A 57294-nucleotide genomic window follows, 5' to 3' on the forward strand; every position below is an offset into this window, starting at 1 on the left:
AGGGTGTAGGTCGGGTAACCGGCGCGAGGGTTCAAATCCCTCCTTCTCCGCCATATGCTGGCCCCTTGGTCAAGCGGTTAAGACACCGCCCTTTCACGGCGGTAACACGGGTTCGAATCCCGTAGGGGTCATAACAAAAAGCTGTCAACTATAAGTTGGCAGCTTTTTGTTCGTCCATTAGGATTTTTAAAAGACCAAATGCGCGATAACTTTCGGCAAATGTTAGATAAAACAAAAATGTTGCTCGATAAACTCAATAACATGCTAGATAAAATAAAAAAATTGCTTGATAATTGCCAGCACCTCCCATAATAAATCGAAATGCAAGCGTTACATTCAGTATAAGCTAGATTTATATCGAAAATATGCTTATAAATACGAAAAGGTTACTATGTCTGGCAACAAATAGCTAATCGAACTTAACATCTCTTTCCTCTAGCCGTTTTCCTGGATTGTTCAAGTCAATATTAGATGTAATTCCAGTAGAGGGTCCCCTGAATAAATCTCCAACTGCAAGTATTTTTCCATCTGGTGCTTCAAATAAAGGAGTTTTTATCTCATTTTTAGCTGCTTCATGAATTAAGTACTCTTCCTCTTTATTACTCATCGCGCTATTCCACCTTTCTTAAAAATTTCACTTGTCTTAGTTTGTCTGCAACTAGTTGATTTTATGTCGAATTCAGGTGAATGGGTTAGAATCCGCCCACTTTATATCCATTCATTTCAGTTATTGTCATTAAATTTAGTAGGTGTATACAAGGTTAATTTTATAATCAAACGAATATATTCATGAAGATCAATAAAAAGCTATATGGGAGAAGGGCGTAATGAATATTGTAACTGATTATGAAATGCACTTATTTCATGAGGGAACACTGTATGAGAGTGATCGTCTCTTTGGTGCACACTTGATTAGGGAAAATGAAAGAACACATACGCGTTTTTGTGTTTGGGCTCCAAACGCCCAATCTGTCAGATTAGTTGGAAATTTTAATGACTGGAATGGAGAACGCTTTCAGTTACATAGAGTAAATAATGAAGGGATTTGGTGCATTCTTGTAAAAAGGGATATGCAGGGATGCATATATAAATATGAGGTTATTACACAAGATGGCAGAAGGCTATTAAAAGCTGATCCTTTTAGCTTCTTTTCAGAGGTAAGACCGGGAACGGCCTCTATTGTATACTCGTTAGAAGGCTATGAATGGAATGACTGCGAGTGGCTAAAGAAAAGGCGGGAAAGGAACCATCTTGCAGAACCAATGGCAATCTATGAAGTACATATGGGGTCGTGGAGGAGACGTGAGGATGGGAGCTTTTTAACTTATAAAGAGCTAGCTGCGGAATTAATCCCATATGTAAAGGAGCTTGGATTCACCCATATTGAGTTATTGCCCGTAACTGAGCACCCGCTCGACGAATCATGGGGCTATCAGGGGACTGGATATTATTCAGTGACAAGCAGATATGGAACACCAAAGGAATTTATGCATTTCGTTGATCAATGTCATCAACAGGGAATAGGAGTGATCCTAGATTGGGTTCCCGGTCACTTTTGTAGGGATAAGCATGGATTGTTTCAATTTGATGGTTCATCTCTATATGAATATGAAACACATGCTGACAGAGAAAATGTAGTATGGGGTACAGCAAATTTTGATCTGGGAAAAAAAGAAGTTCATAGTTTCCTTATTTCGAATGCACGATTTTGGATGGAGTATTACCATATGGATGGTCTTCGAATCGATGCGGTTTCTAATATTCTTTACTGGCCAAATCGCTATGGAGAGAACAACCCATATGGAACTCGATTTTTAAAAAAGCTAAATCAGACGGTACTAACGTATGATCCCTCATTCATGCTTATGGCAGAAGACTCGACAGCTTGGCCAGGAGTTACTTTTCCAGTGCAATATGGAGGGCTGGGTTTCAATTATAAATGGAATATGGGGTGGATGAACGACATTCTAACATATATGGAAGCATCTCCAGATCAGCGTAAGCATCTTCATGGAAAGATTACTTTTTCACTACTCTATGCTTTTACAGAAAACTTTGTTCTTCCGCTTTCCCATGATGAAGTGGTTCATGGGAAAAAATCATTATTAAATAAAATGCCCGGTGATTACTGGCAAAAGTTTGCACAATATCGCCTGCTGCTAGGCTTAATGATGGCACATCCAGGGAAAAAGTTACTTTTCATGGGATTTGAGCTTGGCCAGTTCGATGAATGGAAGGACCAATCACAACTTGACTGGAACCTACTTGATTATGCCATGCATCAAAAGTTGAATGTCTATGTAAAAAAGCTGCTCTCATTGTATAAACGATCCAAACCGCTTCATGAATTAGATTCCCTAAGTAAAGGCTTTGAATGGATTGATGTACATAACCATCAGCAATCAATTTTTTCCTTTATAAGGAAGGGGAAAGCAGAAAAGGATCAGCTTGTAGTTGTTTGTAATTTCACGGAATGTGCGTATCATAACTACCAGATTGGCGTACCACAAGAAGGCTTCTACCAAGAAGTATTTAATAGTGATCAGGATCAATTTGGCGGCTCTCATTTAATTAATACCTATCAGATAAAAGCAGAACATATTGCATTCCATGGAAAACCATTTTCTTTGAAAATGACCATTCCTCCATTTGGAATATCCATATTATGTCCTGTTAATCAAGGAAAGGTGAGGAATATAAATGGGCAAGAAAAAGTGCGTAGCCATGCTATTAGCTGGTGGAAAAGGAAGCAGGCTTCACTCATTGACGAAGAACTTAGCTAAGCCTGCCGTTCCATTTGGAGGAAAATATCGAATTATCGATTTTACCTTGAGTAATTGTACGAATTCTGGCATTGATACGGTCGGTGTTCTTACTCAGTATCAGCCTCTCATATTAAATTCCTATATTGGCATTGGAAGTGCATGGGATTTAGACCGAAGAAATGGCGGAGTGACGGTACTTCCGCCGTACAGTGAATCATCTGAAGTAAAGTGGTATAACGGAACAGCTAGTGCCATTTATCAAAATTTAAATTTTTTAATGCAGTATGATCCTGAATATGTATTGATTTTGTCAGGTGACCATATATATAAAATGGATTATGAGTGCATGCTTGAATACCATATCGAAAAAGATGCAGATGTCTCAATTTCTGTTATTGAAGTTCCGTGGGAGGAAGCAAACAGGTTTGGTATTATGAATACGAATGCGGAGATGAGAATTATTGATTTTGTAGAAAAGCCAGATGCTCCAATAAACAACCTTGCTTCCATGGGGATCTATATTTTTAATTGGTCCGTATTAAAGGAATATTTAAAGAAGGATAATGAAGAGTCGACTTCAAGCCATGATTTCGGAAAAGATGTGATTCCACTGCTGTTAAAGGAAGATAAGAGGCTATTTGCCTATCCGTTTAAGGGATATTGGAAGGATGTAGGTACGGTACAAAGTCTATGGGAAGCAAATATGGATCTATTGAATGAAGAATGTGAATTGAATGTATTTGATTACGACTGGCGTATTTATTCGGTTAACCGAAATCACCCGCCTCAATATATTTCACCGCTCGCAAACATAGAGGAGTCATTAATCAATGAAGGGTGCATGATTGAGGGGGATATTGAGAGGTCTGTTCTTTTTCAAGGGGTATCTGTCGGAAAGGGTTCATTTATTCGTGAAACGGTTGTCATGCCTAATGCACAAATCGGTCAAAATGTTTTCATTGAAAATGCTATTATCCCAACAAATATGGTTATCCCAGATGGAACGGTAGTAAGGAAATCGAAAGAAATTATACTCCTATCAGACGAAATGCTTGAGGAGATCATGCAGATTAATAGAATGGTTTAGTTTGTTTGTCGAGGATAAGCAAGTCTAATAAGGAGGAGAAAATTTGAATAAACGGGTTCTAGGTGTAATTGATGCGACTACCTATCATGAAGGGCTCAAGGAGCTAATGATCCACCGTTCACTTGCAGCTATTCCTTTTGCAGGAAGATATCGTCTCATAGATTTTGTTCTCTCGAACATGGTGAATGCCAATATTGAAAGTGTAGCGATCTTTCCAAAGTTTCAATACCGTTCCCTTATGGATCATCTTGGTTCAGGAAAGGATTGGGATTTAAATAGAAAAAGAGATGGGCTGTTCTTCTTCCCTACATCCATTATAGAAGGAATACGCAGGGGGATTGGATCTTTCAGTCATTTTTCGGCGAATCTGGATTACTTTCAACGCAGTAAACAGGAGTATGCATTAATTACTAATTGCTTTACTGTATCTAATATGGATTTCAGGCCAGTATTGGATAGACATATACAAACCGGCTGTGATATTACGGAAATTTATCATTTAGGCAAGTCAATGCAAATGTATTTGGTTAAAACTACATTACTGATTGACCTTATTCAGACTAGGGAAAAGACAGGATATACTTGTATGAGTGATGTAGTCACAGACATTTATCATACCTATCGAATATGTCGGTATGACTATCATGGATATGTTGCAATGATTGATTCCATAGAGTCATATTTTGCAGCAAGTATGGACCTCCTTACTCCTAAAGTATGGAATAGGCTTTTTCAAAAGGATCATCCGATTTTTACAAAAGTAAAGGATGAACCGCCAACTCGCTATTTAAGAGGAGCAGCTGTTCATCATTCAATAATAGCTAATGGGTGCCAAATGGAAGGCACTGTTGAAAATAGTATTATTTCTCGTGCCGTAAAGATAGGCAGAGGGGCAATAGTGAAAAATAGTATTATCATGCAGAAGTGCCAGATTGGCAACCATTGTGTATTAGATTCAGTAATCATAGACAAGGACGTCAGGGTTGAAGCAGGAACCGTGTTGACAGGTTCAAGCACGTCCCCACATGTGATTTGTAAGGGTACTGGTCAAGGGGCGCTGATGAATATATGAAAGTATTATTTGCTGTATCCGAATGTATTCCTTTTGCAAAGTCTGGAGGGCTAGCAGACGTGGCTGGGGCATTACCGAAGGAATTAGCTAGACAAGGAATGGATATTAGAGTAATTTTGCCGAAATACGGATTAATAGATAATAATCTAAAGGCTCGTATGAACAAGAAGGCAGAATACACGGTAGAAGTAGGGTGGAGAAAACAATATTGCGGAATAGAAGAATTGGCATTCCAAGGGGTTCACTATTATTTTGTGGACAATGAGTATTATTTTATGCGTGAAGAATTATACGGCTATTTTGACGATGGCGAACGATTCGCTTTTTTTTGCAAGGCAGTATTAGATTCACTTTCACATATTAATTTTCAGCCGGATATCATTCATTGTCATGATTGGCATACAGGGATGATTCCTTTTCTATTAAAATTTGAATGCAAAGAGAAGAAAGGCTATGAATGTATACAAACCGTATTTACGATTCACAATTTGCTATTCCAAGGGATCATGCCGAGAGAGTCACTTAAAGAGTTATTTGGACTAAAAGAAGAATACTTCCATATAGACTATTTGGAGTTTTATGGGTGTATTAATTATATGAAGGGAGGAATCGTTGCTGCTGATAAAATCACAACGGTTAGTCCTACATATAAAAGAGAGATTCAAACAGGTGCATATGGAGAAAAGCTTCATGAGTTATTGCAGTGCAGGTCACATGATTTAGAAGGGATTCTAAATGGAATCGATCTGGAGCTATATAATCCAGAAAGAGACCCCTTTTTGTTTAAAAATTATAGTTGGAATGACTTAACAAATAAACGAGTAAATAAATGTCATTTACAGGAACGATTGGGCTTGCCAATTAATGAGAAAACGCCAATGATTGCAATGATCACAAGGCTTACGAAGCAGAAAGGCATTGATCTTGTTAAACATGTGTTTCGTGAATTGATAGCGAAGGACATCCAACTCATCATTCTTGGTACGGGTGACGATGAATATGAGCATTTTTTTCAACAAATGGAAGCAGCTTACCCGCATAAATGTAAAGCATATATCGGCTTTGACGAAGGGCTTGCACATGAAGTATATGCAGGTGCTGATTTATTTCTTATGCCATCTCAGTTTGAGCCTTGTGGGCTTGGCCAGATGATTGCTATGAGGTATGGAGCGGTTCCGATTGTAAGAGAAACAGGTGGACTAAATGATACGGTCTTTTCTTTCAATGAACAAAGTAGGGAGGGAAATGGCTTCTCATTTAGTCATTATCATGCTCATGATATGCTTTTTACGATTGAGAGAGCTCTTCGTTTTTATTGGGATGAAGCATGCTGGAGAAATATTGTGCAACATGCGATGGCAATGAATTATAGCTGGGCGCAATCGGCAGAAAAATATAAACAGCTATATTCAGAGCTCATCTCAAGGAGGGAGATTCATGTTTACAAATAAAGAAGAGTTTAAAGAAAACTTCCTAAAAAAGCTTGAGATGATGTGTGGAAAGAGCTTTAGTGAAAGCACGAAACGGGATCATTACTTTACATTAGGCAATATGATCAGAGAATATGTTAGCACGAACTGGATCAATACGAATGAGCATTATCGTACGGCAAAGGGAAAGCAGGTTTATTATTTATCAATAGAATTTTTACTTGGACGGCTGCTTCATCATAATTTAGTAAATTTGGGACTTGTGGAACTGGTTAAGAAAGGGCTCGAAGATTTAGGAATCGATCTGTATGAACTTGAAGAAATTGAACCTGATGCTGGCCTTGGAAATGGAGGATTAGGGAGACTCGCGGCTTGCTTTATGGATTCATTAGCTTCATTAAATTTTCCAGGGCATGGCTGCGGAATCCGGTATAAGCATGGGTTGTTTGAACAGAAAATTGTTGATGGCTATCAAGTTGAGCTTCCAGAACAATGGCTTCGACATGGGCATGTGTGGGAAGTAAGACGAGCAGATTTAGCGATTGAAGTTCCTTTCTGGGGAAATGTAGAGATGAAGGTGGAAAATGAGAAATTGGTATTTCGCCATGAACATGCAGAAAAGATTACAGCCGTGCCATATGATCTGCCTATTGTAGGGTTTCAAACGGAAACAGTAAATACGCTCAGGCTCTGGAATGCAGAACCTTCTCCTTTTCCGATACATCAGGATATTTTAACATATAAGCGGGAAACCGAGTCTGTGTCTGAATTTCTATATCCAGATGATACACATGATAAGGGGAAAATATTGCGATTAAAGCAGCAGTATTTTCTAGTTTCAGCAAGTATCCGGTCGATTATTCGATCCTTTCGAAAACAAATAGGCGATCTGAATCTACTTCCTCAGCATGTAGCGATTCATATAAATGATACGCATCCAGTTCTAGCAATTCCCGAGCTGATGAGAATTTTGCTTGATGAGCAAGGCATGAGCTGGGATGATGCGTGGGCTATCACTATCAATACGATCTCTTATACAAACCATACAACCTTATCCGAAGCACTTGAAAAATGGCCAGTCCGAATTTTCCAGCCATTGTTGCCGCGTATTTACATGATCGTAGAAGAAATCAATGAACGCTTTTGCCGCATGCTCTGGGATCAGTATCCTGGTGACTGGCAGCGTATTGAGCGTATGGCTATAATCGCCCATCATGAGATAAAAATGGCTCATCTTGCACTTGTAGGCAGTTATAGTGTCAATGGGGTAGCCGCGCTTCATACAGAAATTTTAAAAAAAAGGGAAATGACCAATTTTTATCGTATTTTCCCGGAAAAATTCAATAATAAAACAAACGGAATTGCCCACAGAAGATGGTTATTAAAAGCAAATCCACCCCTTGCAAAATTAATAACCGATGGAATAGGAGATAAATGGATTCGTGAGCCTGAGCATTTATGCGAGTTGGCGCGATTTAAGGAGGATATCTCATTTCTTGAGCAGCTTTCAGAAGTTAAACAGCGAAATAAACGAAGGCTTGCTGACAGGATGGCGCTGCAAACAGGAATGTCTATAAATACTGAATCGATATTTGATATTCAAGTGAAGCGTCTGCACGCTTACAAAAGACAGCTTTTGAATATTCTGCATGTGATGTATTTATATAATAGGCTAACGGAGGATTCATCCTTTCAGATGCACCCACGTACGTTTATTTTTGGTGCGAAGGCTTCTCCGGGCTATTATTATGCAAAGAAAATAATTAAACTGATTCATTCTGTAGCTGATAAGGTAAATAAGGATGCTCGCACAAATGAAAGGCTAAAGGTAGTTTTTTTAGAAAATTACCGAGTATCACTTGCAGAAGAAATATTCCCTGCTGCAGATATAAGTGAGCAAATATCAACGGCTAGTAAAGAAGCATCTGGAACAGGGAATATGAAGTTTATGATGAATGGGGCGATTACCGTAGGGACACTCGACGGAGCAAATATTGAAATGAAGGAAAAGGCAGGGGCTGACCATTTTTTTATTTTTGGACTCACTGCCGAGCAAGTATTAAATTATGAACAAAATGGCGGCTATCATTCCATGGAATATTACTTTCACGATAAGAGAATCCGTCAGGTAATCGATCAGCTAACAAGTGGTTTTTTTCCAGACCTAGAGAATGAGTTTGAACCGATTTTTGATTCTCTGCTCATAGAAAATGATCAATATTTTGTCCTTAGGGACTTTGATTCCTATGTGGCGATACAAAATCAGGCTGGGAAAGCATATGAAGATCGATATCATTGGCAAAAAATGAGCTTAATGAATATTGCTGGCTCTGGCTATTTTTCCAGTGATCGAACGATTAAGGAATATGCAAAAGATATCTGGAACATAACTCAAAATTATAAACTTCTATAAAGAGGCAGTGAACAGCAGCGAAATGCCCCGCCGGATTTGGTGATTTCTGAGATATCTACTTCAATGACCTCATAGCCTCTTGATTGAAGCTTTTTGTTCAGATTTTTATTTATTGGCATACTAAAAACCTTTTTATTGCCTATAGAAAGGACATTGGCGGAATGGTTGAGCAGATCTTCTTTTGTCATTTCAATTAAATCGTAACGGGATTTCAAAAGCTGGACTTGTTTACTATTTATTTCATTCGAACATATTAATGCTTCTTCAGGTGATAAAATATTAAAAACACAATCAAGATGAAGGAATGCATCATTAAATGGAACTGGAATAACTTCATATTTAGGCAGAATGGATTGCAAATGCCTTACTGCTAGCAAATTTGTCCGTTTGCTAATTCCGATATATACCGTTTCTCCATCAATCATTACGTCACCGCCTTCAATGGTTACACCGATTAATTGATGAAAAGGGATCTGTTCCTTTTTCAGCCATTTGATAAGGCTGGCTTCTTCACCTTGCCGAAGATATGTTTTCATTTCGGTAACATAGATCCTATTGCCGATAGCAAAACCGATATCACGAGTGAATACTTGATCAGGGAAAGCCTTGTCAGGTGGAAGAATAACCACTTCTACTCCATGACTTTTTAGTGCATGAATAAAATGTTTATGCTGTTTTATTGCGAGGTCAATATTAATTGATACATCCCTAAATTCCTTGTGGTTGGGGTCGTTTATAGACATATAGTTTGGTTCGCATAAAACAACTTTTTGAAGCGTGCTGTATTCTGTATGACAAAAAATAGTATGGCTCTCGGCAGTCATCACTGATCCTCCCGGTAGGATTTTAATTAAATTTATAAACCTGCAAGATGAGGGTGACGTATGTGTTTTAGTATGAACGTTTTTGGCAAAATCATGATGAAAAAAAAAGCCTTTGCATGAACGCAAAGGCTTTTTGTATTTTTAGATGAAGTAACCGATGAAAAGACCAATAGACAATAAAAATCCGAAAATCGTATTTGTTTGTGCTGTTGCTTTCATGGCAGGCATCATTTGGATTGGAATGGTTTTGCCGATAAATCCTTTCGTTGCTTTAATCGCTTTCGGCGCACTTAACACAACGATAGCAAGCCATGGAGAGATAATATTTAACGCAATTAGGATAAAAACCCATGCATAGGAAATAATAAACATTCCTGCAAGTAATTTAATTGCAGCATTTCTGCCGATTAAAATAGCTAGTGTTTTCCGGCCGAATTCTTTGTCACCATCTAAATCACGGATATTGTTCGAAAGCATGATGGCCCCAACAAGAATAAAAATAGGGATCGAAACTAAAACGCTTGTAGAAGTAACAGTACCGGTTTGGATAAAAAATGAAATTAGGATAATGATCATTCCCATAAAAAATCCGGATACGATTTCACCAAAAGGTGTATGGGCGATTGGCAGCGGACCGCCTGTATATAAATAGCCAATTAGCATACAGAAGAGGCCAACAAGTGCAAGCCACCAGCTGCTGCTGCTGCAAATATAAATTCCCAGTAATAGAGCAATACCGTAAAGAGAAAGGGCTACATTCAGAATGGTTTTTGGCTTGATTCCCTCACGGACAATTGCCCCACCAATACCGTGGGAATCTTCCGTATCCAGTCCTCTTACATAATCATAGTACTCATTAAACATATTTGTTGCAGCTTGAATAAGTAAGCTGGCAAGTAACATCGCCAAAAATAATCCAAAATGAAGATCTGTTTCGTACATAGCTAATGCTGTTCCAAGCAAGACAGGTACAAAAGATGCGGTAAGTGTATGTGGTCTCGTTTGCTGCCACCAAACCTTCCAAGTTTTTTTCGAATTAGAAGGCGGAACATTCGTATGCGTCTGTGGTTGCATCTAACTCTCCCCTTGTTATCTATATTTAAAAGATTAATTAGTTCAAGATGATGGAAATATAACCTTGGTATCTGGGTATTGTCTAGCTTCAGCATCTACCCCCTCGAGGTCACAAGCCAATCCTCCCGGGAAGGTAAACAATACCTTTCCAAGAGTCTCGTCTTGTGCTTGTCGGGGTTGAGCGAGACGCTTCCGCATTTCTGATTTATCAAACCTATTTATTATATCGAATAACTCCTTCTTCTGTCAAAATGCAGGATACTAATGTTTTTATATTTTAATAGTTGGTGTTTTTGGAAGCGATTGCTTTTTGTTCCAAATCTACGTTCTATTTATATAAGAAAACAGCCATGAGTGAGTACGATCATTGACATTTGAATGATAAGAAGTGTATGTTAAAATTAGCTTAGACGATGGATAACAGCTAAACGCTGTTGTTGGAGGGATTTTTTTGGTTACGATACAAGAAACGGAACTAAAAGAAGGAATCCTGAAAGCGATTGAGAGGGCAAAGGCCTTATCTAAACCAGTTTTAGTAAGTGAAGTGCAGGAAATTAATCATATAGAACCTCTTACTTTTTTCGCAGCAGGACACGAGCCTTTTTTAGGGGAGCGTTTTTTCTGGAAAGACCCAGCCGATGAAACTTTTATTATCGGCCTTGGAATATGTAAACAAATTCAATCGGATCAGGCGGCTGACCGCTTTTTTCTTGTGGAAGAAGAATGGCAAAGCTTTATTAAAGATGGGATTATAAATAATCCATACCACCTGAATGGAATTGGACCTTTAATGTTTGGAGGCTTTTCATTTGATCCTTATAAAGAGAAAACAAAACTATGGTCCAAATATTCAGACTCTCTCTTTCATATTCCCAAATTTATGTACAGTGAAATAAATGGAAAGGCTTTTTTTACAACAAATATTGTATGTACACAACATGATGATCCTTCTCTTGCAGAGGCTTTACAAACGGAAAGAAGAAACTTATTTACGGCACTTGCAGATAACACATATCAAGAGAAATATGAACTTATAAATGAAAGTGAAATCAATCCTGGAAAATGGAAGGATACTGTTGCAGCGGTTGTCAATGTGTTAAAACAAGGAGCGTTAAATAAAGTTGTACTTGCAAGAGAAACTAGATTGCAATTTAGTCAAACGATTCAGGTGGAACAAGTTCTAATGAATTTACTTAAAGTTCAGGGCGGGAGCTTTATTTTTGCATTTGAATCGAATGGGGATTGCTTTATCGGTGCTTCACCAGAACGTCTTGTGAAAAAAAATGGGTCAAGCTTTTTCACGACCTGTCTTGCTGGCTCCATTGCAAGAGGGAAGACTGAAGAGGAAGACAGGGTACTGGGGGATACATTGTTAGCAGATCCGAAAAATATTATTGAGCACGAATATGTTGTTCGAATGATTAAAGAGGCTATGAAAGAGGTATGTGAAGAAGTTACTATGCCTAATAAGGCCCAACTGCTAAAAACGAGAGATATTCAGCATCTATACACCCCGGTAATGGGAAAGGCGAAAAAAGATACGTCCTTGCTTTTATTAGTTGATCGTTTGCATCCAACACCTGCATTGGGAGGATTGCCAAAAGCGAAGGCTGTCGAGAAGATAAGAGAAGTAGAGGAACTGGATCGTGGGTTTTATGGTGCCCCATTAGGCTGGGTGGACTATAAAGGAAATGGGGAATTCGCCGTATCGATCAGATCGGGATTGATTCAAGGAGATGAGGCTTCTCTCTTTGCTGGCTGTGGGGTTGTTGAAGATTCTGACCCAGAAAGTGAATACGTGGAAACGAAAATTAAATTTCGACCGATGCTAACAGCACTTGGAGGGAATAATCAATGAATCATCAAGAAGCTTTAACTTCTTATATTGCAGCATTTGTATCCGAGTTATATAAGAATGGGGTAAAGGATGTAGTTGTAAGTCCTGGTTCTAGATCTACCCCGATGGCAATGGTTATGGCAGAACATCCTGAACTTCGTGTACATATACATGTAGACGAACGTTCTGCTGCCTTTTTTGCATTAGGTATTGCAAAGGCTTCAAAAAAACCAGTTGCAATTTTATGTACATCAGGAACAGCAGCTGCAAACTATTTCCCTGCTATTGTAGAGGCCAATATTGCTAGAGTGCCTTTAATCGTTATGACTGCTGACCGTCCGCATGAATTAAGGGATGTAGGGGCACCACAAGCAATCGATCAAATTCATTTATATGGCAACCATGTAAAATGGTTTGTGGAAATGGCGCCGCCGGAAGATTCTACGGAAATTATTCGGTATGCACGTACGGTTTGTGCGAGGGCTGCGAGTACTGCGCTTCGTTCTCCGGCTGGACCAGTGCATTTGAATTTTCCATTTAGAGAGCCATTAATCCCGCAACTGGATCGAGAAGATTTATTTGAACCGTTTGAGCGTTCCAACGGTTATGTGAAGATTCAGTCTGGTGATCTAGTTTTAGGTGATGAACAATACAAAGATATAGCAGAAAGCATAAGCGTGTATAAAAAAGGAATAATTGTTTGTGGACCGATTGATTCTGAAGGTTTTGCAGAAGCAGTAACAAAACTGGCAGAGAAGCTTCAGTTTCCCATTCTTGCGGATCCACTATCTCAATTGAGAAGTGGAAAACATGACGGAACTCATATCATAGATACATACGATACCTTTTTAAAGAACGAGGACGCCAAGAATACCTTAAAGCCAGAATTTATTATCCGGTTTGGTGCCATGCCAGTGTCTAAGCCGTTAATGATTTTTCTCAAGGAAAATCATGACGTCCGACAATTTGTTGTTGATGGCGGCGGTGGATGGCGCGATCCAGGCATGGTATCTTCTGAAATGATCTATAGTGAGGAATCACTGTTCTGTAAATCTGTCATCCCTTTTATTAGTCAGACAAATGATATGAGTTATTTCCAACAGTGGGAAGAAATGAATCAATTAACGCGCCATCAATTAGCAGCCATCAGTGAGCTCGATGTATTAAGTGAAGGCAAATTATTCTACCAGTTAGCTGATACGCTCCCTGATGGAGCAACCTTATTTGTTGGCAACAGCATGCCAATACGTGATTTAGATACCTTTTTTCATTTTAATAACAAATCGATTAGAGTCATGGCGAATCGAGGAGCAAATGGCATTGATGGGGTAATTTCAACAGCTTTAGGGGCGGGAACATGTTCTCAGCCACTTTATTTAGTTCTAGGGGATTTAACCTTTTTCCATGATTTAAATGGGCTAATTGCTGCAAAGCAGTTTGGAATCAATATTCATATTCTCCTAATTAATAATAATGGGGGAGGGATTTTTTCATTTCTTCCACAGGCAAGCCATCCAAAAAACTTTGAAAAATTGTTTGGAACGCCATTAGATTTGCAATTTGAACATATTGTAAAAATGTACGGAGGACACTATGAATTGATTTCCGATTGGGTACATTTTTCAACTGTAATTAATTCCGAAATGTCCGGTTTAAGGGTGACGGAAATTACTACCAATAGAGACAGAAATATCGTTGAGCATCGCGAATTATGGGATGCGGTTTCCCGGGAAATAGGTCGATTACTGGATGGCAAATGCTGATGAATTTTGACATTAATGGACTTACTTATCATGTAGACGTATGGGAGATGGAGCCTAAGTGTAGAGATATAACTGTTGAAAATAAAGTAAATCTGCCGCCTTTAGTCTTGCTTCATGGATTTACAGGAAATGCTTATTCTTGGAGAAAACTAAAGCCCTTTTTAAAGGGAATCAGAAATGTGTTTGCGATTGATATCGTTGGACATGGAAAAACGGATGCCCCAGCTGATATTTCTAGATATACGATCGAATCTGCAGCAAGAGACATTGATTTGATCCTTGAACAAATGAGAATTGAACAGGCCAATATTTTAGGCTATTCAATGGGAGGCAGACTTGCGTTAACGTTCGCACTTAAATATCCTAATAAGGTAGGAAAGGTAATTCTAGAGAGCGCTTCTCCTGGTCTTGAAGAAGAAGGACAGCAGGCTGCAAGACGCATTCAAGATGAAAACCTTGCTATACGAATTCGAGAAGAGGGGATCCCTGCCTTTATTGAGTATTGGGAGAACATTCCACTATTTAACACTCAAAAGAGACTTGCTGAAAATATTCGAGTCGAAATGAGAAACCAGCGCTTAGCAAATTCTCAGATTGGACTAGTTAACAGTCTTAAGGGGATGGGAACGGGTTCTCAGCCTTCATGGTGGAGTAAGCTAGATGAGCTTTCAATGCCTTTTCTTTTGCTTACAGGAAGTCTCGATGAAAAATTTTGTCTGATCGCTGATAGAATGCAAGCAACAATGAAAAATGCGCGCAGAATAACGATTTCTGACTGTGGCCATGCAATACATGTGGAGAAACCAAAAATATTTGGTACAATAGTAAGTGAATTCTTGTCTAATGAAAAAGAATAGGCGACAAGCCCATCTAAATGAGAGAAGAACGAAATATACGTATAAAGGAGGATTCCGTTATGTCAGCAGTAGAATGGATTGCTGGAAAACAGTATGAAGAAATAATTTATGAAACATACAACGGGATTGCAAAAATTACAATCAATCGTCCTGAAAAACATAATGCGTTCACACCGAGAACCGTTATGGAATTAATTGATGCATTCGCTTATGCACGTGATGATGCAAATGTTGGAGTCATCATTTTAACGGGTGCAGGAGACCGAGCATTTTGTTCAGGTGGAGATCAGTCTGTTCGTGGACATGGTGGCTATGTGGGGGATGATCAAATCCCACGCTTAAATGTGCTTGATTTGCAGCGCCTAATTCGTGTCATTCCAAAACCAGTTATCGCAATGGTTAAAGGATATGCGATTGGCGGAGGACATGTATTACATATTGTATGTGATTTAACCATCGCCGCAGATAATGCTGTATTTGGTCAAACAGGGCCAAAGGTTGGCAGCTTTGATGCAGGCTATGGTTCCGGGTATTTAGCTAGAATTGTCGGACATAAAAAAGCTCGTGAAATATGGTATTTATGCCGTCAGTACAATGCACAGGAAGCATTAGATATGGGCCTAGTGAACACGGTTGTTCCTCTTGATCAAGTAGAGGAAGAAACCATTAAATGGTGTGAAGAAATGCTAGAAAAAAGCCCAACTGCTCTTCGCTTCTTAAAAGCTGCATTTAATGCGGATACAGATGGACTTGCAGGTATTCAGCAATTTGCTGGAGATGCGACATTGCTTTACTATACTACAGATGAGGCAAAAGAAGGCCGCGATGCATTTAAAGAAAAGCGCAAGCCAGATTTTGGTCAGTTCCCTCGTTTCCCTTAATGAAAAAATGAACCTTTATTGCAGCTTGATGGTCATGCCATCAGGCTGTTTTTATCTAAATGAGTTCTTTAAACATCAAAAAGTCTATTTGCAAAATAAAGCAGTTTAGTGGAAGTATATATTGGATTTTTATAAATGAGGTGTACAAATGGCAAATCAAGTGATGCCAAATCTTCTATTTAAGAGAGCCTTCCTCACACCAGACAGGCCTGCCATTCAATTTAAGAACGAAACATATAGTTTTAAAGAAGTATACGAGAAATCTTATCAAATTGCTGGCCAACTATCCCAGCTTGGGTTAGCAAGAGGAGACTATGCAGGTGTTTTGCTAAGTAATCATGCAGATACAGCATTTGTTTATTTAGCCTTTCAGTTGCTTGATGTAAAAGCAGTCATTTTAAATAATCGGTTAACAGGCGAGGAAATTGCCTGGCAATTGAATGATTCAAAGGCAGTCCAATTAATTACGGAGAATGCTTTTGCACCGAAAAAAGAAGAAATTAATCATTTACTGCCAAATTTGTCAATAATCCTAAAAGAAGAGTTGTTTGCAGCCGATTTCATTGAGCCAATGATTGCAGCCGAAATTAGTCTGGATGATGTTTGTACCGTTATGTACACATCTGGAACAACTGGGCACCCAAAAGGAGTACTGCAAACATATGGAAATCATTGGTGGAGTGCGGTTGGTTCAGCATTGAACCTTGGACTTTCGGAAAAAGATTGCTGGTTATGTGTTGTTCCGTTGTTTCATATAAGTGGGTATTCGATTCTTATTCGGAGCATGGTCTATGGCATGAGAATGGTGATTCAGGAAACATTTAATGAAAAAGAAGTCATTGAAACGATTCAAAATGAAAAAGTAACAATTATGTCTGTGGTGAGCACGATGCTTATTCGAATCGAGGCAGAGCTAGGAGATCGCAGATTGCCCGCAGAATTTCGCTGTATGCTTTTAGGAGGCGGACCAGCATCAAAAACATTACTTGAAAACTGTAAGGTGAAGGAAATACCAGTATTCCAAACGTATGGCATGACAGAGACCGCCTCCCAAATCGTGACGCTTTCACCAGAATATAGTTTAAGTAAACTGGGCTCTGCAGGGAAACCGCTTTTTCCTTCTCAATTAAAGATTATGGCACAAAATGGGGATGAAGCAAGTGGTACAGCAGCAGGCGAAATTATTGTAAAAGGTCCAAATGTAACGATAGGGTATTTGAATCGGGAGGAAGAGTCATCTAAAAAAATAGTTGATGGCTGGCTGTCAACTGGAGATATTGGCTATTTAGATGAAGAAGGATTCTTATATGTTCTGGATCGACGGTCAGACTTAATTATTTCAGGCGGGGAAAATGTATATCCTGCTGAAATTGAAGGTGTACTTGTTTCTCATCCAGACATAGTTGATGCAGGTGTAATAGGTGTGAAAGATGAAAAATGGGGGGAAGTCCCTGTAGCTTTTATATCTACAAAAACTAAGTGGATTAATAAAAATGAAATTTCCGCATTTTGCCTTAAGAAATTAGCAAAATATAAAGTGCCAAAACAATTGTACATCATCGATCATATCCCAAGAAATGCTGCTAAGAAAATTTTACGGAGAGAACTGCGGCAGCATTTAGAGGAATTAAAAAGACAGGATTGCAACTAATACGCAAATCCTGTCTATACTTCATGAATAATTAACTGGACAATTAAGTAAATTCTGGTTCAAAGGTTTTGCAATCTGTTTCACGGCTGTTTTCTGCCGTATCCCCTTTATGGCTGACTACGTAAATTTGTTCAGCGCCACATTTATTTCCTCTTTCCCAGAATGTACAATTATTGACCTCACATAATACATCTTTTGCCACTCTGCTTCACTCCTCTTTGTGCAGAATTTGCTTCTGCATCGATTCGATAAAAACACGGCGGGGTCTTTCCACCTATTTTAGCTTGTGGCAGATTGCTGCTTAGGATTCATTCCAATTGAAGGATGAACTGGAAATTAGTCATTTAATGCCGTTTTTAGTGCAGCTAAGTTTGCTTTCATAATTGAAAAATAAGTACTCTCATTGCTGATGTCTTTATCCGTTAAAACGGATAGATTATGAAGCACAAGCGGCTCTGCGCCAAGCTCATTCTTAATAATTTCCGTAAGCTTAGAGCTAATATTTTGTTCAAAGAATACGTATTTTAATTGGTGTTTCTTTCCTTCAGCAATGATCTTTTCGAGATCCTTTTGGGTTGGTTCATTCGCGGAATTTAAGCCTGCAACACTGATTTGGCTTATGCCATAGCGCTGCTCCCAATAGCCGAATGCGGAATGGGATACGATGATTTCTTTATGTTTTGCCTCATGAATGGTTTGTTCAAAGTCTTTATTTAATTGGTCAAGCTCATCTGCCAATAGACTATAATTTGCTTCGAACTCATCTTTATGTTCAGGCAGTTTATTGGATAAGGCAGTTTTGATAGCTGCTGCTAAATCTTTTGCATACACTGGGTCGATCCACACATGAGGATCCATATCTCCATGGTGATGACCATCATCTTCATGGCTGTGCTCATCTTCATGTTCATCTTCTTCGTGAGCTTGAACTTTGTCAAAATGAATCTTTTCCCCTGCTCCGACCATGGTTACCTCTTCATTTTTTAACGTTTTCTGAGCTTTATCTACGAAACCTTCTAACCCAAGACCGACAAATATAAACAGATCAGCATCTGCAAGCTTTGTCATATCTTTTTGTGTAGGCTCGAAAGAATGTTCATCAGCTCCAGGCGGATAAATAGTTTTTGTTTCAACATATTCCCCACCAATTCGGTCAGTAAAATACTGTAATGGATAAACGGTTGTATAAACGGAAAGCTTGCCATTGTCTTTCTGTTCATCCTTTGATTCATTCGTACATGCAGCTAAAAGCATACTTATCATTAGTATAAAAATAAATACAATTTTTTTCATATTTTCCCCTTTCTAACTCAACAAATCGTATTTGTTACGATTTAATAATAAAAAAAATAACTTTTCATCCTTAAATATCAAGTTATTCCGTAACCATTACGATTCACAAAGGTAATTTTACAAAAAAAAGTGGTGAAAATCAAGTGTTAAATTTGTTTGTATGAAAAGTATTTTGTATCCTTATAAATATAGAAATAAAAAAGTTAGGAGTAAATCATATGAAACTACTTGAAGAAATATTAGAATTTAACCATGAATTTGTAGCAGAAAAAAAATATGAAGAGTTCGCAACAACAAAGCTGCCAAATAAACGAATGGTTGTACTTACTTGTATGGATACCCGTCTTGTAGAGCTGCTTCCAAGAGCCTTAAATGTTAAAAACGGGGATATAAAGCTTATCAAAAATGCTGGAGCACTTGTCACACATCCGTTTGGAAGTATTATGAGAAGCTTACTTGTAGCTGTTTACGAGCTTCAGGCTGATGAGGTATTAATCATTGGTCATCATGATTGCGGAATGAGTGGAATGAAGCCGGATGGCATTATGGAACATATGAGGAAAAGAGGAAAGTCTGAAGAAGCTTTAGATACAATTGCGTATTCAGGCGTTGATGTTAAAGAATGGCTTAAAGGATTTGATAATGTGGAAGAGAGTGTTACCCATAGTGTTTCAATGGTAAAAAAGCATCCACTTATGCCTAACGATGTTCCTGTTCACGGACTGGTTATTCACCCTGAAACCGGAAAATTAGATTTAGTAGTTAATGGATATGAAGGCTAATTTTCTTTGTTCCTTGGCAATTTCTCTGGGACGGGATCAAAACCACCAGGATGAAATGGGTGGCATTTTACAATTCTTTTAATAGCAAGCCATCCTCCTTTAAGAGCTCCAAAGCGTTTAACTGATTCTAGTCCATAATGAGAGCAGGATGGATAGAATCGGCATGTTGGAGGTTTTAGCGGGGAGATGACTATTTGATAAAAGCGAATGAAACCAATCATTATTTTTTTTAGCATGCTTATCATTCCAATCTTTTTTCGAAAGAATACTCACATAAAAGATAGCATACAATTATGTATTAGTCGAAAAAAACAAATTCCTTATTTTGTTGATGAAATTAGTCGGAATTTAAGTTACAATAGAGAGAGAATCGAAAAAGGAGTGGACATACATGCCTTCAGTTGAAAGCTTTGAATTAGACCATAATGCAGTGAAAGCACCATATGTTAGACATTGCGGAGTTCACAAAGTAGGAACAGATGGGGTTGTAAATAAGTTCGATATTCGTTTTTGCCAGCCAAATAAACAAGCAATGAAGCCTGATGCGATTCATACATTAGAACATCTTCTTGCTTTCAATATTCGTACGTATTCGGAAAAATATAATCACTTTGATATAATTGACATTTCTCCAATGGGATGTCAAACAGGCTTCTACTTAGTTGTAAGCGGAGAGCCAACCGTTGAGGAAATCATAGACCTACTCGATGAAACGATGAAAGCGGCAGTTGAAATTACAGACATCCCAGCAGCAAATGAAAAGCAATGCGGTCAAGCTAAGCTTCATGATTTAGATGGGGCGAAACGTTTAATGCGTTTCTGGCTTGAGCAATCAAAGGAAGACTTGAAACAAGTATTTGCATAAAAAGCAGAAGAACCGGACTGATTGCAGTCCGGTTTTTTTATGAAGGCTTTTTATCATTATCTTGATCGTGAGTTTTTTCATCTATTGGATCAACCGTATGCTTATACGTATAGGCTTTAGAGGTTGTAATAACAGAAAGAAAAATAACAATTGCTATAATAACTATCGAAATAGCTAGAATGGAAACCATGATTCAAACCTCCTTTTATTACACATAGTTTAACATGAAAACAGTTTGATTTGATGGTTGATTTTCTTTTGCCGTATAAAAACATTATTGTGTTTAGCTCATCTGATCTCAGGGTACTATAAAAATGGGAGGATGATTTTATATGAGTGAAAAATTAATTCAATCTGTGAATAGGCAAGTAGCCAATTGGACGGTATTGTATGTAAAGCTTCATAATTACCATTGGTATATCAAAGGTAGACATTTCTTTACTTTGCACGAGAAATTCGAGGAGCTGTACAACGAAGCCAATCAGCATATTGATGAATTGGCAGAGAGAATTCTATCCCTTGAGGGAAGCCCGGTGGCAACCATGAAAGAATGTCTTGAAATGGCATCTATCGAAGAGGCTACTGGAAAAGAAAAAGAGGAAGACATGGTTAAAACCATTTGTGCAGATTTTGTTAAAATGGCGGACGAGCTGCAAGAAGGCATTCAATTAGCAGAAGAAGCAAATGATGAAGGCACCGGTGATATGCTCATTGCCATTAAGCAAAGCCTAAAGAAACATATTTGGATGTTAAAGGCATACTTAGGTTAGATCATAGTAAAAGGATGGTTCATTATAGGGCAACTAGCCTTCATGAACCATCCTTTTTTATGTATAAAATTTGATCATTATTAATGTATATTCCGCTGATGAAGATTAGGATTGCGAGGCTGTCTGTAATCCTCGCTTGCAAACTTCCCCTTTAAGCTTTCAATTAAGTAGATTCCCATTAAATTGTATAGCTCCTGGTTATTTAATTCGTTAATCATGCTTAGTAAATCCTCTCGTTTCATTTCTTCTAAAAAAGCGAAAGCAAGCATGTCAATATCCTCTTCGTCCCCTGTTAGCTTATTCCGATATAGTTCATAGAGCTCATCAATAATTTTCATAACTTCACCCCCTGCCTTCGTTTTTATTTCTTTTATTGTATACTTTTTTAATACCCTTGATGATAAAAATTAATCGCCTGAGCTTTGTTTTTTTAGATTAAATTTAGTATATGTAATTTTCATAAGAATGATCGTAAATTCGCATATTTTTAATCTAAATGTGGGAAACGATAAGTAATGACGAAAAGGGGCTGAACAGGATGGAACAAAATAAGAAAACGTATTATATAACTGTCGCACATGGACAAATCTCTCAAAGTGCAGCAGATTCCCCATGGGACTTCAAAATTGAAGCGACAGATAATGAAATTCATACATTACGGGAGTATTTTAATCAGAATTATGGAACAGAGTGGGCGGGATTTTGGCGAGCCCATGTCCCATTTATAGAATACCACAATGATAAATCAAATGATGAGTATGACAGTAAAATCAAGAAAGTATACGGACTGATTTATCAGCTTGGTGACGAAGAAGCAAAAAAACATATTGAAAATATGGGAATTTTGAATGAAGAAGGCCAATAATTGAAAAAAGGAAATCGGCTAATTGCCGATTTCCGTTAAATTACATACCCATTTCAACTGCCGAGTCAATTACTTCTTGCGGAACAGTTATTGCTTCAATGTTGTTATAATTAGAATATTGGCCATTCATTTTTTGCTTCATGCCAATGGTTTGACCTTCGATCGTCATTTCAAAATCCATATCCATATTTAATGCTACTGGATAAAAAGTCTTTTTATCGATAAGTATTTCATACGCTACCGCATTGATTTTCATGTTACTTAGAACATCTTCAGCAGCCATTTCAGGCGGTAATTGCTGGACAGCAGTTTCCTTAATGAAATCATTAAATTTATCGCCTGATGCTTTTAATTTAAGTATATAATTATTTGTATCCTGCTCAAAAGTAAAATCTTCCATGAATGGCTGTAATTTCTTTAGCTCTTCACCTGGATTTGATTGTTTACCAGACATTTGCAGGAATGTATCTGTCATTTCTTGTGGGAATTTCATCCACTGACTGTTGGACGGTTCATAAAAGAACATCCCAGCATCTGAGAAATAGCTTTCTGTTTCAAAGCTTTCTGATTCTTCTCCCATGGACATTGTCATTTTTTGATAGAATGCCATTGGTTCTGTGACGATGTTCATATCAATAACCGAGTTCGTTTGGACATTCAGCTCTTCTTGATCAGTCATATCCTGTGTTAAATCCATTTTTACAGAAAAGCTTTTTAAGCCTTCTGATTCCTCTGTGGATTTATTCATTACTTCTTCAAGCGTCAGTTCGGAAGCTTTTTCTTCCGCTTTTTCAGTTTCTGAAGCTTTTTCATTGTCTTTTACGGGCTCATTCACAGGCTTGGCTGTTTGATTACAAGCAGCTAACATAAATACTAAAAAGAAGCCTGCAAGAATGGAAAGCGATTTTTTCAAAATAAGCACTCCTTTAATATTAATAAATAAGAAAAACCATTCCGTATGGATAAAAGGTTCTGTTTCTCTTACCCTCTTATTCTACGATAAAAAAATAGGCAAAGTTTCAAAAAAATGTAATATGATCCTTTTTTCATATAAGAAAAATATGGAAGATGTCATTAGTCACAAAATTTAATTCACTGTATAATCAAATGAAGGAAGAGGAAAAGAGGTATTTTGATGGAAATATTTATGGATGCAAATGGTGGATTGGTCAAATTATCATTTATTCCACATGCATTTGATAAACAGCCGGAACATGTCCTTGTTATTTGTAAGAAAGGCAAGGAATGGCTGCTTACAAAGCATAAGAAAAGAGGGCTGGAGTTTCCTGGAGGGAAGCTTGAAAAAGGAGAAACATTGGAAGAGGCGGCACGCCGAGAAGTACTGGAGGAAACTGGAGCCGAGCTAAAGCAGCTGGAATTCATCGGTGAATATGAGGTGTCTTTGAACGAAAAGACCTTTGTAAAGGCTATTTTTTATGGGGAAGTAGATAAGATTAGCGAAAATCTGCATTATTTTGAAACAAAAGGACCCGTACTTATTAAAGGAAATATTTTAGATTTAAGGTGGGGGGACGAATACAGCTTTATAATGAAAGATGAAGTGGTCGAGAGGAGTATTTTAAAAATAGAGGGATAGGAGTAGAAAGGGGGGGAATCTATGCTGCACATCAATCCGGATGCTTTTATCTTATTACCAGCGTTTGCGACGATCCAATGCGAGCCGAACTGGAAATGGAGGAAGCGAAATAAACCACTTCCTAATTATGATTTGTTTTATGTTTGGAGCGGAAAAGGGACTGTGGTTCTTAATGGAAAAAGATACGATGTACATAAAGGAAGCTGTTTTCTATTTAAGCCTGGCGATTGGACGACAGCTACCCATGATCCGCAAAATCCATTAGTACTAAGCTATATCCATTTTGACTTGATGAAAATCCCTGAATTGGTGCCAATAACTTATCGGATTGTTCAAGATTCAATCCCTTTTGAATCCCTGCTAACACGTTATGTTCGGTTATTTTTGGTAAAAACCTTCGGAGCTGAAATGGAGGCAAAGCTGATTCTAAAGCAACTAATGATTCACCTGTTAAGAGAAGAACGGGAAATAGATAAGCAGCTGGAGCATACGAGCAATGACCTTTTGGAAACGATTCGAGAAATCGCCAATTTTATCAGGGAGCATCCGGGTGATCCTCACACAATTGAAAGTTTAGCTATCAGGGCGAATCTTTCTCCACGCTATTTTTCCCTGAAATTTAAAGAGATTATTGGACATACAGTTAGGAACTATATTGTACGCTCTCGGATTAATCGTGCAGAGCACCTGCTCCATAACATGGGTATGACGGTAACAGAAGCAGCAGATGCTCTTGGCTATAATGATCTTCATTTTTTTAGCAGACAGTTTAAAAAGTATACAGGAAAGAATCCTTCAGATATACGTTAAAGAGGCAAACAAATAAATTTGAGAAGGTGTTTTAACGTGTTCCCTAAAGCACAACAACTAGATTCAATTGAAAGTTATATCGATTCACCAGAAAAGCTAAAAAAGCTATATCGACGAGTGTTATTCGTAGTATGTCTATCACAAATCTTTGGTGGTGCAGGGCTTGCTGCAGGAGTTACTGTAGGTGCCCTATTGGCACAACAAATGCTGGGGACTGATGCTTATGCAGGAGTGCCAGTAGCCTTACTTACTTTAGGTTCCGCTGGCTCAGCCTTCATTATAGGAAAGCTTTCTCAACGATATGGACGCCGTACGGGTCTATCAGCAGGTTTTATTGTTGGGGGACTCGGGGCAGTTGGAGTTGTGATTGCTGCAATGGTGAATAGTGTCATTTTATTATTTGCATCTTTGCTGATCTATGGTGCAGGAACTGCGGCAAATTTACAAGCCCGTTATGCAGGAACGGATTTAGCAAACAAGAAACAAAGAGCAACGGCTGTTAGTACAACGATGGTTATGACAACATTCGGGGCGGTTGCAGGTCCAAACTTAGTAGAAGTGATGGGGGAATTTGCTAGTCTTATTGGTGTTCCATCACTTGCTGGTCCATTCATATTATCCGCTGCTGCATTTATTTTAGCAGGTTTGATTCTCTTTATTATGCTGCGTCCCGACCCCTTAACGATTGCAAACAGGATAGCGGCTTATAAATTAGAATATGAGCCTATTAATAAAGTAGATATTGCTGAACATGCCGTTAATAGAAGAGGTCTAATAGTAGGAGCCACTGTGATGATTCTTACTCAAATTGTTATGGTTGCAATTATGACTATGACACCGGTACATATGAAACATCATGGCCATGGTCTAGCTGAAGTTGGAACGGTTATCGGCTTTCATATAGGTGCTATGTATCTTCCCTCTCTAATCACAGGTGTCCTTACAGATAAAGTAGGAAGAACAGCAATGAGCATTGCCTCGGGTATTACATTATTATCTGCCGGATTATTAGCCGCATTTGCACCAGGGAATTCAATGATTCTGTTAATCATTGCGCTTATTTTACTAGGATTGGGATGGAACTTTGGCTTAATTAGCGGTACGGCTCAAATCGTTGACTCTACAGAACCATCTGTACGTGCGAAAACTCAAGGTACACTTGATGTCTTTATTGCATTAGCAGGAGCTTCTGGCGGTGCACTATCAGGGATGGTAGTAGCGAATACCAGTTATGCCACACTATCTTTGATTGGAGGACTTTTATCCTTAGTTCTCATCCCTGTTGTGATATGGTCCCGCAAAGCTTAAAAAGAGAAATTCATTTTATTTAAGAATATTCTTTGTAAAAATGAAATCCTTTTTATTAAATAAAGTTTGAATCTTCATTTTTTTAAGTGAATAAGGAAACGATTATCTTGCTGAGGTGAACAGGATGATTCAAACGGCTTTAATTACAGTAACCCATGATCCGCATGGAAGAAACGTCAAGCTACTTCAAGAGTTCAAAGAGCTGTTGGAAGATATTTATTCCGAACTTTTTATTACCGTTAGTGAAGAATCATCAAATAATCTATTGGATGCATTAGAAAATAGTAAGTTTAAAACAAAGATAATCCCTAAATTAGGTGCAGCACACGCAAGAAGAGAGGCAGTTAAGTTTGGTCTAACTGGAACAAGCCAGTTCTTTCATTACTGCGATTTTGATAGGTTAATAACCTGGGTACAGAAACACTCGATTGAATTAAGAAAAATAGTAAGTTTCATTCCTCAGTTTAATTATTTAATTTTTGGCAGAACAGAAAGAGCATTTCAAACTCACCCAATCGAGTGGCAAGAAACGGAAAAAATTACGAATAAGATTTGCTCTATAGAGCTGGGGAAAGAAGTGGATATTACTGCTGGTTCATGTGCGTACTCAAGAGAGGCAGGGAACTATATAAAAGATTGCTCTAAAGAAAAAATGACAGATGCGGAATGGGCTATGATTGTCCATAGAATCGCAAACTTAGAGGTTAATTATCTGCCTGTGGAAGGATTGGAATATCAGGATGATATAAATAGTACCAATGGAAGAGTATCAGATTCGGAAGCATGGTTAAGCCGTTTAAAGTTAAGTTTCATAATTAGTGAGACAGCATATAGAGTAGGGAAATAAGCAAAAAATATTATGGCTTCACCAATTTTAAGGGGAGGGAAAGCGTTGATCCAAACGGATTACGCTCTTTTCCCTGAACTAATCGTTTCTACAAGAGCCGCTAGTAAGCTTGATATAAATGTTAATTTCGGTACTATCCTATGGCAATGTGACCTTCAGCTTTTATTTGTTATAACATACCGCATATCTCCTCACCGTCAATTAATTAGCTAGCTAATTAATTGACGGTGAGGAGATATGCCTCTTCTTAAATGTGTAAAAAAGTGCAAATATTCAATGAATGGGTGTAAATCCAAAAGGTCAAATGGATGATAAGATGGATCATAACATTTTAGATTAGCAGACCGACAATGGAGGAGTCCCAATGGCAACAGATTATATTCAGCAGCTATTTGCAGACCGGATAGGCGGCTCGCAATTTGGATTGAAAGATGAAATTTACAAATTTGAAAAGATTAAACGAGCAAAACGAGAAGCCATTCAAGCAAATCCACATATAGAATTAATTGATTTAGGAGTAGGAGAACCTGATGAGATGGCGGATAATCGTATTGTGCAAAAATTGGCAGAAGAAGCAAGAAAGCACGAAAACCGTTTTTATGCGGATAACGGCATTGTTGAGTTTAAGCAAGCAGCTGCCTCTTATATGGAAAAGGTGTTTGGTGTTAGCCACCTTAATCCTGAAACAGAAATAAATCATGTGATTGGCTCAAAATCAGCGTTAGCGATGCTGCCTTCAGCTTTTATCAATCCATGTGATCTTACAATTATGCCTTCACCTTGTTACCCGATTTTAGCTACTCATACAAAGTACTGCGGCGGTGATGTCGTTCAGTTGCCCCTGACGGAAGAAAATTTGTTTCTACCGAGGCTAGATACATTGAGTGATAGAGTTTTAGAAAAGGCAAAGCTTTTATATTTAAACTATCCGAATAACCCGACTGGAGCGACTGCAACTGCAGCATTTTTTGAAGAAGTTGTTCGATTTGCCAAGAAGCATGAGCTTATTGTCGTGCATGATGCCGCTTATTCAGCCCTTGTCTTTGATGGGGAGCAGCCGCTTAGTTTTCTCTCCGTACCAGGGGCAAAGGACGTTGGCATTGAGCTCCATTCTTTATCAAAATCATTCAATATGACAGGATGGCGTATTGGCTTTGTCGCAGGGAACGAAAAGCTTGTCAAGGCATTTGCAACTGTAAAGGATAATAATGATTCCGGTCAATTCATCGCTATTCAGAAAGCGGCTGCACATGCACTTGCTCATCCAGAAATAACGATTCAAACTGCTGAAAAATATTCGCGGAGGCATGGATTATTAGTAAATGCATTGTCAGTGTGTGGCTTTCGTTCGGAGAAGCCGAAGGGATCATTTTTCTTATATACAAAGGCGCCAAAAGCGGTAGTTGGAGGTCCATCCTTTCAATCGGCAGAGGAGTTTAGCCAATATTTAATACGTAAGCATTTAATCTCTACTGTTCCATGGGATGAGGCAGATCCATATGTCCGCTTTTCAGTTACCTTCCAGGCAAAAGGGATCGCAGAAGAGTTTCGAGTAATCCAAGAGATTGAAAATAGATTAAGGCGAGATGTATTCATCTTTTGAAGGGAGGACCAATATGCAATTTACGAAAATGCATGGATTGGGGAATAATTATATCTTTTTTAATCTATTGGAAATGCCAATGGAAGAGCAAGACCTTGGGCAGCTTGCTAGGACGGTTTCCAATGTAAACACAGGGATCGGATCAGATGGGATGATCCTAATTTGTCCTTCTGATATCGCTGATTTTAAAATGAGGATTTTTAATGAAGATGGCTCAGAAGGAAAGAATTGTGGAAACGGTTTACGATGTGTAGCGAAATATCTCTTCGACCACATGTATGCAACAAGCACAGATTTTTCAATTGAAACATTAGGCGGAGTCGTTCATGTCATGGTGGAACCAGATAAAAAACGGATTGTTCGATCGGTAACCATTGATATGGGAAAGCCAAAACTGACGAAAGGAAAGATTCCGATGAAAGGTGACCCAGAAACACAGACGATCAATGAACTCCTTACCATTGGCGAACGAAGTTTTCCAATGACATGTGTTTCTATGGGCAATCCACATGCAATTATTTTCGTTGATGCTGTAGATGAATTTCCTTTAGAAGAAATGGGTCCTGAAATTGAGTACGCTGATTTATTTCCTGAACGAGTAAATGTAGGCATAGTCGATGTAAAAAACCGACAAGAAATACATTACCGTGTATGGGAAAGAGGCTCTGGGCTAACAATGGCCTGCGGCACGGGTGCTTGTGCAGCTGTTGTTGCAGCCACATTAAATCACCTGGTTGATCAACATATGCCAATAACTGTTCATTTACCTGGGGGGCAGCTGATCATTAAATGGGATGAAAATGGCCATGTTTGGAAGAGTGGGGAGGCTGCATATATTTGCCATGGCGAATTAGCTATGGAAGAGACGATACCAGTTAAAAATAAATAATTTATTGGATTTTGTAGAGGGGAATGTTTATTTTTGCACGCAGCGGAAATCAACAGACCGTTTCATCACAGATAATTATTAAAAGGGAGGAATTTAAATGGCAAAGTCTTATAGCAAAGATGAAATTATGAAAGTGGCTAACGAGGAAAATGTCCGATACATCCGTTTACAGTTTACTGATATATTCGGAACGATAAAAAATGTGGAAATTCCAATCAGCCAGCTGCCAAAGGCATTGGACAATAAAATGATGTTCGATGGCTCGTCAATTGAAGGCTTTGTTCGCATTGAAGAATCAGACATGTATTTATATCCTGATCTAGACACATTTGTTATTTTTCCATGGACAGCTGAAAAAGGGAAGGTTGCCCGCCTGATTTGCGATATCTATCATCCAGATGGCACGCCATTTGAAGGAGACCCTCGCAGTAATTTAAAACGTATTTTAGACGAAATGAGAGAATTGGGATTTACAGATTTTAATGTGGGGCCCGAGCCGGAATTTTTCTTATTTAAGCTAGATGAGAATGGTCAGCCAACACTGGAGCTGAATGATCAAGGCGGATATTTTGATTTGGCGCCAACAGACCTTGGCGAAAACTGCCGCCGTGACATCGTAATTGAGTTAGAAGAAATGGGGTATGAAATTGAGGCTTCTCACCATGAAGTAGCTCCGGGTCAGCATGAAATTGACTTTAAATATCAGAATGCATTAAAGGCTTGTGATGATATTCAAACATTTAAACTTGTTGTCAAAACAATTGCTCGTAAACATGGGCTCCATGCAACCTTTATGCCTAAACCATTGTTTGGTGTAAATGGATCTGGCATGCATAGTAACCTTTCCTTGTTTAAGGAAGGGGAGAATGCATTCTATGAGAAAGGGGGTTCGTTAGAGTTAAGTGAGACAGCGAGACAATTTATTGCCGGTATTTTAAAGCATGCCCCAAATTTCACCGCGATTACAAATCCAACAGTCAATTCGTATAAGAGGCTAGTGCCTGGCTATGAGGCACCGTGTTATGTCGCGTGGTCAGCGAGAAATAGAAGCCCGCTTATACGCATACCAGCATCCCGTGGAATGAGTACCCGTGTAGAGGTAAGAAGTGTAGATCCCGCTGCTAATCCGTACTTGGCAATGGCTGTTTTATTAGCTGCCGGACTAGATGGAATAAAAAATAGTTTAACTCCCCCTAAGCCGGTGGATAGAAACATCTACGTCATGTCTAAAGAAGAACGGATTATAAATGGCATCGCGGATTTGCCGTCTACATTAGCACATGCACTTGAAAATTTAAAATCAGATGAAGTAATAACAAGTGCGCTAGGTGTGCATCTGTTTGAACATTTTATTGAGGCAAAAGAAATTGAGTGGGATATGTTCCGGACGCAGGTCCATCCATGGGAGCGGGAACAGTACATTTTACAATATTAATAGTTAAAAAATAACGAAAGAGTGTGATAATTTGTGTGTGGAATAACAGGATGGATTAATTGGCATCAAGATTTAACACAAGAAGAATTCATCGTGGAAAAGATGGCAAATACCTTAGCAAAGCGCGGTCCAGATGCTTCGAGTGTCTGGAGCGCACGCCATGTCTCATTTGGACATAAACGGCTTATTGTTGTGGATCCTGAAGGTGGCGTACAGCCGATGACGAAAACAAAAAACGGAAACACCTATACGATCGTATATAATGGGGAGCTTTATAATACGGAGGACGTTCGAAAAGAGTTAATCCAGCGCGGCCACTCATTTAAAAGCCATTCTGATACAGAAGTTCTTTTAGTATCATATATGGAGTGGGCAGAAAACTGCACAGACCATTTAAATGGAATCTTTGCCTTTGCTGTATGGGACCATGGGCAGGAGAAACTTTTCATGGCGAGAGATCGACTAGGTGTGAAACCACTTTTTTATAAAGAAGAATGGGGCTCACTCTTATTTGGTTCAGAATTAAAATCCATTTTGGCTCATCCGAATGTGAAAGCGGAAATCGATAGGGAAGGACTTCAGGAAGTCTTCGGATTAGGCCCGTCAAAGACTCCTGGTCATGGCGTTTTTAGGGGGATTAAAGAACTTCGCCCTGCCCATGCTCTTACATTTACAAGAGATGGCATGAAGATTTGGCGCTATTGGAATGTAGAAAGTAAAAGGCATCCACATTCATTAGAGGATACGGTAGATCAAGTAAAATATTTAGTGAAGGATGCTGTAGAACGTCAGTTGGTTGCAGATGTGCCTGTGTGTACTTTTTTATCAGGGGGGATTGATTCGAGTGCGCTCAGTGCATTTGCATCCGCGTATTTTAAAAAGGAAGGAAGGGATTTACTCCACACGTACTCGATTGATTATGATCGCAACAGTGAGTATTTCGAAGCAAGTACATTTCAGCCTGATCAGGATGGTCCATGGATTCAAAGGGTGCAGCTGTATTTAGGCACAATCCATCACACAGCAATCATTGATAATGAACAGCTTGCCGATCGTTTGGAGGATGCTGTTCGAATGAGAGATTTACCAGGAATGGCCGATGTTGATTCCTCTCTTTTATGGTTTTGCGAGCAAATTAAACAGGACTTCACAGTAGCTTTGTCAGGCGAGTGTGCAGATGAGATTTTCGGAGGATACCCGTGGTTTTATAGAGAAGAGCTGCTTCATACCAATGGGTTCCCATGGATGAGATCACATGCTGAAAGAGAGCAGCTCCTTCTTCCAAAATGGCAGGAGAAACTTGAACTGCCAAGCTATGTGAAGGAGCGATATAACGAAACAGTTTTAGAAACTCCTCAATTAGATGGGGAATCATCAGCAGAAGCTCGCCGAAGGGAAATGTCTTATTTAAATATGATTTGGTTTATGCAAACATTGCTTGATCGCAAAGATCGTATGAGCATGGGAGCAAGCTTAGAGGTGCGTGTGCCATTTGCTGATCATCGTATCGTGGAATATGCCTGGAACATCCCATGGGAAATGAAAATGCTGAATAGCCGTGAGAAAGGCATCCTACGAAAGGCTCTTGAAGGCGTGCTTCCAAAAGAGGTGCTTTACCGGAAAAAGAGTCCCTATCCAAAAACATATCATCCGCAATATATGTATCTAGTCAAAAACAAGTTATCATCGATCCTCAACAACAAAACCTCCCCAATTCTAGAAATTATCTCGAAACAAAAAGTCCAAGAAATCATTGATTCCGATGGATCCTCATTTAAAGTTCCTTGGTATGGGCAGCTGATGACAGGACCACAGCTCATTGCTCATCTAGCACAAATTAATATGTGGCTTGAACAGTATAAAATTAACATTATTGAAAACTAAAGATAGGGTCGTAAGAAAAGCTGCTGCCACTTTTCTTACGACCCATTTTTAATTAGCTTTCTTTCTAACAGTTCAACTAGTTGATACATTATTGTTGCAAATACAGCAATCACAAGCAGAGAAAGCATGACAAGTGTGAAATTAAATACTTGGAATCCATAAATGATCATATACCCAAGCCCTTTTGAGGCAACAAGGAATTCCCCAACAATGACCCCGACCCAAGATAAGCCGACGTTGACTTTAAGTGTGGAGATGATGACAGGGAAAGAGGCAGGTAAAATGGCTTCTTTGAATATTTGAAATCGGGTGGCACCAAAGGTCTGCAGTACCTTTATATAGTTAGCATCAACTTCTTTAAATGAAGTATAAACGACGATTGTTGTGATAATAATCGAGATGATTGCACCCATTGCCACAATGGAAGTAAAGCTTGGACCTAGTGCCACGATCAATATCGGGCCAAGTGCTACCTTAGGCATCGAGTTTAAGACAACTAAATAGGGATCCGCTATTTTGGAAAGCATGGGTGACCACCAAAGGATGGCTGCGAGCAAGGTGCCTAGTACGGTGCCTAAAATAAACCCAAAGATGGTTTCGAAAAGGGTGTAGCTTAAATCTACAAATAAAGTTCCATCTTGGACTTTTGTAAGGAAGAGCTCCCATACTTTTGATGGTGCACTAAAGATTAATGGATCAATCCACTGCATTCTGCTAGCAATTTCCCAACCAGTAAAAAAGACTAGAAAAATGATAAGCTGGTAAAAACGCACCCATTTCTTTTCACGCTTTAACGATTGAAGATACCTGCGGTGCCCTTGTTCAATATTTGTTTGTGGGTTCAAGAGATTCCAGCTCCTTCCAGACAGTTTGAAAGATACTTGAATAAGCTTCATGGCTCCGTGCATTGAATGGTGTTGCTTCTCTTAACTCATCTGGAATAATAAACGTTTTATGAATTTGTCCTGGACTGGATGAGAAGAGGAAAATGCGGTCGCTCATTGCAATGGCCTCTCCAATATCATGAGTCACTAAAATAGCTGTCTTTCCAAAGGATTTTAATGTATTGGAAACGAGATCCTCTAACTTCAGCTTTGTTTGATAATCGAGTGCGGAAAAAGGTTCATCAAGCATAAGCAGTTTCGGCTCGGTTGCTAACGTTCTAACTAATGCCACACGCTGTCTCATTCCACCAGATAGTTGTTTTGGATATTGCTTCTCTACCCCTTTAAGTCCCATTTTCTCGAGTAAGGTGAGTGCGTAATCTCTTTTTAAATCATTAAGGCTGCCATCAATTTTAAACCCTAATAAGATATTTTCTTCGATTGTTTTCCATGGAAAGAGATAATCTTGCTGGAGCATGTAGCCAATATTTTTACTTGCTTCCTGAACGTCCTTTCCCTCTAATGTAACCGTTCCTGCAGTCGGCTCAAGTAAGCCGGCTATAATTGAAAGCAGGGTTGTTTTTCCGCATCCGCTTGGGCCAAGGAAGGAAACAAATTCTCCCTCTCCGATCTCAAGTGAAATATCGGAGAGGGCTGTTGTGGCAGAGGTTTTTGTAAAGTACGTATGGTGAATTCCCTGTAAACTTAAGAAATCCATTGGAGCCCTCCTTCCTATTTTTTCTATTGAAGTGTAATGATTGTAATTCAACGGGCAGTTAGCCCCCCACTGATGGAAGTTTCACTTTATTTCATTACTTCTTCGGCAATTTCTGTATTAACAAGTGTCTCATAGTCAATTCGTTCAGGCAGCTCGCCGGCTTCCTCCATGACATCTTGCAGGTTATTCCAGCCTTCTTCATTTAAAATAGGATTCGTTGCAAAGGAGCCTTGATTTTTGTATCGATCGACAACCATTTCAATCGTATCTATATTTGTGTTGTCAAAATAGCCTTTTATCGCTTCAGCAATTTCTTTCGCACTATGTGAGTCAACCCATTGTTGCGCCTTATAAATAGCTTTTGTAAACTTTTCAACCGTTTCTTTCTTTTCTTTAATCGTGCTTTCTTTTGTCATAAATGTTGTGTATGGAAGGTTCCCGGATTCCTCCCCAAATGAGGCTATGATATAGCCTTTCCCTTCTTGTTCAAACACGCTTGCTGTTGGTTCGAAAAGCTGGACAAATTCACCGGTTCCGGAGGCAAAAGCTGGAGCGATATTAGCAAAATCAACATTTTGAATTAAATCTAAATCATGGTGTGGGTCAATGCCATGCTTTTTCAAAACAAATTCACCGACCATTTGGGGCATGCCGCCTTTGCGCTGACCAAGGAAGGTTGCTCCCTTTAATTGCTCCCAAGAAAAATTGTCTATTTTTTCACGAGAAACAAGAAATGTACCATCTGTTTGAGTGAGTGCTGCAAAGTTGATAACTGGATCACTTGAGCCTTGAGCATAAACATAAATGGAGGTTTCAGAGCCTACAAGTGCTATATCGATACTGTCTGACAATAAAGCTGTCATCGTCTTATCTCCACCAGCAGTAGTTGTCAGTTCGACATTCAGGCCCTCCTCTTCAAAAAATCCTTTTTCAAGTGCAACATATTGCGGCGCATAGAAAATGGATCTTGTTACTTCACCGATACGAATATTTTGAACCTTATCTTTTCCACAGGCCGCAAGGGGTATAATAAGAATGGCAATTAAAACAAGGGAAAAACTAATTTTCAGCCATTTTTTCATCGCTTAAACCTCCATTTATCTCAAGATATATCAGCTTTCAAAGCCTACATTATCGTATGAGGGTGTAAAAAATGTGTGAATGCCTAGATAAACTTTTTAATTATAGATATATTAGGGGAATCCGGCCAGTTAAAGAATAATTCCAGTGTAAGCTAACAGAATAGGAGATGAACAAAAATGGACCAAATCATATATAAAGAAAGGTTTCCATCACCTAATCCAAGCATTGAGTTATCAATCGTTACCTATCTTTCAGACGATTTAAAAGTGAAGGGGCTTTTAGCTGAGCCTAAAGGTAATGAAATGTATGATGGCTTCCTGTACTTACGTGGGGGAATCAAAAATGTCGGGAAGGTGAGACCGGGGCGTATTGTTCAATTTGCATCAGAGGGATTTATCGTCTTTGCGCCATTTTATCGTGGAAATCAAGAAGGAGAAGGGAATGAAGATTTTGCAGGCGAGGATCGTGAGGATGCTTTCTCAGCGTTTAGACTCCTGCAATCTCATCCGAGGGTGAAAGGAACACATATTTTTGGTTTTTCTAGAGGGGGTGTCATGGCGCTATTGACTGCTATTCAATTCCCTGAGGCGAAGTCAGTAGTGACTTGGGGGGGTGTCAGTGATATGTTTCTAACATATGAAGAGAGAGAGGATTTACGGAGAATGATGAAAAGGGTGATTGGAGGAACACCAACGAAGTTTCCGGAGCGATACGAGTATCGAACGCCTCTTTTTCAAATAGAAAGGATTCAATCTCCCGTATTAATTATACATGGGGAAAAAGATAAAAATGTCTCAGCCGAACATGCCTACCGTTTAGAGAAAAGATTAAAAACGCTAAGGAAAAAAGTCGAAAGCTGGTATTTCCAAGGGTTTACCCATTACTTTCCTCCTGCGATCAACCGGGAAGTCGTCCGAGATTTAACCGGTTGGATGAAGAAACAGTAAAAAAGGAATTGCCATTAAAGGCAATTCCTTTTTTCGGGGAATGAAGCAAAATTTACAACATCGATATATAGAGTATATTAAGCGGTTGGACCGCCTTTTTCTTCAATTTCAGCAGGGACGTTAGAGAACTTTTTGAAGTTTTCACGGAACTTAGCAGCAAGCTCTTTCGCTTTTACTTCATAGGCTGCCTGATCATCCCAAGTTTTGTTTGGCTGAAGCACTTCATCAGGTACTCCAGGAACATGAAGTGGAATTTCAAGACCAAAGATTTCATCTTTGATAGTCTCCACATTATTTAATTCGCCTTCTAGGGCGGATTGAACCATTGCACGAGTATATGGAAGCTTCATACGATTGCCAACTCCATATTCGCCGCCAGTCCAGCCTGTATTCACAAGATATACCTTCGCATTATGCTCATCAATTTTCTTCCCAAGCATTTCAGCATACTCTGTCGCGGCACGAGGCAAGAATGGTGAACCAAAGCATGTGGAGAAGGTTGCTTCTGGTGAAGTGACTCCACGCTCTGTACCTGCAAGCTTAGATGTATAGCCGCTTAGGAAATGATACATCGCCTGCTCCTTTGTTAATTTAGAGATAGGAGGCAGGACGCCGAATGCATCCGCCGTTAAAAATACAATCGTATTAGGGTGTCCAGCAATACTTGGATCCACAATATTATCAATAGCCTGTATTGGATATGCCGCACGAGTGTTTTCAGTTAAAGTGTTGTCATCATAATCAGCCATTCGGCTTTCATTGTTAATAACCACGTTTTCTAGCACGGCGCCGAAACGGATCGCATCAAAAATTTGCGGTTCTTTTTCACGAGTAAGGTTGATGCACTTCGCATAGCAGCCACCTTCAATATTGAATACTCCGTTTGGAGACCAGCCATGTTCATCATCACCGATTAAACGGCGATTTGGATCTGCGGATAAAGTTGTTTTTCCTGTGCCAGAAAGACCGAAGAAAAGGGCAACATCACCTTCAAGCCCAACGTTAGCTGAACAATGCATAGGAAGGATTCCGTTTTCCGGAAGTAAATAGTTCATGATTGAGAAAATGGATTTCTTAATTTCGCCAGCATATTCTGTTCCGCCAATTAACACCGTACGTTTTTCAAAAGAAACAATAATAAAGGTTTCGGATGCAGTTCCATCAACAGCAGGATCCGCTTTAAAGTTTGGTGCGGAAATAACTGTGAATTCTGCTTGATGATCCAATAATTCTTCATCTGTAGGGCGAATGAACAGCTGATGTGCAAATAAGTTATGCCAAGCAAACTCGTTTATGACTTGGATTGGCAGCCTATGTTTTTTATCAGCACCTGCAAATCCTTTAAAAACAAACACTTCGTCTTTTTCTTGTAAGTAGCTTAGCACTTTATTATATAAATTAGAGAATACTTCTTCAGAGATTGGCTGGTTCACACTTCCCCAATCAACTGAATCTAATGTTGACGGTTCTTTCACTATATACTTATCTTTAGGCGAACGCCCTGTATATTTGCCAGTTGTTGCAGCAACAGCTCCCGTTGATGTCAGTGATCCTTCATTACGGTTTAATACTTTTTCAACAAGCTGAGGAACAGATAATTGAATTTGGATATTATTCCCTTTTAGTAAATCGATCAATTTATTTGGAATGCTAACAGAATTCATCTGATGAATACCTTCCTTTATCCAGTATTATTTTTGAAAGTGATTACATCTCCTAATTAGTATAACACATTTGGATGATTAATCTATACTATTAAAAAATTTTTTCTAAAAATAATAAAAATGTCACAATTAGTTTACAGCTAACTGTTCTTAAAAAATAAATAAGAACTCTTTTACATATATGTTAAAATGGAAATACCAAACGTAAACGAGATGATCTTATGAAAACGACTGCATTGTACGATGAAACATGCTCGTTATGCAAGCAATCCATGCGAATTTTTAATAAGCTTGACTGGTTTCGACAAATCGAATGGGTCTCATTACAGGAATATGAAAAAAATGAACAGCCATTTTTGTTTGATAAAGCTAGTTTGCGAAAAGAACTTCATATTATTACTTCCAATGGTCATGTGTTAAAGGGCTTTTATGCAATAAGACATTTGTTCCTGCGTGTCCCTTTGTTCTGCTTATTAGGGATTTTTTTATACATCCCATTTTCCTATATAATTGGAAATCCAATTTATCAGTGGGTTGCTAAAAATCGTCATAAATTTCTAAAAAGAAAATGTGAGGATGGAAGTTGTTCATTATAGCATAAATTAATAATGAAAAAACAACAATTTTATTCAGATTGTTATTGACATAAATTCACTCTATACGTTATGATTTTACCTTGAACGGATACTCTCTTATCCCGAGCTGGCGGAGGGACAGGCCCAATGAAGCCCAGCAACCTGTTAAAGATCTTTTTTAGCAAAGGTGCTAACCTGACGCAAGGACTTAGAGCCTTGAACGATAAGAGTGAAAGGCGCGAATCGATTTGTTTTCAACCTTTTCACATATGAAAAGGTTTTTTTGTACTTTATGAAACTTTTATTATGGATTAAAGTATAATAAAAAAACTGAGGCTTCCGCCATAACCACTTGGCGATAAATAAGCAAAGTTTTTCTCATGCAAATTTGATGGACGGCTTTTGGTTTTTTGAGTTTTTAATATGGCTGTGTGTAAGTGTTAAAGGGGCATATTAATAAAAACTCCCTGTTTATTTCATACTACTTAGGGAATGAGTTCCGTATCAACCTAAGGTTGCTTCCTGCTAAGCAATCTTGCCTATAATATATAAATAAGGAGGAATCCAGATGTCAACAAAGCGTCGTTTGTTTACTTCTGAATCAGTTACTGAGGGCCATCCGGATAAAATTTGTGACCAAATCTCTGATGCGATTTTGGATGCTATTTTAGCAAAGGATGCCAATGCGCGTGTTGCTGCAGAAACGTCTGTAACAACAGGTCTCGTTCTAGTGGCTGGTGAAATTACTACTTCTACTTATGTAGATATTCCAAAGATTGTGCGTGAAACAGTGAAAGAAATTGGCTATACGCGTGCAAAATACGGTTTTGATGCAGAAACTTGTGCAGTTTTAACGTCCATTGATGAACAGTCAGCTGACATTGCGATGGGGGTTGACCAAGCACTTGAAGCTCGTGAAGGATCAATGAGTGATGAAGAAATCGAAGCGATCGGTGCAGGAGACCAAGGCTTGATGTTTGGTTATGCTTGTAACGAAACAAAAGAGCTTATGCCGCTGCCCATTTCTTTAGCGCATAAATTATCACGTCGTTTAACGGAAGTGCGCAAAGAAGAAATTCTTCCGTACCTTCGTCCAGATGGCAAAACGCAAGTAACCGTAGAGTATGATGAAAATAACAAACCTGTCCGTATTGATACAATTGTTATTTCAACTCAACACCACCCTGAGATTAGCCTGGAGCAAATTCAGCGCAATTTAAAAGAACACGTGATTAACCCTGTAGTGCCGAAAGAGCTAATTGATGAAAATACAAAGTATTTCATTAACCCAACAGGCCGTTTCGTTATTGGTGGACCTCAAGGGGATGCAGGTTTAACTGGCCGTAAAATTATCGTTGATACTTACGGCGGATACGCTCGCCATGGCGGTGGGGCATTCTCTGGTAAGGATCCGACAAAGGTTGACCGTTCAGCTGCTTATGCTGCGCGTTATGTGGCAAAAAATATTGTAGCTGCAGAATTAGCAGATAAAGTAGAAGTTCAGCTTGCTTATGCTATTGGTGTGGCACAGCCAGTTTCCATTTCTGTCGATACATTTGGTACTGGAAAAGTGAGCGAGGATGTATTGGTTGATCTTGTCCGTAAACATTTCGACCTTCGTCCAGCTGGAATTATTAATATGCTTAATCTACGCCGCCCAATTTATAAGCAAACAGCTGCATATGGCCATTTTGGCCGTACGGATGTGGATCTTCCATGGGAACGTACGGATAAAGCAGAAACTTTACGTGCTGAAGCAGGAAAATAATATAGAAAAACAGGAGCTGCAAATGCAGTTCCTGTTTTTTTTTCTAATTGTTGGAATAATCCCCTACTTCTTTTGTAAAGACTTATAGTACTGCCCTTTTTCAGCATATTCTCTGCTTATACGTTCCATATCTTTAATATCCTCTTCTGTTAATTCACGAATCACTTTAGCGGGTCGGCCAAAAGCTAGCGTGTTCGGCGGAATTTTCTTCCCTTGTGGAACTAGGCTACCTGCACCGATAAATGCCCCTTCACCAATCTCAGCCTGATCAAGAACAATCGAGCCCATTCCAATGAGCGCCTTTTTTCTAACAATACAGCTATGAAGAATGACTTGGTGACCGATCGTTACTTCATCTTCAAGAATTAATGGGTTGTTTGGGCTTTGATGGAGGACAGAATTATCTTGTACGTTTACTTTTTTTCCTATTATTGTAGGAGCTACATCGCCTCTTATGACTGTATTAAACCAAATACTTGATTCATCTCCTATCTCAACATCTCCGGTAATCGTCGTAAAATCAGCAATAAATGCTGATTTAGAAATTTTAGGCATCTTTTCTTTATAAGGATAAATCATATGTAACGCCCCTCTTAATCGTATTTTCAATCTATTCTAACATACGACAAAGGGGCAAAAGTAAAGCTGCAAGTTCAAATATTGAAAAAATAAACATTTTAATTAAAAAAAACGGTGTTACATGTGATGAATTCCAGTTTCTAAGCTATAATTTAGAAAGAATGGTTTTTCGCTTCAACATAAGGTTTAGGAGGAAATATGATGTGGAAATGGGAAGCTGAAGGAGAGGCTAAAGCAGTCATTGTAATGGTTCATGGTGCGATGGAGCATCATCGCCGCTATGGGTGGCTTATAGAAAAATGGCGATTATCAGGTTTTCATGTCATTATGGGAGATCTTCCAGGCCAGGGGATGACAACAAGATCAAGCAGGGGCCATATTGAATCATTTGATGAGTATCTCACTGAGGTAAAGGATTGGATTCAGGCTGCCTACCAGTTTGATTTACCTGTATTCCTTTTAGGACATAGTATGGGTGGGTTAATTTCTATACGTCTGCTTCAGGAAGAAAGAATGAATTTAGCAGGAGTGATTTTGTCATCTCCATGTTTAGGATTAATCAAAAAGCCCTCAAAGCTGATTGACATTCTTTCTATCGGGCTTAATCTAATTATTCCAAGCCTGAAATTGGATTCGGGACTTACGGTAGAAATGGCAACGAGTAATCAGGATGTACGCGATGCGGATGCCAATGATAGTTTATATGTTAAGAAAGTGTCTGTTAGATGGTATCGAGAACTAATGAATGCGATGAAGCTTGGATTTGAAAAGCTTGATAAAATACAAGATGTCCCCCTTCTTGTTATGCAAGGGGGAGATGACTTGATTGTCAATAAGAAAACAGTGAGCGAATGGTTCAGTCTTGCTCCTTTTTCTGAAAAACGGTTTAAAGAATGGCCTAAATATTATCATGAAATATTTAATGAACCTGATCGAGAAGATGTATTTGAATATGCGAAGGATTTTGTTTCCAGTCAATTAAAGGCGATTGGCTATATTGAAATATAAGAAATACTTGAATGGCTAGTATAAGTGTCCTATTACTTAGGAGTGGATAATATGGTTGTTCCTACCATGCCAATTAGTTTAATGTCTAAAGTATATCGCAGGGTCTTGCCATTGGTGCATAAGGAATTAAACTTTTGGAAAGAAAGAGCTGAGATGATTCCAGACCAGGAACTAAGGAAGCAGGCATTGGCGAGTATAGAACATAAAACCTTCCATTGTGAAGGTGGTTCAATTATGGCATTAATGGCAAAAGAAAAATTTCCAATCGCCATTAAGTTTATTGTTGCGTATCAAACGATTAGCGATTACTTAGATAATCTATGTGACCGTAGCACCTCTCTAAATCCTGAAGATTTTTCTGCGCTTCACGAATCTATGATCGACGCTCTATCTCTAGATGCTGAGCCGAAGAATTATTATCGCTTTCGTATGGAGCAGGATGATGGCAACTACTTAGCAGACCTTGCAGCTACTTGCAGGGATGTTCTTTCTGAAGTTCCGGACTATGGAAAAATAAAGAATTATTTATTCGAGCTATGTCGCTATTACTGTGATTTGCAAATCCATAAGCATGTGAAAGTTGAGGAGCGGGTTTCACGGTTGCAGGATTGGTTTCACCAATATAAAGAGAAAATACCTGAAATGGAATGGTATGAGTTTTCTGCATGTTCGGGATCGACATTAGGGATCTTTTGTCTCATTTCATATGCTATGAGGGATGACTTTGAAATAGCTTATGCTAAAAGTATCCGCAATGGATACTTTCCTTACATACAGGGTCTGCACATTCTTTTAGATTATTTTATTGATCAGGAAGAAGACCGTGAAGAAGGAGACTTAAACTTTTGTTTTTACTATGAGAACGAGGAGAAGCTATTTGAGCGGCTCAAGCATTTTGTTATCGAAGCGGACAAGCATACCGAACAGCTTCCACATAAACGGTTTCATCAGTTAATCAATCGTGGCCTCCTCGGTATTTACTTATCTGATAAAAAAGTAAGAAAGCAAAAGAATGTCAAAAAGCTTGCAAGGAGCATGATAAAAACGGGTGGAGGAATTAGCTACTTCTTCTATTGGAATGGAAGGGCATATCGTGCCATGCAAAATTGGATTCCAGCTTATTTTAAGAAAGCATTATTACGATGATAATAAAAGGAAAAGAGGAAAGAATCTGTGATTCCTTTCCCATTTTCCTTTTATTATTGGATATGGGGAGAATTCAATTATGCCTGCGAATGTCTTGATTAACTTTAACGTTACGAATTTTTAATGTAGCAATGTTTCTTGCTGCTCGATGAAAAGAAAAGGGAACAATCCATTATAGAGGATCGTTCCCTTTTTAAATTTTGCAGTTTTTTGATTCGGTCACCGTTTCTCAATCGCAATAATAAATGGTGGATTGTTTTGCTGATTGATAAATTGATATTGCAAAACATGTGCACCTTTTTGGTCCAATTGTTTCACAAATGAAAGGAGCGCATCTCTTTCAACGGCTCCTTCTTGATGTCCATGATAAACGACGAGCACAATGATGCCCTCAGGAGCCATTATTCCTAGTAGCTGTTTGATGGCGGAAATCGTTGTTGAAGGTGTGGTTACAATCACTTTGTTTCCTCCAGGCAAATAGCCCAAGTTAAAAATAGCTGCTTTTATTTTTCCATGGTGAGATTCTGGGATACTGGTCATAATATGTTCATGCCCCTTATGGAACAAAGTAACTCTATCGGCGAGCTGCTCATCCGACAAACGATTCCGTGTGTTGAAAATGGCCTCTTCCTGAATATCGAAACCATAAACCATCCCAGATTCACCAATTAAACGAGCTAGAAACAAGGTATCATGCCCATTGCCAAGCGTAGCATCAACAACGCAGTCACCGCAAGACACTGCTTTTTCAAGTAATTGCCGGGCATATGGCAAAATTCCATCAAGCTTCATGCTTGCATCTCCACTTGATTCGGCTTATAAAATCTACCCTGCCAGCTGTTTCTGCGCTTTAATTCCGCATCAATCGCGTTAAGGACTTCCCACTTATTTACGCTCCACATTGGACCTACCATTAATTCAATAGGACCATCGCCTGTAATACGGTGAATAATCATTTCCGGTGGTAAAATTTCTAATTGGTCACAAACTAAGCTTACATAGTTTTCAAAAGATAAGAACTCAAGCATGCCCTTTTCGTATTGCTTCACCATTGGTGTTCCTTTTAAAAGGTGAAGCAAGTGAATTTTGATTCCTTGGACATCAAGCTTGGCCACTTCTTTGGCAGTTTCCATCATCATTTCTGGCGTTTCTAGCGGGAGGCCATTTATGATATGTGTACAAACGCGAATGCCATGCTTGCGAAGCTTTTCTACGCCTTCAACATAGCATTTGTAATCATGTGCCCGGTTAATCAGAAGAGCTGTCCTTTCATGAACCGTCTGCAGTCCAAGCTCTACCCATAAATACGTACGTTCATTCAGCTCGGCTAAATATTCAACCACATCATCTGGAAGACAATCTGGTCTTGTAGCAATGGATAAACCGACAACACCTTCCTGCTGCAGTACCCTTTCGTACATATCTCTTAATACCTCAACAGGTGCATGGGTATTTGTGAAGGCTTGGAAATAGGCCATATATTTTCCATCTTTCCATTTGTGATGCATTTTTTCTTTAATCTCATTAAATTGTGTTTCTAAATCATCTGCCCGGTTACCGGCAAAGTCGCCTGAACCTGCGGCACTGCAGAATGTACAGCCGCCATGTGCAACTGTGCCATCACGATTCGGACAATCAAAGCCGCCGTCAAGTGCAACCTTAAACACTTTAAAGCCAAATTCATTTCGTAAATGGTAATTCCATGTATGGTAACGTTTGTCGTCAGCGGCAAACGGAAAAGGATGGGTCTTAGTCATTCGCAAAACCTCCTAAGTTTAAGTCTTTTCGAAAATACTGCATAAAAATAATCATAACACGAAGTAATCATGATAGCCAAAGTAAATTGTTTCAAGTGAAAATGCCAGCAATTTATATAGTAGGAAGCGAAAAATATGAACAAACTAATGGATGAAGCCTGATGCTTCTTTATAACCCATTCTGATGTAGGAGGGGAAATGATGGCAACTCGTGAATCGATGGATAAGCTTATTCAGCAATGCGAGGATGCAATTCGCTTTGCCCAAGACCAATATGAAGAAGGCAGACTGCAAGCGCATTATAACGATGAAGGATACACTTATGCGCTCCAATCTCTTGAGAATGCGTACAATGATTTAGCAAAGATGGCACTTAGCGCAAATGCACAGCAGCGAGAACAACTTCATCGAATGAGGCTCCAATTGCAGCAGCTCCAGAACCAGATGATTACTCTTCCGCATGAATAGGAGGGAATAGCTTGGTAAAAAAACGCTCAAAGCAGAATAACCCTGAACAGAAAACAAAAAATGGCGTCAATAGCAATGATTTAGAATTAGGCAGTGATTTTGATTTGGTTAAGCAGGCGAAAAAACTGTATGAAAAAAAAGGACAGCCTGTTAAATCTAAATTCCACCCTGAATAAGGAATAAAAGCCTTGATGCAACTCACGCATCAGGGCTAATTTTTTGTCTAGATCTAAACAGTGTTGAACTCGAGGTTACAAGACAGATAGGTAAAAAAAAACTTTCCGAGTGAACCGTCGGAGGTGGCCAATCCACTTCAGCAACTCTACTTGCAAATTATTCCTCGTTCACAAAGTGGTAAAGAACTTACAGAAATAACGTGCGTAATGTCACAGATAAACAAGCTTATAAAATGGTTTAAATAAGGTAAGCGATTAAAAATGGTATGAATGTGTTAGAAAAACGGTTTTTCATTTCTTAATTTTAAGATGTGTCGATTCTTTTCTAAAAGGGTTCATGTGAAAATATTCACAAAATGTTCATAATATAGCGTTTCTCAGTGGAAAGGGTGTCAAATGATGAAAAAGAGAATCTTAACTTGGATAGGGATGATAACTCTGCTCCTGAGTGTACCAGGCTACACAAGAGCGGATAATCAAGCAGCTATCCTCAAAATGGAAGAGTTAAAGGTTCAAGTTATGCCAGAGTATGCCAATCATCCAAAGGATAAAGAAAAGGATCATCCTTCTTTATTAATTGGATATCATGGCACATTAATCAATCCTACAGATCAACCAGTAAAAGGACAAATCGAGATCCCCCTTCCAATGGATGAGGAGGGTTTTCGAATTGGATTTGTCGCTGATTATAATCGTGATTTAACTGAGCTGAATGAAATCGAATATGAAATGGATAAAGAAAATCGTACGATCTCGTGGGAAACAAGTGAAGACATACAGCCAAATGAGCCATATAAATTTGTTATTGAATATTATACGAATCAATTAATTGTTAATAAAGAAACAAAGAAATTAACATACCAATTTAAAAGTTTTGCTGATATCGGTCTTGTCAGTGTGCTTTTTTTAGAGCCATTGAAGTCCGAGAGCTTTCAGTTATCACCTTCAGCAGATTCCCATCAGGAAAATGGATACGGAATGAATATGTTCTTATATCAAATTCAAGGGATGAAGCCAGATGGGACCCAAGAAATTCAGCTTGAGTACAAGCGCTCGGAAACAAAAACAACGATGGAAATAATGGAAGAAATGACCGGAAATCCAGAGCATGCAGAAAAGGCAATACAGAAAAATGAAACACTTCCAATTTGGAAAATCCTTACTGTTGTTGGAGGTGTAAGTGTTTTCTCTGCAATCTTTCTTATTTTCTTCATGAAAAGAAAAAGAGCATCTCAGCAGATTCACAATAAACAGTCCGGAAAGATACAGCAAGATGAAAAAGTGAAGAAATCGCGGTTACGAGCAATGCTTTTAGAAGGGAGTATTTCTCAGCAAGAATATGATGAATTGCTAAAAAAACTAGGGGGATAAAAAATGTCTAAAAACAAAAAAATTATTTTTGGTTTGTCACTTTTTGCAGTCGCAATTATGATTATGTTTTTTTCTACTATGCCGAGCGCAGGAAGCAAAGAGATTTCCATTGAAGAATTGCTTACTAAGAACTATAAGGACGAGTACGTTCTGACACAAGGACTTTTAAAAGAAGATTCAGTCAAATGGGATGCCGACAAGATTGAATTGACATTCGAAATTGTTGATGAAGAAAGCAGTTCACCCCTTCCAATTATTTATAAAGGGGTGAAACCAGATAATTTTTCAGAGGATGTCATTGTGATTGTGGAAGGGTTTATCAAAGATAATGGCGTGTTTGAAGCTGAAAAGGTACAGACGAAATGTCCTTCAAAGTATGAAGGCGAAGATCCAGAAAATTATGACGCGGAAATGCATAAAAATATGAACGAAAAAAAGCAGAATGAATAAGACAAAGCGGGTGACAACATGTATTTAATCGGTAATATCGCGCTCATACTAGGCATCGCCATTTCGTTATACTCTTTAGCAGCAAACATCATCGGTATAAAAAGAAATGATAGAAAATGGCTGGAAAGTGCTAGAGGAGGAATCTTATCCCTTGCTTTTGTAACGAGCATTTCCGCTTTCCTGCTATTTTATATTCTTGGTACGAGCCAATTTCAATTCAAATATGTAGCAGCCTATACAAATAATCAGCTGCCGCTCGTTTATAAGCTTGCCGCTTTTTGGGCAGGAAATGCAGGGTCATTGCTCCTATGGGTATTTTTATTAAGTATTTATGCAGCTGTTATTGTGTTAAATAAGAAAAAACAAAACAATATGATTCCGTATGTTTCAAATATTTTATTGTTAAATATGCTATTTTTCTACATTGTGATGATTTTTAACGCAAACCCTTTTGAGATGACAGAGATGATTCCCGCAGATGGAAAAGGGCTGAATCCGATGCTGCAAAATCCTGGAATGGTCATACATCCAGTCACTTTATATATGGGATATGTCGGACTTGCCGTTCCGTTTGCTTATGCCATTGCCGCTTTGCTCATGAAGAAGATGGATGCAGGGTGGATTAAACTAACGAGAAGATGGACATTAACTGCATGGCTTTTTTTAACAATCGGCAATATTGTCGGTGGATGGTGGGCGTATCTTGAACTTGGCTGGGGCGGTTATTGGGCATGGGATCCAGTAGAAAATGCCTCCTTCCTTCCTTGGTTGACTGTATCTGCTTTTCTGCATTCGGTTATGATTCAGGAACGCAAAAACATGCTCAGAACTTGGAATATAAGTCTAATTATCTTGTCTTATATTCTCTCACTTTTTGGTACTTTCCTTGTTCGAAGCGGCATTTTAACAAGTGTTCATGCCTTTGGTGATAGCAATTTAGGAACCTATTTCTTAATTTTTATGGGCTTTATGATGATCTTTGCTATTTATGTTGTGATTACTCGTTATCAGCTGATTAAAAAGGAAAGCAGACCAATTGAGGCTTATTTTTCAAAGGAGAGCAGTTTTTTATTAAATAATTTCATTTTAGTTGCTGCTGCATTTGCTGTTTTCTTTGGAACGATGTATCCGCTGATTTCTGAAACATTGACAGGAACAAAAGTAAATGTGGGCGCCCCTTATTTTAATAAAGTGATGGCACCAATCATGCTTGCCCTTCTATTTTTAATGGCCATTTGTCCACTTATTTCATGGCAGAAGGCGGTTTTCGACCGGTTTATAAAAAGCACGCTTGTTCCAATAATTGTCGCCCTTCTATTCGCAGGATTTCTTGTAGCAATGGGTGTGAAAGGGATATATGCCATTATTGGACTGACAGTTACAGTATTTATGTTTAATGTACATCTTGCTGAGTTTTGGCGAGGGATTAAAGCTAGAAGAAAAGCAACGAAGGAAGGATTTATAAAAGCAGCCTTTCAATTGACAAGGAAAAACCAGCGAAGATATGGCGGCTACATCGTTCATATTGGAATCGCGGTTATTGCAGTAGGTGTTATTTCTTCTAATGCTTACTCTGAAGAGATGATGAAAACGGTGAATCAAGGTGAAAGCTTTACATTTGGAAATTACGAGCTTACCTTTAACGAGCTGACTGAAACACAGGAAAAAGGAAACGGAATTGTGGCTGCTGAAATCGATGTTAAATATAAAGGAAAAAGCAATGGAACCATCCATCCGGAGAAAATATTTTATGGCACATGGCCTGAGCCTTCTTCAGAAGTTGCAATAAAAACGAATTGGAAAGAGGATTTATATGTCGTGCTTAGTTCATGGGAAAGCAAAGAGAAAGTGACATTTGTTGTGAAAGTTAATCCCTTTGTCAGCTGGATTTGGGCAGGAGGCATTTTGATGATGATCGGAACGGCCATCGCACTTATTGGAGGAAAAACGTCAGCCTTTTTTAAAATGAATAACCGGCAGGCAGGTGTTCATGCATGAAAGAATTAACGAGGAGGCAAATGATAAAATGCTCACTCGCAATGATAGTCTCTATCATTCTGATTGACCTAGGTTTTGATGAAAAAAGAGTAAAAGCAAATTCAAAATTTGATTACAATTCCAAGGAGTTCCAATCTATTATTAATCAGTTAGATATGCAAGGACATGCAGATCATGATATTTCTACATGTTCCATTAAAAAAGTCTATTATGAGGAAGTTATTGAGGCATTAAATCAGGGACAATCTGAAAAGGAAATCCTTCAATCCTATATTGCTGAGTATGGGCAAGCGGCATTACGGACACCGGCAGCAGATGGCAGCGGGATCATCGCTTGGATCACTCCAGCACTCGGGTTTTTACTAGGGGCCGTTATAGTAGGCTTCGGCATTAAAAAATTAACAAATAAAAATGGAGACAAAGAAGCGGTACCCTTTGACTGTGTCGAAATGACTGAAACGGAAAAGGAAATTGTTGAAATTACCTTTGAAGAAGAGCGGAGAAAGCACTTTTGAACAAAAAGGAGCAATCATTATGGATTACATTTTTTTACTCCTAGGATCAGTGATTATTATAACTTGTTTTTACTTTATCGTTTCTCCTTTTTTTAGTCGAGGTGGAGAAACCTATAGTAACTTTGAAGAAAATGAAGCAGAAATGCCTTTAGAAATGATCTATACAGCAGTAAATGAATTGGAAATGGATTTTCTTATGAAGAAGCTGTCCAAAAATGATTTTGAGAGGTTCAAAAAGCAATATCACATACTTGCAGCTAGTTATTTAAAATCAGAAACAAAACACAATAAAAGCCAGCCAAAGGGAAACGGAGATTTGGATATGGTTGATCGTGAAATTCTAAAAGAACTGAACAAAATACGAAAAATAAAAAAGGGATAAAGGGGTGATTGAAATGCCTCCATATCATCCGGATTGGCTTATTAATTTTTGGCTGGGAACACCTTTTCTCAATATGTTTGACCCTCATGCAGTATTACTATTTCTAGTTGTTGTTACTGTTATGACTTTCATTATTAGAAGAAGAAGCCTTGCCGATAAGCAAGGGTTTGATACGGATGAAAATCAATTTCAGCTGCTCTTAAAGAAGAAGGCAGTAATTGAAAAACAAATGGCGCTGCTAGAACAGCAAAAAGTGCAGGGAGAGATTACTGATGAGCATTATTTTACAAGAATGAAAGAATACGAAGTTCATCTTAAATATGTAAAAAGTGAGCTGCATCAATTTACTTAATTGCTGCCTATTCTCGCAATCGGAAAGAGTTGAAATATATGCTGGAGCTAAAAGATATCACAAAAATAATTGGGGATAAGATTATTTTAAAAAAATTCTCTCTGGCCTTAGTTCCAGGGGAGAGCGTGGCTGTGGTCGGACCAAATGGTGCTGGGAAGAGTACTTTTTTTAAGCTTGCTGCAGGTCTGATGCAGCCTACAAGTGGGGAAATTCTTCTGAATGGAGAGCAAATAAAGAAGAAAACACATCTTTTGAAAAAAAGAATCGGTTACCTCGGACATGAGTCTTTTTTATACAGCGCGTTGACGCCATTAGAGAATTTACAATTCTACGGTAAGTTATATAAGGTGAAAAATATTGAGGAAAAGAGTTTGGAGCTGCTTAAAGCAGTAGGTCTCCATTATTTTAAGGATATACCTATCCGTTCATTTTCAAGGGGAATGATCCAGCGATTGGCCATTGCTCGCGTTCTTCTGGCAGATCCCGAATTCCTCCTTCTCGATGAGCCGCATACTGGTCTGGATCAAGAAGCGGTCACCTTGCTAAATCAATTAATTAAAGAGAGGCAGGAACAGGGGATTTCGATCCTATTAATTTCTCATGATTTCGAACAGGTGATAAAAGTTTGTGATCGGGTGCTTATATTAAATAAAGGAAGGGTGATTAGTGATAAGAATATTGACTCACAAGAAGAATTGATGCCCTTTAAGAAATGGTATGAAGCGGCGGTGAGCGGCAAATGAGGATGATTCTTGCAGATGCCTTGACGATTGCTGCGAAGGACTTGCGGAACGAATTGAAGTCGAAACAGACCATTGGAATGATGATTATCTTTTCAAGTTTAGTCATCTTAATTTTCAGCTTTGCATTTGATCCAACAAATAATACGGTAAAAGCGATTATTCCTGGCCTAATTTGGGTTATTACGATTTTTTCTGGTCTGCTTGGGCTAAATCGCTCATTCATTTCGGAGCATGAGAATGATAGCTTAACAGGATTGAGAGTGGCACCAATTGATCCATCTAGTATCTTTCTTGGCAAGGTGGCTGCTAACCTAGTTCTCGTTTTCATTGTTCAGATGATTAGTATTCCCATTTTATTTCTGCTTTTTGATTATCGATTTCATGGCGATATGATTTGGTTTCTATTAATAGTTCTTACAGCAACCATTGGATTTATCGTCATTGGAACGTTTCTCGCGGCCCTTGCTGCCAATGCGAAAAATAGTGAAATGCTGCTGCCAGTTCTGCTATTGCCGCTGCTAAGTCCATTAATGATTGGCGCCGTTCAGGCAACAAAAATTGTGTTAGGACAGGAAGGCATTCAGGACGCCTTTTCATGGCTTCAGCTTATGGCTGCGTATGATCTATTGTTTTTTTCAGCTTGCTTTTTCTTATTTGAATACTTAATGGAGGGATCATAAATGAAACAGCGGTCTGCGTTTGTTGATCGAGTGCTGTATCTACTGCTCGTGCCAGCAATGTTTGTTTCCTTGTATTTAATTTTTATTTGGTCGCCTATTGAAAAACAAATGGGTGCCTCTCAGAAAATATTCTATTTCCATGTTAGTACGGCATGGGTCGCATTCCTAGCATTCTTTGTTGTTGGATATTACTGTGTTTTAACATTAAAAAGACCGACAGAATCCCGTTTTATTAAAGCAGGAATTTCTGCAGAAATAGGTGTAGTTTTTACAACTATTACTCTATTAACAGGGATGATTTGGGGGAAGTCAGCCTGGAATACTTGGTGGACTTGGGAGCCCCGATTGGTAACAGTCCTAATTCTGTTATTCATCTATATTGCTTATTTATTTGTTCGAAAAATGGAGGGCACGTGGGAAAAAATTGCGAAGCTTTCCGCTGTATTTGGAATTATTGGGTGTATCAATGTACCGATTGTATTTATGGCTATTCGCTGGTGGAATACGAAGCTTCATCCAGTCGTTTTCGGTGAAGGGAAAAACCAAAGTGGCGGAGGCGTAGAGCCTGAAATGCTGGTTACTTTATTATTCTGTATTGGTACGATTACTTTGCTCTATTTATTTATGATGCGTAAAGGCATTGAAATTGAAAAAATGCGTCTTACTGTAAGAAAAGCAAAAGCAAAAGTGATTGAAAAATTAGCAAGTTAATTAGGGGGAGAACAATATGGGTTATTTATTTATGGCGTACACGATTATTTGGGCTTTGCTTGCAGGATATATCTTCATTCTAGGCAAACGCCAAACGGATTTGAAAAAAGAGCTTAAAGTTCTCGAAGATTGGAAATCAGAACAATAAAAGCAGGTGAAGGCGGATGAGAAAAAGGGTAATTCCAATCATCGTATTAGTTATTGTTGCAGGTGTCCTTGGAATCCTCATCAATGGGATGAGCGGCAAAGTGTCGGCAAGTCCTGGTGATGAGGCAATTGATTTTCAATTAAAGGATACTGAGGGAAAGGAATATCGATTAGCTGACAGCAAAGGGAAGATCGTTGTTTTGAACTTTTTTGCCACTTGGTGCCAGCCTTGTATAGATGAAGCACCCGAGCTTGAGGCATTTGGAGCTGAATATGAAGGTGCCGAGCTTTATATCATTGCAAAAGGCGAAACAAAAAAAAGAATAGAGAAATATAAAAAAGAATCAAATTCAAAATTACTCTATTTACTTGATACGAAAGAGGAAATCTCGAAGAAATACAATGTAATTGGACAGCCAGAAACAATCATTATCGATGAAAATGGCGTCATTTTTGAAAGATTTTCAGGTCCGACAACGAAGAAAAACTTGATCGAAATAATTGAAAGTATTCACTAATCTTTGTTTAAAATGCTAAATCAGCATTTTAATATATTGCTTTTTCATTATTTTTTAGAGGAGGTGAAAAAGATGAGAAGAATGCTTAAAAAGCTGTTGGCCATTGACAAGAGACTATTAATATTTATTGGACTATTTGCGGGGATTGTTCTATCAGTTGTTACGGTGAAAACCTTTGCTTATACAGATTCGCCTGATTTCTGTCAAAGCTGTCACATCATGAATAGTGCACATGATACCTTTGCAGATTCCACTCATGCGACACTTGCTTGCAGTGACTGCCATTTGCCGCATGATACGTTAGCGAATAAGCTCGTATTTAAAGCGAAATCTGGCCTTGGCCACGTTTATTACAATACGCTAGGGGCAGAAAAAATTCCTAATGTGCTAATTGCAACAGAGGGATCAACAGACGCAATTAATCAGAACTGTATTGATTGCCATGAGAGTACATTGGATAATGTTTCTCACGATGCGAAGGATAGCTGTTCTAGCTGTCATCAGGCAATTCCGCATGGCAATGGCTTTAAAACAGAGGATTATTTTAAACCGCCTAAACCTGGTGAGCTTTTAGAAAACAAAGGAGGAACGATGAACAATGGCTAGGACTTATAGATGGTTATTACTTTCCCTGGCTGCTGTCATACTGATTATTACAGGCTGTTCAAGCTCTGATGCTACCACTGCGGCAGAAGATGCGAAGACAGGATTATCCAAAGATGAAATCAGCAATGAGGCGTTTAAAGATTTATTCCCGCTTCAATATGACAGTTATCAGAAAAATGCAGATGATACAAAGGATACTAAATATAGCGGTTCAGTTAAACGCAGTAAGTTCGATCCAGATAAAGAACCATATTTGCCTATTCTTTTTAATGGGTATGGCTTTGCAACCGACTATAATGAAGACCGCGGACATATTTATGCAAATGAAGATGTACGTGCGACTGCAAGGATTACGGATAAATCAATTGGATCTTGTTTGACATGTAAATCAACGGCTGTTCCGCTAATGATTGAGGAAATGGGCGATGACTATTGGGGAAGCAACTTTAATGATGTCATCTGGCCAAAGGCAGAATCTATGGGGCATTCTCCTATCGGCTGTTCTGATTGTCATGATCCAGAAACAATGGATCTACGCATTACTCGTCCAAGCTTTATAAAAGGGATGGAAGCACAAGGGATTGATATCTCTAACGCAACGAAAAATGATATGAGAAACTATGTATGTGCACAGTGTCATGTGGAATATCATTTTGCAGCAGAAAATAGTGAAGTTACATTCCCTTGGAATAATGGCTTTAAACCAGAGGAAATGTATCAATACTATGAAACAACAGCAAAAGAAAACGGATTTAATCAAGATTTTATTCATAATGTTTCGGGAACACCAATTGTAAAAGCGCAGCATCCAGATTTCGAAACACATATAGAAGGACCGCATGGAAAAGCTGGCGTAACTTGCTCTGATTGCCACATGCCATATGAACGTGTGGATGGCAAGAAGAAAATTAGTTCTCACTGGTGGCAGTCACCGCTAAAGACAATGGATAAATCTTGTGCAACCTGCCATAGCGATCGGGATTTAGAAGATTTAGAAAAGCGTGTTGGCGAAATTCAAGATACACATATGGCTGCATTGCATAAAGCAGAGGATATTTCAATCAGCTCGCATTATTATGTGAATAAAATGATTACTTCCGGTGTTAGTGAAGAAAAAATCAAACAAGCACAGGAGCATGTTCGCAAAGGCCAATGGTTCTGGGACATCATTGCTGCTGAAAGTGGAGCAGGCTTCCATAATCCGCAAGGTGCTATGGATTCTTTAAGAGTATCTAGTGAGGAATCGAATAAAGCGATCCAAATTGCAACCGAAGAGCTAGTTAAGAAAGGCGTAAATATAGAAGAGTTAAAAGAAGAGATTGAAAAAGTGAAGAAGGCTGTTTCTGAAGAAAAAGATAACGCCAAAAAGAAAGTGCATGCGACCAACAGCTACTTTCCGGCCCAGCAGCCTCCTCCAAAATAGAAATAAGTAAGCTATGAAAACACTGTACAAACTAAGTTTGTACGGTGTTTTCTTTATTGTGTCAAAATGTTGAATAAGTGTCAATTAACTCACTCCATATTCTAAATATTTCACAATTAGAGTTTTCTGAATTTTTATATTTAAATAGCAGGCGAAATACTTATTGCAAGGACCATAAAAAAGAAATAAAATTTACTTTGGAATGCGAAATAAAGAGGATTTTACGTTCACATATAAAAGTATGATCAACAAATTTTTACGATAGAATGATCTTGTGGAAGCGACCTAATTAAGGCGCTTTCCGTTTTTCTATGAAAGGGGCGTTCTTTTTCATGCCACGTGTCTTATGGCTTTTAGTTATTGGGATGGCAGTGAATGTAACAGGCTCTTCTTTTTTATGGCCTTTAAACACGATTTACATTCATGACCATCTTGGCAAATCATTGTCAGTAGCAGGAATCGTGCTTATGTTGAACTCAGGGGCAACGGTTGTCGGAAATTTATTTGGAGGAGCACTTTTTGATAAAATTGGCGGGTACAAATCGGTTCTGCTCGGAATTGGAATCTCATTATTCTCACTAATTGGCTTAACCTTTTGGCATGGCTGGCCAATGTATGTTGTTTTCTTAACGATCGCTGGTTTTGGGGCAGGAATCGTATTTCCATCGATGTTTGCGATGGCAGGCTCTGTTTGGAAGGAAGGAGGAAGAAAAGCCTTTAATGCGATGTATGTCGCGCAAAATTTAGGGGTGGCAGTAGGTGCCGCACTTGGAGGATTTGTTGCTTCTTATTCCTTCCAGCTAATCTTTTTAGCAAATACGCTTATGTATGTAATTTTTCTTCTTATTGCGGTGTTAGGATATCGAAAGATTAATACGATTTCAGTTTCACAAAGTTCTATTTTAAAAGAACATTCGGGTGTGAAAAACCATACAAAGCTATATGCTTTATTAGTATTGTGTGTAGGTTATTTGTTATGCTGGGTTGGATACGTTCAATGGCAGACGACGATTGCAGCCTTCACACAGGAGTTAAATATTACATTAAAACAATATAGCTTCCTTTGGACAGTTAATGGCGCATTAATTGTGCTTGGTCAGCCGCTAGTCAATATTTTCGTGAAGCGAATTAAGTCACTAAAAACACAAATTATTTTAGGTATTATAATATTTATCGGTTCATTTGCTCTGACAGCAGGTGCAAAAGAGTTCTCCATCTTTCTTACGGCGATGATTATTTTAACGATTGGTGAAATGTTCATTTGGCCAGCCGTTCCAACCGTCGCTAATGATTTGGCACCAAAGGGAAGGGAAGGCTTTTATCAAGGGATCGTCAATAGTACTGCAACTGGAGGAAGAATGATCGGACCATTGCTTGGAGGGGTTTTAGTCGATGTTTACGGAACTTCCATGCTATTTACAGTCCTCATTATTTTGCTTGTCATTTCAATTTTTACTACTTTGATTTATGATCGAAAAATTAAAGAAAAGAAACAATTGGCACACGCGTCCTAATTAAAAAACAGCAGCGGATTCTAATAGATGAATCTGCTGCTGTTTTTAGTTTTTGGAAAATAGAACTGATAAAGTTAAAAGAAGCCGATGATTCCCGTTTAAAGAGGAAAAGTTAGGTCAGCGGTAATCAAAAGCACTATACGGCTGTTTGCACACTTGTTTCTCTACAAACACGACTTCATTGAAGTAGCTCTTTATTCGTATCCATCTTGCTGGATAGGAATGGAGAAATGTTGCAATCGTTTCTTCGGAAAAAATGACGAGGCAATCCAGCTGATTGCCGGAGTGCTGTTTTAAGTCATACAAAAGGGCATGCGGAATGGTATAGTAATTTTTTAATTGCAAAGGATTAAGCTTTATTGCCGAGATTTGGTTTTCTTTTAAATAAATTTGCATTGCCTGTTTCTGTACCTCGATACTCTGCTCTCTAGTAAGATCTTTAGCTTGCCATTGCTCATTTATTATATAAATACCCTTCATTTACATACACTCCATTGAAATAATTAGTA

61 protein-coding genes, 1 tRNA gene and 1 riboswitch are annotated in these 57294 nt (G+C 38.7%); of the genes, 45 read left to right on the forward strand and 17 right to left on the reverse strand.

All coding sequences use genetic code 11. The features are described from left to right. Positions 1 to 59: 59 nt before the first annotated feature. Positions 60 to 131, forward strand: a tRNA-Glu gene (locus tag RUH74_RS06125). Between the two features lie 278 nt (positions 132 to 409). Here the strand turns inward: RUH74_RS06125 and RUH74_RS06130 are convergent. Next, positions 410 to 607, reverse strand: coding sequence for a hypothetical protein (locus RUH74_RS06130; RefSeq protein ID WP_313799390.1), 198 nt, complete (start codon positions 605 to 607; stop codon positions 410 to 412). Positions 608 to 827: 220 nt separating this feature from the next. Here RUH74_RS06130 and glgB point away from each other — a divergent pair, with 220 nt between their 5' ends. From glgB to RUH74_RS06155, 5 genes are read left to right on the forward strand one after another with little or no spacing between them, the layout of a single operon-like run. Then, the gene (gene glgB, locus RUH74_RS06135) at positions 828 to 2783 is read left to right on the forward strand and encodes a 1,4-alpha-glucan branching protein GlgB (protein ID WP_313799391.1); all 1956 of its coding nucleotides are present in this window, start codon (positions 828 to 830) and stop codon (positions 2781 to 2783) included. Further along, positions 2701 to 3852: a glucose-1-phosphate adenylyltransferase gene (locus RUH74_RS06140; protein WP_313799392.1), complete on the forward strand. Its 1152-nt coding sequence runs from the start codon at positions 2701 to 2703 to the stop codon at positions 3850 to 3852. The genes glgB and RUH74_RS06140 overlap by 83 nt, the downstream gene beginning before the upstream one ends. 43 nt (positions 3853 to 3895) lie before the next feature. After that, on the forward strand, positions 3896 to 4924 hold the full coding sequence (locus RUH74_RS06145; protein WP_313799393.1) for a GlgC family sugar phosphate nucleotidyltransferase: 1029 nt from the start codon (positions 3896 to 3898) through the stop codon (positions 4922 to 4924). Beyond that, positions 4921 to 6375 carry a glycogen synthase GlgA gene (glgA, locus tag RUH74_RS06150; RefSeq protein ID WP_313799394.1) on the forward strand — a complete coding sequence of 485 codons (1455 nt, stop codon included), beginning with the start codon at positions 4921 to 4923 and terminating at the stop codon, positions 6373 to 6375. Before RUH74_RS06145 ends, glgA begins: the two co-directional genes overlap by 4 nt. Continuing rightward, positions 6362 to 8767 (forward strand): glycogen/starch/alpha-glucan phosphorylase, encoded by a 2406-nt coding sequence (locus RUH74_RS06155; RefSeq protein ID WP_313799396.1) that lies wholly within the window; start codon positions 6362 to 6364, stop codon positions 8765 to 8767. The genes glgA and RUH74_RS06155 overlap by 14 nt, the downstream gene beginning before the upstream one ends. Here the strand turns inward: RUH74_RS06155 and RUH74_RS06160 are convergent. Both RUH74_RS06160 and RUH74_RS06165 read right to left on the reverse strand, forming a co-directional pair. Continuing rightward, positions 8752 to 9591 (reverse strand): dimethylarginine dimethylaminohydrolase family protein, encoded by an 840-nt coding sequence (locus tag RUH74_RS06160; RefSeq protein WP_313799397.1) that lies wholly within the window; start codon positions 9589 to 9591, stop codon positions 8752 to 8754. The two genes, RUH74_RS06155 and RUH74_RS06160, sit on opposite strands and share 16 nt — an antisense overlap. Positions 9592 to 9732: 141 nt before the next feature. Then, positions 9733 to 10665: a 1,4-dihydroxy-2-naphthoate polyprenyltransferase gene (locus RUH74_RS06165; protein WP_313799398.1), complete on the reverse strand. Its 933-nt coding sequence runs from the start codon at positions 10663 to 10665 to the stop codon at positions 9733 to 9735. Between the two features lie 451 nt (positions 10666 to 11116). Between RUH74_RS06165 and RUH74_RS06170 the strand changes: the two genes are divergently transcribed. The 5 genes from RUH74_RS06170 to RUH74_RS06190 all read left to right on the forward strand — a co-directional run bounded on the left by RUH74_RS06170 (position 11117) and on the right by RUH74_RS06190 (position 17654). Next, on the forward strand, positions 11117 to 12523 hold the full coding sequence (locus tag RUH74_RS06170) for an isochorismate synthase (protein WP_313799399.1): 1407 nt from the start codon (positions 11117 to 11119) through the stop codon (positions 12521 to 12523). After that, positions 12520 to 14265 carry a 2-succinyl-5-enolpyruvyl-6-hydroxy-3-cyclohexene-1-carboxylic-acid synthase gene (gene menD, locus RUH74_RS06175; protein WP_313799400.1) on the forward strand — a complete coding sequence of 582 codons (1746 nt, stop codon included), beginning with the start codon at positions 12520 to 12522 and terminating at the stop codon, positions 14263 to 14265. Before RUH74_RS06170 ends, menD begins: the two co-directional genes overlap by 4 nt. Beyond that, complete coding sequence (menH, locus tag RUH74_RS06180) at positions 14265 to 15122, forward strand: 2-succinyl-6-hydroxy-2,4-cyclohexadiene-1-carboxylate synthase (RefSeq protein WP_313799401.1); 858 nt, start codon at positions 14265 to 14267, stop codon at positions 15120 to 15122. The genes menD and menH overlap by 1 nt, the downstream gene beginning before the upstream one ends. Before the next feature lie 59 nt (positions 15123 to 15181). Further along, positions 15182 to 16003: a 1,4-dihydroxy-2-naphthoyl-CoA synthase gene (gene menB, locus RUH74_RS06185; protein WP_313799402.1), complete on the forward strand. Its 822-nt coding sequence runs from the start codon at positions 15182 to 15184 to the stop codon at positions 16001 to 16003. A gap of 148 nt (positions 16004 to 16151) precedes the next feature. Continuing rightward, positions 16152 to 17654: an o-succinylbenzoate--CoA ligase gene (locus tag RUH74_RS06190; RefSeq protein ID WP_313799403.1), complete on the forward strand. Its 1503-nt coding sequence runs from the start codon at positions 16152 to 16154 to the stop codon at positions 17652 to 17654. Between the two features lie 43 nt (positions 17655 to 17697). Here the strand turns inward: RUH74_RS06190 and RUH74_RS06195 are convergent, their stop codons facing one another. Beyond that, positions 17698 to 17856: a DUF1540 domain-containing protein gene (locus RUH74_RS06195; RefSeq protein ID WP_313799404.1), complete on the reverse strand. Its 159-nt coding sequence runs from the start codon at positions 17854 to 17856 to the stop codon at positions 17698 to 17700. Positions 17857 to 17990: 134 nt separating this feature from the next. After that, entirely contained in the window at positions 17991 to 18947 is a 957-nt protein-coding gene (locus tag RUH74_RS06200; protein ID WP_313799405.1) for a metal ABC transporter solute-binding protein, Zn/Mn family, read from the reverse strand. A 218-nt stretch (positions 18948 to 19165) separates the two neighbouring features. On the opposite strand from RUH74_RS06200, the gene RUH74_RS06205 reads away from it, so the two are divergent. Beyond that, on the forward strand, positions 19166 to 19729 hold the full coding sequence (locus tag RUH74_RS06205) for a beta-class carbonic anhydrase (RefSeq protein ID WP_313799406.1): 564 nt from the start codon (positions 19166 to 19168) through the stop codon (positions 19727 to 19729). Here RUH74_RS06205 and yidD read toward each other — a convergent pair. After that, positions 19726 to 19965, reverse strand: coding sequence for a membrane protein insertion efficiency factor YidD (gene yidD / locus RUH74_RS06210; RefSeq protein ID WP_313799407.1), 240 nt, complete (start codon positions 19963 to 19965; stop codon positions 19726 to 19728). The two genes, RUH74_RS06205 and yidD, sit on opposite strands and share 4 nt — an antisense overlap. Positions 19966 to 20120: 155 nt before the next feature. Between yidD and RUH74_RS06215 the strand changes: the two genes are divergently transcribed. Continuing rightward, the gene (locus RUH74_RS06215; RefSeq protein ID WP_313799408.1) at positions 20121 to 20594 is read left to right on the forward strand and encodes an S-ribosylhomocysteine lyase; all 474 of its coding nucleotides are present in this window, start codon (positions 20121 to 20123) and stop codon (positions 20592 to 20594) included. A 37-nt stretch (positions 20595 to 20631) separates the two neighbouring features. Here RUH74_RS06215 and ytzI read toward each other — a convergent pair whose 3' ends face one another. Then, the gene (gene ytzI / locus RUH74_RS06220) at positions 20632 to 20784 is read right to left on the reverse strand and encodes a YtzI protein (RefSeq protein WP_313799409.1); all 153 of its coding nucleotides are present in this window, start codon (positions 20782 to 20784) and stop codon (positions 20632 to 20634) included. A 142-nt stretch (positions 20785 to 20926) separates the two neighbouring features. Here ytzI and RUH74_RS06225 point away from each other — a divergent pair, with 142 nt between their 5' ends. Next, positions 20927 to 21364, forward strand: coding sequence for a Dps family protein (locus RUH74_RS06225; protein ID WP_313799410.1), 438 nt, complete (start codon positions 20927 to 20929; stop codon positions 21362 to 21364). A gap of 80 nt (positions 21365 to 21444) precedes the next feature. Here the strand turns inward: RUH74_RS06225 and RUH74_RS06230 are convergent, their stop codons facing one another. After that, on the reverse strand, positions 21445 to 21702 hold the full coding sequence (locus RUH74_RS06230) for a DUF6154 family protein (RefSeq protein WP_313799411.1): 258 nt from the start codon (positions 21700 to 21702) through the stop codon (positions 21445 to 21447). 200 nt (positions 21703 to 21902) lie between these two features. Between RUH74_RS06230 and RUH74_RS06235 the strand changes: the two genes are divergently transcribed. Next, the gene (locus tag RUH74_RS06235; protein ID WP_313799412.1) at positions 21903 to 22229 is read left to right on the forward strand and encodes a hydrolase; all 327 of its coding nucleotides are present in this window, start codon (positions 21903 to 21905) and stop codon (positions 22227 to 22229) included. Between the two features lie 40 nt (positions 22230 to 22269). Here RUH74_RS06235 and RUH74_RS06240 read toward each other — a convergent pair whose 3' ends face one another. Then, the gene (locus RUH74_RS06240) at positions 22270 to 23142 is read right to left on the reverse strand and encodes a DUF6612 family protein (RefSeq protein WP_313799413.1); all 873 of its coding nucleotides are present in this window, start codon (positions 23140 to 23142) and stop codon (positions 22270 to 22272) included. A 222-nt stretch (positions 23143 to 23364) separates the two neighbouring features. Here RUH74_RS06240 and ytkD point away from each other — a divergent pair, with 222 nt between their 5' ends. The 9 genes from ytkD (at position 23365) to asnB (ending at position 32602) form a co-directional block, all read left to right on the forward strand. Beyond that, positions 23365 to 23826 (forward strand): RNA deprotection pyrophosphohydrolase, encoded by a 462-nt coding sequence (gene ytkD / locus RUH74_RS06245; protein ID WP_313799414.1) that lies wholly within the window; start codon positions 23365 to 23367, stop codon positions 23824 to 23826. A 21-nt stretch (positions 23827 to 23847) separates the two neighbouring features. Then, entirely contained in the window at positions 23848 to 24636 is a 789-nt protein-coding gene (locus tag RUH74_RS06250) for an AraC family transcriptional regulator (protein ID WP_313799415.1), read from the forward strand. A gap of 36 nt (positions 24637 to 24672) precedes the next feature. After that, positions 24673 to 25944, forward strand: coding sequence for an MFS transporter (locus RUH74_RS06255; RefSeq protein WP_313799416.1), 1272 nt, complete (start codon positions 24673 to 24675; stop codon positions 25942 to 25944). A 124-nt stretch (positions 25945 to 26068) separates the two neighbouring features. Further along, entirely contained in the window at positions 26069 to 26791 is a 723-nt protein-coding gene (locus RUH74_RS06260) for a hypothetical protein (protein ID WP_313799417.1), read from the forward strand. A 45-nt stretch (positions 26792 to 26836) separates the two neighbouring features. Next, positions 26837 to 27004, forward strand: a complete 168-nt coding sequence (locus tag RUH74_RS06265) for a hypothetical protein (RefSeq protein ID WP_313799418.1) — start codon at positions 26837 to 26839, stop codon at positions 27002 to 27004. Positions 27005 to 27155: 151 nt separating this feature from the next. Next, positions 27156 to 28394, forward strand: coding sequence for an LL-diaminopimelate aminotransferase (locus RUH74_RS06270; protein ID WP_313799419.1), 1239 nt, complete (start codon positions 27156 to 27158; stop codon positions 28392 to 28394). A gap of 13 nt (positions 28395 to 28407) precedes the next feature. Next, positions 28408 to 29283, forward strand: coding sequence for a diaminopimelate epimerase (dapF, locus tag RUH74_RS06275; protein WP_313799420.1), 876 nt, complete (start codon positions 28408 to 28410; stop codon positions 29281 to 29283). A 97-nt stretch (positions 29284 to 29380) separates the two neighbouring features. After that, positions 29381 to 30718, forward strand: a complete 1338-nt coding sequence (gene glnA, locus RUH74_RS06280) for a type I glutamate--ammonia ligase (RefSeq protein ID WP_313799421.1) — start codon at positions 29381 to 29383, stop codon at positions 30716 to 30718. Positions 30719 to 30751: 33 nt separating this feature from the next. Then, positions 30752 to 32602, forward strand: coding sequence for an asparagine synthase (glutamine-hydrolyzing) (gene asnB, locus RUH74_RS06285; protein ID WP_313799422.1), 1851 nt, complete (start codon positions 30752 to 30754; stop codon positions 32600 to 32602). Positions 32603 to 32637: 35 nt separating this feature from the next. On the opposite strand, the gene RUH74_RS06290 is transcribed toward asnB, so the two are convergent. The 3 genes from RUH74_RS06290 to RUH74_RS06300 all read right to left on the reverse strand — a co-directional run bounded on the left by RUH74_RS06290 (position 32638) and on the right by RUH74_RS06300 (position 35286). Continuing rightward, positions 32638 to 33447, reverse strand: a complete 810-nt coding sequence (locus RUH74_RS06290) for an ABC transporter permease (RefSeq protein WP_313799423.1) — start codon at positions 33445 to 33447, stop codon at positions 32638 to 32640. Further along, complete coding sequence (locus RUH74_RS06295; RefSeq protein ID WP_313799424.1) at positions 33425 to 34204, reverse strand: ABC transporter ATP-binding protein; 780 nt, start codon at positions 34202 to 34204, stop codon at positions 33425 to 33427. Before RUH74_RS06295 ends, RUH74_RS06290 begins: the two co-directional genes overlap by 23 nt. A gap of 86 nt (positions 34205 to 34290) precedes the next feature. Next, positions 34291 to 35286, reverse strand: coding sequence for an ABC transporter substrate-binding protein (locus tag RUH74_RS06300; protein ID WP_313799425.1), 996 nt, complete (start codon positions 35284 to 35286; stop codon positions 34291 to 34293). Positions 35287 to 35463: 177 nt separating this feature from the next. Here RUH74_RS06300 and RUH74_RS06305 point away from each other — a divergent pair, with 177 nt between their 5' ends. Further along, positions 35464 to 36234, forward strand: coding sequence for an alpha/beta hydrolase family protein (locus RUH74_RS06305; RefSeq protein WP_313799426.1), 771 nt, complete (start codon positions 35464 to 35466; stop codon positions 36232 to 36234). A gap of 77 nt (positions 36235 to 36311) precedes the next feature. Here RUH74_RS06305 and pckA read toward each other — a convergent pair whose 3' ends face one another. Continuing rightward, on the reverse strand, positions 36312 to 37898 hold the full coding sequence (pckA, locus tag RUH74_RS06310) for a phosphoenolpyruvate carboxykinase (ATP) (RefSeq protein WP_313799427.1): 1587 nt from the start codon (positions 37896 to 37898) through the stop codon (positions 36312 to 36314). 221 nt (positions 37899 to 38119) lie between these two features. Between pckA and RUH74_RS06315 the strand changes: the two genes are divergently transcribed. Both RUH74_RS06315 and metK read left to right on the forward strand, forming a co-directional pair. After that, entirely contained in the window at positions 38120 to 38494 is a 375-nt protein-coding gene (locus tag RUH74_RS06315; RefSeq protein WP_313799428.1) for a thiol-disulfide oxidoreductase DCC family protein, read from the forward strand. A gap of 93 nt (positions 38495 to 38587) precedes the next feature. Then, a riboswitch (SAM riboswitch) is annotated at positions 38588 to 38703 on the forward strand. 338 nt (positions 38704 to 39041) lie between these two features. Then, positions 39042 to 40241, forward strand: coding sequence for a methionine adenosyltransferase (gene metK / locus RUH74_RS06320; RefSeq protein WP_313799429.1), 1200 nt, complete (start codon positions 39042 to 39044; stop codon positions 40239 to 40241). A 63-nt stretch (positions 40242 to 40304) separates the two neighbouring features. Here the strand turns inward: metK and RUH74_RS06325 are convergent, their stop codons facing one another. Continuing rightward, the gene (locus tag RUH74_RS06325) at positions 40305 to 40820 is read right to left on the reverse strand and encodes a gamma carbonic anhydrase (RefSeq protein WP_313799430.1); all 516 of its coding nucleotides are present in this window, start codon (positions 40818 to 40820) and stop codon (positions 40305 to 40307) included. A 201-nt stretch (positions 40821 to 41021) separates the two neighbouring features. Here RUH74_RS06325 and RUH74_RS06330 point away from each other — a divergent pair, with 201 nt between their 5' ends. Further along, positions 41022 to 41828 carry an alpha/beta hydrolase gene (locus RUH74_RS06330; RefSeq protein ID WP_313799543.1) on the forward strand — a complete coding sequence of 269 codons (807 nt, stop codon included), beginning with the start codon at positions 41022 to 41024 and terminating at the stop codon, positions 41826 to 41828. Between the two features lie 51 nt (positions 41829 to 41879). Next, on the forward strand, positions 41880 to 42974 hold the full coding sequence (locus RUH74_RS06335) for a tetraprenyl-beta-curcumene synthase family protein (RefSeq protein WP_313799431.1): 1095 nt from the start codon (positions 41880 to 41882) through the stop codon (positions 42972 to 42974). A 219-nt stretch (positions 42975 to 43193) separates the two neighbouring features. Here RUH74_RS06335 and mnmM read toward each other — a convergent pair whose 3' ends face one another. Both mnmM and mnmL read right to left on the reverse strand, forming a co-directional pair. Continuing rightward, positions 43194 to 43766: a tRNA 5-(aminomethyl)-2-thiouridylate-methyltransferase MnmM gene (gene mnmM / locus RUH74_RS06340; RefSeq protein WP_313799432.1), complete on the reverse strand. Its 573-nt coding sequence runs from the start codon at positions 43764 to 43766 to the stop codon at positions 43194 to 43196. Continuing rightward, entirely contained in the window at positions 43763 to 44731 is a 969-nt protein-coding gene (gene mnmL, locus RUH74_RS06345) for a tRNA modification radical SAM protein MnmL/YtqA (RefSeq protein WP_313799433.1), read from the reverse strand. Before mnmL ends, mnmM begins: the two co-directional genes overlap by 4 nt. Before the next feature lie 201 nt (positions 44732 to 44932). On the opposite strand from mnmL, the gene RUH74_RS06350 reads away from it, so the two are divergent. The 16 genes from RUH74_RS06350 to RUH74_RS06425 all read left to right on the forward strand — a co-directional run bounded on the left by RUH74_RS06350 (position 44933) and on the right by RUH74_RS06425 (position 56785). Next, positions 44933 to 45199: a YtzC family protein gene (locus RUH74_RS06350; RefSeq protein ID WP_313799544.1), complete on the forward strand. Its 267-nt coding sequence runs from the start codon at positions 44933 to 44935 to the stop codon at positions 45197 to 45199. 11 nt (positions 45200 to 45210) lie between these two features. Further along, positions 45211 to 45375, forward strand: coding sequence for a glycogen biosynthesis protein GlgD (locus RUH74_RS06355; protein ID WP_313799434.1), 165 nt, complete (start codon positions 45211 to 45213; stop codon positions 45373 to 45375). Positions 45376 to 45771: 396 nt separating this feature from the next. Then, positions 45772 to 46746, forward strand: coding sequence for a hypothetical protein (locus tag RUH74_RS06360; RefSeq protein WP_313799435.1), 975 nt, complete (start codon positions 45772 to 45774; stop codon positions 46744 to 46746). A gap of 3 nt (positions 46747 to 46749) precedes the next feature. Continuing rightward, a complete protein-coding gene (locus RUH74_RS06365; RefSeq protein ID WP_313799436.1) occupies positions 46750 to 47196 on the forward strand; it encodes a cytochrome c maturation protein CcmE in 447 nt (148 codons plus the stop codon). Positions 47197 to 47214: 18 nt separating this feature from the next. Next, positions 47215 to 49194 carry a heme lyase CcmF/NrfE family subunit gene (locus RUH74_RS06370; RefSeq protein WP_313799437.1) on the forward strand — a complete coding sequence of 660 codons (1980 nt, stop codon included), beginning with the start codon at positions 47215 to 47217 and terminating at the stop codon, positions 49192 to 49194. Between the two features lie 20 nt (positions 49195 to 49214). Then, positions 49215 to 49709 (forward strand): cytochrome c-type biogenesis protein CcmH, encoded by a 495-nt coding sequence (locus RUH74_RS06375; RefSeq protein WP_313799438.1) that lies wholly within the window; start codon positions 49215 to 49217, stop codon positions 49707 to 49709. A 19-nt stretch (positions 49710 to 49728) separates the two neighbouring features. Further along, complete coding sequence (locus RUH74_RS06380; RefSeq protein ID WP_313799439.1) at positions 49729 to 50091, forward strand: hypothetical protein; 363 nt, start codon at positions 49729 to 49731, stop codon at positions 50089 to 50091. 13 nt (positions 50092 to 50104) lie between these two features. Continuing rightward, positions 50105 to 50443, forward strand: coding sequence for a hypothetical protein (locus RUH74_RS06385; RefSeq protein WP_313799440.1), 339 nt, complete (start codon positions 50105 to 50107; stop codon positions 50441 to 50443). A gap of 38 nt (positions 50444 to 50481) precedes the next feature. Beyond that, positions 50482 to 51186: a heme ABC exporter ATP-binding protein CcmA gene (gene ccmA, locus RUH74_RS06390; protein ID WP_313799441.1), complete on the forward strand. Its 705-nt coding sequence runs from the start codon at positions 50482 to 50484 to the stop codon at positions 51184 to 51186. After that, a complete protein-coding gene (locus RUH74_RS06395; RefSeq protein ID WP_313799442.1) occupies positions 51183 to 51866 on the forward strand; it encodes a heme exporter protein CcmB in 684 nt (227 codons plus the stop codon). The genes ccmA and RUH74_RS06395 overlap by 4 nt, the downstream gene beginning before the upstream one ends. Further along, positions 51867 to 52577, forward strand: a complete 711-nt coding sequence (gene ccsA / locus RUH74_RS06400; RefSeq protein WP_313799443.1) for a cytochrome c biogenesis protein CcsA — start codon at positions 51867 to 51869, stop codon at positions 52575 to 52577. A gap of 16 nt (positions 52578 to 52593) precedes the next feature. Further along, entirely contained in the window at positions 52594 to 52725 is a 132-nt protein-coding gene (locus RUH74_RS06405; protein WP_313799444.1) for a CcmD family protein, read from the forward strand. A gap of 16 nt (positions 52726 to 52741) precedes the next feature. Further along, a complete protein-coding gene (locus RUH74_RS06410; protein WP_313799445.1) occupies positions 52742 to 53242 on the forward strand; it encodes a TlpA family protein disulfide reductase in 501 nt (166 codons plus the stop codon). Positions 53243 to 53314: 72 nt separating this feature from the next. After that, entirely contained in the window at positions 53315 to 53848 is a 534-nt protein-coding gene (locus RUH74_RS06415; protein WP_313799446.1) for a cytochrome c3 family protein, read from the forward strand. Continuing rightward, positions 53841 to 55271 (forward strand): ammonia-forming cytochrome c nitrite reductase subunit c552, encoded by a 1431-nt coding sequence (locus RUH74_RS06420; RefSeq protein WP_313799448.1) that lies wholly within the window; start codon positions 53841 to 53843, stop codon positions 55269 to 55271. The genes RUH74_RS06415 and RUH74_RS06420 overlap by 8 nt, the downstream gene beginning before the upstream one ends. 332 nt (positions 55272 to 55603) lie before the next feature. After that, on the forward strand, positions 55604 to 56785 hold the full coding sequence (locus tag RUH74_RS06425) for an MDR family MFS transporter (protein WP_313799449.1): 1182 nt from the start codon (positions 55604 to 55606) through the stop codon (positions 56783 to 56785). 117 nt (positions 56786 to 56902) lie between these two features. Here the strand turns inward: RUH74_RS06425 and RUH74_RS06430 are convergent, their stop codons facing one another. Beyond that, a complete protein-coding gene (locus RUH74_RS06430; protein ID WP_313799450.1) occupies positions 56903 to 57265 on the reverse strand; it encodes a hypothetical protein in 363 nt (120 codons plus the stop codon). Positions 57266 to 57294 lie beyond the last annotated feature (29 nt).

The organism is Cytobacillus sp., from assembly GCF_032154635.1.
Classification (GTDB): domain Bacteria; phylum Bacillota; class Bacilli; order Bacillales; family Cytobacillaceae; genus Cytobacillus.

What these genes read in the sequence shown, in the direction of transcription:
- RUH74_RS06430 (WP_313799450.1), bottom strand. Translation starts at nt 57,265, where the DNA reads ATGAAGGGTATTTATATAATAAATGAGCAATGGCAAGCTAAAGATCTT.
- RUH74_RS06325 (WP_313799430.1), bottom strand. Translation starts at nt 40,820, where the DNA reads ATGATTTATCCTTATAAAGAAAAGATGCCTAAAATTTCTAAATCAGCA.
- RUH74_RS06410 (WP_313799445.1), top strand. Translation starts at nt 52,742, where the DNA reads ATGAGAAAAAGGGTAATTCCAATCATCGTATTAGTTATTGTTGCAGGT.
- RUH74_RS06270 (WP_313799419.1), top strand. Translation starts at nt 27,156, where the DNA reads ATGGCAACAGATTATATTCAGCAGCTATTTGCAGACCGGATAGGCGGC.
- RUH74_RS06420 (WP_313799448.1), top strand. Translation starts at nt 53,841, where the DNA reads ATGGCTAGGACTTATAGATGGTTATTACTTTCCCTGGCTGCTGTCATA.
- RUH74_RS06300 (WP_313799425.1), bottom strand. Translation starts at nt 35,286, where the DNA reads ATGAAAAAATGGCTGAAAATTAGTTTTTCCCTTGTTTTAATTGCCATT.
- glnA (WP_313799421.1), top strand. Translation starts at nt 29,381, where the DNA reads ATGGCAAAGTCTTATAGCAAAGATGAAATTATGAAAGTGGCTAACGAG.
- RUH74_RS06140 (WP_313799392.1), top strand. Translation starts at nt 2,701, where the DNA reads ATGGGCAAGAAAAAGTGCGTAGCCATGCTATTAGCTGGTGGAAAAGGA.
- RUH74_RS06415 (WP_313799446.1), top strand. Translation starts at nt 53,315, where the DNA reads ATGAGAAGAATGCTTAAAAAGCTGTTGGCCATTGACAAGAGACTATTA.
- ytkD (WP_313799414.1), top strand. Translation starts at nt 23,365, where the DNA reads ATGGAAATATTTATGGATGCAAATGGTGGATTGGTCAAATTATCATTT.
- RUH74_RS06335 (WP_313799431.1), top strand. Translation starts at nt 41,880, where the DNA reads ATGGTTGTTCCTACCATGCCAATTAGTTTAATGTCTAAAGTATATCGC.
- RUH74_RS06260 (WP_313799417.1), top strand. Translation starts at nt 26,069, where the DNA reads ATGATTCAAACGGCTTTAATTACAGTAACCCATGATCCGCATGGAAGA.
- RUH74_RS06130 (WP_313799390.1), bottom strand. Translation starts at nt 607, where the DNA reads ATGAGTAATAAAGAGGAAGAGTACTTAATTCATGAAGCAGCTAAAAAT.
- mnmM (WP_313799432.1), bottom strand. Translation starts at nt 43,766, where the DNA reads ATGAAGCTTGATGGAATTTTGCCATATGCCCGGCAATTACTTGAAAAA.
- RUH74_RS06250 (WP_313799415.1), top strand. Translation starts at nt 23,848, where the DNA reads ATGCTGCACATCAATCCGGATGCTTTTATCTTATTACCAGCGTTTGCG.
- RUH74_RS06160 (WP_313799397.1), bottom strand. Translation starts at nt 9,591, where the DNA reads ATGACTGCCGAGAGCCATACTATTTTTTGTCATACAGAATACAGCACG.
- menD (WP_313799400.1), top strand. Translation starts at nt 12,520, where the DNA reads ATGAATCATCAAGAAGCTTTAACTTCTTATATTGCAGCATTTGTATCC.
- RUH74_RS06155 (WP_313799396.1), top strand. Translation starts at nt 6,362, where the DNA reads ATGTTTACAAATAAAGAAGAGTTTAAAGAAAACTTCCTAAAAAAGCTT.
- RUH74_RS06380 (WP_313799439.1), top strand. Translation starts at nt 49,729, where the DNA reads ATGGATTACATTTTTTTACTCCTAGGATCAGTGATTATTATAACTTGT.
- pckA (WP_313799427.1), bottom strand. Translation starts at nt 37,898, where the DNA reads ATGAATTCTGTTAGCATTCCAAATAAATTGATCGATTTACTAAAAGGG.
- glgB (WP_313799391.1), top strand. Translation starts at nt 828, where the DNA reads ATGAATATTGTAACTGATTATGAAATGCACTTATTTCATGAGGGAACA.
- RUH74_RS06205 (WP_313799406.1), top strand. Translation starts at nt 19,166, where the DNA reads ATGAAACTACTTGAAGAAATATTAGAATTTAACCATGAATTTGTAGCA.
- mnmL (WP_313799433.1), bottom strand. Translation starts at nt 44,731, where the DNA reads ATGACTAAGACCCATCCTTTTCCGTTTGCCGCTGACGACAAACGTTAC.
- RUH74_RS06190 (WP_313799403.1), top strand. Translation starts at nt 16,152, where the DNA reads ATGGCAAATCAAGTGATGCCAAATCTTCTATTTAAGAGAGCCTTCCTC.
- ccsA (WP_313799443.1), top strand. Translation starts at nt 51,867, where the DNA reads ATGAAACAGCGGTCTGCGTTTGTTGATCGAGTGCTGTATCTACTGCTC.
- RUH74_RS06235 (WP_313799412.1), top strand. Translation starts at nt 21,903, where the DNA reads ATGGAACAAAATAAGAAAACGTATTATATAACTGTCGCACATGGACAA.
- dapF (WP_313799420.1), top strand. Translation starts at nt 28,408, where the DNA reads ATGCAATTTACGAAAATGCATGGATTGGGGAATAATTATATCTTTTTT.
- RUH74_RS06200 (WP_313799405.1), bottom strand. Translation starts at nt 18,947, where the DNA reads ATGAAAAAAATTGTATTTATTTTTATACTAATGATAAGTATGCTTTTA.
- RUH74_RS06370 (WP_313799437.1), top strand. Translation starts at nt 47,215, where the DNA reads ATGTATTTAATCGGTAATATCGCGCTCATACTAGGCATCGCCATTTCG.
- RUH74_RS06225 (WP_313799410.1), top strand. Translation starts at nt 20,927, where the DNA reads ATGAGTGAAAAATTAATTCAATCTGTGAATAGGCAAGTAGCCAATTGG.
- ccmA (WP_313799441.1), top strand. Translation starts at nt 50,482, where the DNA reads ATGCTGGAGCTAAAAGATATCACAAAAATAATTGGGGATAAGATTATT.
- RUH74_RS06425 (WP_313799449.1), top strand. Translation starts at nt 55,604, where the DNA reads ATGCCACGTGTCTTATGGCTTTTAGTTATTGGGATGGCAGTGAATGTA.
- glgA (WP_313799394.1), top strand. Translation starts at nt 4,921, where the DNA reads ATGAAAGTATTATTTGCTGTATCCGAATGTATTCCTTTTGCAAAGTCT.
- RUH74_RS06375 (WP_313799438.1), top strand. Translation starts at nt 49,215, where the DNA reads ATGATAAAATGCTCACTCGCAATGATAGTCTCTATCATTCTGATTGAC.
- RUH74_RS06315 (WP_313799428.1), top strand. Translation starts at nt 38,120, where the DNA reads ATGAAAACGACTGCATTGTACGATGAAACATGCTCGTTATGCAAGCAA.
- RUH74_RS06230 (WP_313799411.1), bottom strand. Translation starts at nt 21,702, where the DNA reads ATGAAAATTATTGATGAGCTCTATGAACTATATCGGAATAAGCTAACA.
- menH (WP_313799401.1), top strand. Translation starts at nt 14,265, where the DNA reads ATGAATTTTGACATTAATGGACTTACTTATCATGTAGACGTATGGGAG.
- RUH74_RS06215 (WP_313799408.1), top strand. Translation starts at nt 20,121, where the DNA reads ATGCCTTCAGTTGAAAGCTTTGAATTAGACCATAATGCAGTGAAAGCA.
- metK (WP_313799429.1), top strand. Translation starts at nt 39,042, where the DNA reads ATGTCAACAAAGCGTCGTTTGTTTACTTCTGAATCAGTTACTGAGGGC.
- ytzI (WP_313799409.1), bottom strand. Translation starts at nt 20,784, where the DNA reads ATGGTTTCCATTCTAGCTATTTCGATAGTTATTATAGCAATTGTTATT.
- RUH74_RS06295 (WP_313799424.1), bottom strand. Translation starts at nt 34,204, where the DNA reads ATGGATTTCTTAAGTTTACAGGGAATTCACCATACGTACTTTACAAAA.
- RUH74_RS06385 (WP_313799440.1), top strand. Translation starts at nt 50,105, where the DNA reads ATGCCTCCATATCATCCGGATTGGCTTATTAATTTTTGGCTGGGAACA.
- RUH74_RS06305 (WP_313799426.1), top strand. Translation starts at nt 35,464, where the DNA reads ATGGACCAAATCATATATAAAGAAAGGTTTCCATCACCTAATCCAAGC.
- RUH74_RS06165 (WP_313799398.1), bottom strand. Translation starts at nt 10,665, where the DNA reads ATGCAACCACAGACGCATACGAATGTTCCGCCTTCTAATTCGAAAAAA.
- RUH74_RS06405 (WP_313799444.1), top strand. Translation starts at nt 52,594, where the DNA reads ATGGGTTATTTATTTATGGCGTACACGATTATTTGGGCTTTGCTTGCA.
- RUH74_RS06360 (WP_313799435.1), top strand. Translation starts at nt 45,772, where the DNA reads ATGATGAAAAAGAGAATCTTAACTTGGATAGGGATGATAACTCTGCTC.
- RUH74_RS06365 (WP_313799436.1), top strand. Translation starts at nt 46,750, where the DNA reads ATGTCTAAAAACAAAAAAATTATTTTTGGTTTGTCACTTTTTGCAGTC.
- menB (WP_313799402.1), top strand. Translation starts at nt 15,182, where the DNA reads ATGTCAGCAGTAGAATGGATTGCTGGAAAACAGTATGAAGAAATAATT.
- RUH74_RS06330 (WP_313799543.1), top strand. Translation starts at nt 41,022, where the DNA reads ATGTGGAAATGGGAAGCTGAAGGAGAGGCTAAAGCAGTCATTGTAATG.
- RUH74_RS06395 (WP_313799442.1), top strand. Translation starts at nt 51,183, where the DNA reads ATGAGGATGATTCTTGCAGATGCCTTGACGATTGCTGCGAAGGACTTG.
- RUH74_RS06350 (WP_313799544.1), top strand. Translation starts at nt 44,933, where the DNA reads ATGGCAACTCGTGAATCGATGGATAAGCTTATTCAGCAATGCGAGGAT.
- yidD (WP_313799407.1), bottom strand. Translation starts at nt 19,965, where the DNA reads ATGCTAAAAAAAATAATGATTGGTTTCATTCGCTTTTATCAAATAGTC.